Source organism: Blautia sp. 210820-DFI.6.14 (assembly GCF_020558815.1).
GTDB classification, from domain to species: Bacteria; Bacillota; Clostridia; order Lachnospirales; family Lachnospiraceae; genus Blautia_A; species Blautia_A obeum.
Genome location: NZ_JAJCKS010000012.1, coordinates 1 through 57,671 on the forward strand (window position 1 = coordinate 1; position 57,671 = coordinate 57,671).

At 41.5% G+C, this 57,671-nt stretch carries 52 protein-coding genes, 1 tRNA gene, 1 pseudogene and 1 riboswitch (1 of these 55 running past the window's edge); of the genes and pseudogenes, 6 read left to right on the top strand and 48 right to left on the bottom strand.

Annotation, left to right across the window (positions count from 1 at the left end; genetic code table 11):
- From LI112_RS18690 to LI112_RS10215, 29 genes and pseudogenes are all read right to left on the bottom strand, one after another.
- Positions 1-1,279, bottom strand: a pseudogene (locus LI112_RS18690) (adenine methyltransferase); the annotation flags it as partial.
- Complete coding sequence (locus tag LI112_RS18695; RefSeq protein WP_082426300.1) at positions 1,207-1,551, bottom strand: TnpV protein; 345 nt, start codon at positions 1,549-1,551, stop codon at positions 1,207-1,209. The gene LI112_RS18695 and the pseudogene LI112_RS18690, both read right to left, overlap by 73 nt.
- Positions 1,552-2,496: 945 nt before the next feature.
- The gene (locus LI112_RS10090) at positions 2,497-3,585 is read right to left on the bottom strand and encodes a DUF5688 family protein (RefSeq protein ID WP_227190663.1); all 1,089 of its coding nucleotides are present in this window, start codon (positions 3,583-3,585) and stop codon (positions 2,497-2,499) included.
- Positions 3,586-3,591: 6 nt separating this feature from the next.
- Positions 3,592-3,732 carry a hypothetical protein gene (locus tag LI112_RS10095; protein ID WP_005344203.1) on the bottom strand — a complete coding sequence of 47 codons (141 nt, stop codon included), beginning with the start codon at positions 3,730-3,732 and terminating at the stop codon, positions 3,592-3,594.
- 81 nt (positions 3,733-3,813) lie between these two features.
- Positions 3,814-10,143, bottom strand: coding sequence for a SpaA isopeptide-forming pilin-related protein (locus LI112_RS10100; protein ID WP_227190664.1), 6,330 nt, complete (start codon positions 10,141-10,143; stop codon positions 3,814-3,816).
- 68 nt (positions 10,144-10,211) lie between these two features.
- Positions 10,212-12,284 carry a DNA topoisomerase 3 gene (locus LI112_RS10105; RefSeq protein WP_012744292.1) on the bottom strand — a complete coding sequence of 691 codons (2,073 nt, stop codon included), beginning with the start codon at positions 12,282-12,284 and terminating at the stop codon, positions 10,212-10,214.
- On the bottom strand, positions 12,285-13,715 hold the full coding sequence (locus LI112_RS10110; protein ID WP_023922641.1) for a CD1107 family mobile element protein: 1,431 nt from the start codon (positions 13,713-13,715) through the stop codon (positions 12,285-12,287). It abuts the gene before it with no gap.
- Entirely contained in the window at positions 13,669-13,971 is a 303-nt protein-coding gene (locus LI112_RS10115) for a DUF4315 family protein (RefSeq protein ID WP_023922642.1), read from the bottom strand. Before LI112_RS10115 ends, LI112_RS10110 begins: the two co-directional genes overlap by 47 nt.
- 40 nt (positions 13,972-14,011) lie before the next feature.
- Positions 14,012-16,813 carry a CD1108 family mobile element protein gene (locus LI112_RS10120; RefSeq protein ID WP_044905510.1) on the bottom strand — a complete coding sequence of 934 codons (2,802 nt, stop codon included), beginning with the start codon at positions 16,811-16,813 and terminating at the stop codon, positions 14,012-14,014.
- An 18-nt stretch (positions 16,814-16,831) separates the two neighbouring features.
- Complete coding sequence (locus LI112_RS10125; protein ID WP_118342920.1) at positions 16,832-16,942, bottom strand: DUF3789 domain-containing protein; 111 nt, start codon at positions 16,940-16,942, stop codon at positions 16,832-16,834.
- 18 nt (positions 16,943-16,960) lie between these two features.
- Positions 16,961-19,417: a VirB4-like conjugal transfer ATPase, CD1110 family gene (locus LI112_RS10130; RefSeq protein WP_227190665.1), complete on the bottom strand. Its 2,457-nt coding sequence runs from the start codon at positions 19,415-19,417 to the stop codon at positions 16,961-16,963.
- Positions 19,299-19,763, bottom strand: a complete 465-nt coding sequence (locus LI112_RS10135) for a PrgI family protein (RefSeq protein ID WP_005344185.1) — start codon at positions 19,761-19,763, stop codon at positions 19,299-19,301. Before LI112_RS10135 ends, LI112_RS10130 begins: the two co-directional genes overlap by 119 nt.
- Before the next feature lie 23 nt (positions 19,764-19,786).
- Positions 19,787-20,656, bottom strand: coding sequence for a VirB6/TrbL-like conjugal transfer protein, CD1112 family (locus LI112_RS10140; protein ID WP_054337277.1), 870 nt, complete (start codon positions 20,654-20,656; stop codon positions 19,787-19,789).
- 12 nt (positions 20,657-20,668) lie between these two features.
- Positions 20,669-20,884 (bottom strand): Maff2 family mobile element protein, encoded by a 216-nt coding sequence (locus LI112_RS10145; protein ID WP_017144663.1) that lies wholly within the window; start codon positions 20,882-20,884, stop codon positions 20,669-20,671.
- Between the two features lie 122 nt (positions 20,885-21,006).
- Positions 21,007-22,866 carry a VirD4-like conjugal transfer protein, CD1115 family gene (locus LI112_RS10150; protein WP_330589382.1) on the bottom strand — a complete coding sequence of 620 codons (1,860 nt, stop codon included), beginning with the start codon at positions 22,864-22,866 and terminating at the stop codon, positions 21,007-21,009.
- Between the two features lie 23 nt (positions 22,867-22,889).
- Positions 22,890-23,381: a PcfB family protein gene (locus LI112_RS10155; protein WP_008371518.1), complete on the bottom strand. Its 492-nt coding sequence runs from the start codon at positions 23,379-23,381 to the stop codon at positions 22,890-22,892.
- An 82-nt stretch (positions 23,382-23,463) separates the two neighbouring features.
- Entirely contained in the window at positions 23,464-24,258 is a 795-nt protein-coding gene (locus LI112_RS10160; protein WP_173716282.1) for an ATP-binding protein, read from the bottom strand.
- Positions 24,258-25,076 carry a replication initiator protein A gene (locus LI112_RS10165; protein WP_173768711.1) on the bottom strand — a complete coding sequence of 273 codons (819 nt, stop codon included), beginning with the start codon at positions 25,074-25,076 and terminating at the stop codon, positions 24,258-24,260. Before LI112_RS10165 ends, LI112_RS10160 begins: the two co-directional genes overlap by 1 nt.
- Positions 25,077-25,085: 9 nt before the next feature.
- Positions 25,086-25,964, bottom strand: coding sequence for a replication initiator protein A (locus tag LI112_RS10170; RefSeq protein ID WP_055171185.1), 879 nt, complete (start codon positions 25,962-25,964; stop codon positions 25,086-25,088).
- The gene (locus tag LI112_RS10175; RefSeq protein WP_054356381.1) at positions 25,957-26,349 is read right to left on the bottom strand and encodes a hypothetical protein; all 393 of its coding nucleotides are present in this window, start codon (positions 26,347-26,349) and stop codon (positions 25,957-25,959) included. Before LI112_RS10175 ends, LI112_RS10170 begins: the two co-directional genes overlap by 8 nt.
- Before the next feature lie 13 nt (positions 26,350-26,362).
- The gene (locus tag LI112_RS10180) at positions 26,363-26,761 is read right to left on the bottom strand and encodes a single-stranded DNA-binding protein (RefSeq protein ID WP_027090287.1); all 399 of its coding nucleotides are present in this window, start codon (positions 26,759-26,761) and stop codon (positions 26,363-26,365) included.
- 13 nt (positions 26,762-26,774) lie between these two features.
- On the bottom strand, positions 26,775-27,173 hold the full coding sequence (locus tag LI112_RS10185) for a hypothetical protein (protein ID WP_054356380.1): 399 nt from the start codon (positions 27,171-27,173) through the stop codon (positions 26,775-26,777).
- A gap of 127 nt (positions 27,174-27,300) precedes the next feature.
- Positions 27,301-27,612, bottom strand: coding sequence for a DUF6050 family protein (locus LI112_RS10190; protein WP_029732065.1), 312 nt, complete (start codon positions 27,610-27,612; stop codon positions 27,301-27,303).
- Entirely contained in the window at positions 27,602-27,769 is a 168-nt protein-coding gene (locus LI112_RS10195) for a hypothetical protein (RefSeq protein WP_172790443.1), read from the bottom strand. Before LI112_RS10195 ends, LI112_RS10190 begins: the two co-directional genes overlap by 11 nt.
- Before the next feature lie 4 nt (positions 27,770-27,773).
- Entirely contained in the window at positions 27,774-27,908 is a 135-nt protein-coding gene (locus LI112_RS18175) for a hypothetical protein (protein ID WP_255646958.1), read from the bottom strand.
- A complete protein-coding gene (locus tag LI112_RS10200; protein WP_055171181.1) occupies positions 27,905-28,810 on the bottom strand; it encodes a ParB/RepB/Spo0J family partition protein in 906 nt (301 codons plus the stop codon). Before LI112_RS10200 ends, LI112_RS18175 begins: the two co-directional genes overlap by 4 nt.
- Entirely contained in the window at positions 28,800-29,585 is a 786-nt protein-coding gene (locus tag LI112_RS10205) for a ParA family protein (protein WP_227190666.1), read from the bottom strand. Before LI112_RS10205 ends, LI112_RS10200 begins: the two co-directional genes overlap by 11 nt.
- 258 nt (positions 29,586-29,843) lie before the next feature.
- Positions 29,844-30,926 (bottom strand): integrase DNA-binding domain-containing protein, encoded by a 1,083-nt coding sequence (locus LI112_RS10210; RefSeq protein WP_227190667.1) that lies wholly within the window; start codon positions 30,924-30,926, stop codon positions 29,844-29,846.
- A gap of 86 nt (positions 30,927-31,012) precedes the next feature.
- Positions 31,013-31,216: an excisionase gene (locus LI112_RS10215; RefSeq protein WP_138344456.1), complete on the bottom strand. Its 204-nt coding sequence runs from the start codon at positions 31,214-31,216 to the stop codon at positions 31,013-31,015.
- Positions 31,217-31,426: 210 nt separating this feature from the next.
- On the opposite strand from LI112_RS10215, the gene LI112_RS10220 reads away from it, so the two are divergent.
- A complete protein-coding gene (locus LI112_RS10220; RefSeq protein ID WP_227190668.1) occupies positions 31,427-31,633 on the top strand; it encodes a type II toxin-antitoxin system HicB family antitoxin in 207 nt (68 codons plus the stop codon).
- Positions 31,634-31,664: 31 nt separating this feature from the next.
- On the opposite strand, the gene LI112_RS10225 is transcribed toward LI112_RS10220, so the two are convergent.
- The 3 genes from LI112_RS10225 to LI112_RS18180 all read right to left on the bottom strand — a co-directional run bounded on the left by LI112_RS10225 (position 31,665) and on the right by LI112_RS18180 (position 33,301).
- A complete protein-coding gene (locus LI112_RS10225) occupies positions 31,665-32,366 on the bottom strand; it encodes a type II toxin-antitoxin system HicB family antitoxin (RefSeq protein WP_138344454.1) in 702 nt (233 codons plus the stop codon).
- Entirely contained in the window at positions 32,363-33,004 is a 642-nt protein-coding gene (locus LI112_RS10230; RefSeq protein WP_319638778.1) for a recombinase family protein, read from the bottom strand. Before LI112_RS10230 ends, LI112_RS10225 begins: the two co-directional genes overlap by 4 nt.
- A gap of 162 nt (positions 33,005-33,166) precedes the next feature.
- Positions 33,167-33,301 carry a hypothetical protein gene (locus LI112_RS18180; RefSeq protein WP_255646959.1) on the bottom strand — a complete coding sequence of 45 codons (135 nt, stop codon included), beginning with the start codon at positions 33,299-33,301 and terminating at the stop codon, positions 33,167-33,169.
- A 1,137-nt stretch (positions 33,302-34,438) separates the two neighbouring features.
- Here LI112_RS18180 and LI112_RS10235 point away from each other — a divergent pair.
- The 3 genes from LI112_RS10235 to LI112_RS10245 all read left to right on the top strand — a co-directional run bounded on the left by LI112_RS10235 (position 34,439) and on the right by LI112_RS10245 (position 36,315).
- Positions 34,439-34,801, top strand: coding sequence for a hypothetical protein (locus LI112_RS10235; protein ID WP_138344452.1), 363 nt, complete (start codon positions 34,439-34,441; stop codon positions 34,799-34,801).
- A 195-nt stretch (positions 34,802-34,996) separates the two neighbouring features.
- Complete coding sequence (locus LI112_RS10240; RefSeq protein ID WP_227190669.1) at positions 34,997-35,752, top strand: hypothetical protein; 756 nt, start codon at positions 34,997-34,999, stop codon at positions 35,750-35,752.
- The gene (locus LI112_RS10245) at positions 35,749-36,315 is read left to right on the top strand and encodes a hypothetical protein (protein WP_138344450.1); all 567 of its coding nucleotides are present in this window, start codon (positions 35,749-35,751) and stop codon (positions 36,313-36,315) included. Before LI112_RS10240 ends, LI112_RS10245 begins: the two co-directional genes overlap by 4 nt.
- An 832-nt stretch (positions 36,316-37,147) precedes the next feature.
- On the opposite strand, the gene LI112_RS10250 is transcribed toward LI112_RS10245, so the two are convergent.
- From LI112_RS10250 to LI112_RS10300, 11 genes are all read right to left on the bottom strand, one after another.
- Positions 37,148-37,978, bottom strand: coding sequence for a leucine-rich repeat domain-containing protein (locus LI112_RS10250; protein WP_138344449.1), 831 nt, complete (start codon positions 37,976-37,978; stop codon positions 37,148-37,150).
- Between the two features lie 4 nt (positions 37,979-37,982).
- Positions 37,983-43,415 (bottom strand): Ig-like domain-containing protein, encoded by a 5,433-nt coding sequence (locus LI112_RS10255; protein WP_138344448.1) that lies wholly within the window; start codon positions 43,413-43,415, stop codon positions 37,983-37,985.
- Positions 43,416-43,528: 113 nt separating this feature from the next.
- Positions 43,529-45,448 carry a leucine-rich repeat protein gene (locus tag LI112_RS10260; protein WP_138344447.1) on the bottom strand — a complete coding sequence of 640 codons (1,920 nt, stop codon included), beginning with the start codon at positions 45,446-45,448 and terminating at the stop codon, positions 43,529-43,531.
- A gap of 621 nt (positions 45,449-46,069) precedes the next feature.
- On the bottom strand, positions 46,070-46,732 hold the full coding sequence (locus LI112_RS10265; RefSeq protein WP_138344446.1) for a hypothetical protein: 663 nt from the start codon (positions 46,730-46,732) through the stop codon (positions 46,070-46,072).
- Positions 46,725-47,540: an ImmA/IrrE family metallo-endopeptidase gene (locus LI112_RS10270; RefSeq protein WP_138344445.1), complete on the bottom strand. Its 816-nt coding sequence runs from the start codon at positions 47,538-47,540 to the stop codon at positions 46,725-46,727. Before LI112_RS10270 ends, LI112_RS10265 begins: the two co-directional genes overlap by 8 nt.
- Positions 47,541-47,585: 45 nt before the next feature.
- Positions 47,586-47,912, bottom strand: a complete 327-nt coding sequence (locus LI112_RS10275; RefSeq protein WP_138344444.1) for a helix-turn-helix domain-containing protein — start codon at positions 47,910-47,912, stop codon at positions 47,586-47,588.
- A 177-nt stretch (positions 47,913-48,089) separates the two neighbouring features.
- Positions 48,090-48,476: a hypothetical protein gene (locus LI112_RS10280; RefSeq protein ID WP_118437822.1), complete on the bottom strand. Its 387-nt coding sequence runs from the start codon at positions 48,474-48,476 to the stop codon at positions 48,090-48,092.
- Positions 48,477-48,965 carry a DUF3990 domain-containing protein gene (locus tag LI112_RS10285; protein WP_138344443.1) on the bottom strand — a complete coding sequence of 163 codons (489 nt, stop codon included), beginning with the start codon at positions 48,963-48,965 and terminating at the stop codon, positions 48,477-48,479.
- A gap of 103 nt (positions 48,966-49,068) precedes the next feature.
- Positions 49,069-49,431, bottom strand: coding sequence for a hypothetical protein (locus LI112_RS10290; protein ID WP_138344442.1), 363 nt, complete (start codon positions 49,429-49,431; stop codon positions 49,069-49,071).
- A 135-nt stretch (positions 49,432-49,566) separates the two neighbouring features.
- Complete coding sequence (locus LI112_RS10295) at positions 49,567-50,067, bottom strand: hypothetical protein (RefSeq protein ID WP_138344441.1); 501 nt, start codon at positions 50,065-50,067, stop codon at positions 49,567-49,569.
- Positions 50,048-50,875: a hypothetical protein gene (locus LI112_RS10300; RefSeq protein WP_138344440.1), complete on the bottom strand. Its 828-nt coding sequence runs from the start codon at positions 50,873-50,875 to the stop codon at positions 50,048-50,050. Before LI112_RS10300 ends, LI112_RS10295 begins: the two co-directional genes overlap by 20 nt.
- Positions 50,876-51,498: 623 nt before the next feature.
- On the opposite strand from LI112_RS10300, the gene LI112_RS10305 reads away from it, so the two are divergent.
- Positions 51,499-52,008 carry a lysozyme family protein gene (locus LI112_RS10305; RefSeq protein WP_227190670.1) on the top strand — a complete coding sequence of 170 codons (510 nt, stop codon included), beginning with the start codon at positions 51,499-51,501 and terminating at the stop codon, positions 52,006-52,008.
- Between the two features lie 129 nt (positions 52,009-52,137).
- Positions 52,138-52,210: transfer RNA gene (locus tag LI112_RS10310), tRNA-Gly, on the top strand.
- Between the two features lie 281 nt (positions 52,211-52,491).
- On the opposite strand, the gene LI112_RS10315 is transcribed toward LI112_RS10310, so the two are convergent.
- The 5 genes from LI112_RS10315 to groL all read right to left on the bottom strand — a co-directional run.
- Positions 52,492-53,676 (bottom strand): phosphoribosylaminoimidazolecarboxamide formyltransferase, encoded by a 1,185-nt coding sequence (locus tag LI112_RS10315; protein WP_138344397.1) that lies wholly within the window; start codon positions 53,674-53,676, stop codon positions 52,492-52,494.
- A gap of 13 nt (positions 53,677-53,689) precedes the next feature.
- Positions 53,690-54,403 (bottom strand): IMP cyclohydrolase, encoded by a 714-nt coding sequence (locus LI112_RS10320; protein ID WP_022388931.1) that lies wholly within the window; start codon positions 54,401-54,403, stop codon positions 53,690-53,692.
- Positions 54,404-54,456: 53 nt separating this feature from the next.
- Positions 54,457-54,537: riboswitch (ZMP/ZTP riboswitch) on the bottom strand.
- Positions 54,538-54,615: 78 nt separating this feature from the next.
- A complete protein-coding gene (guaB, locus tag LI112_RS10325) occupies positions 54,616-56,070 on the bottom strand; it encodes an IMP dehydrogenase (RefSeq protein ID WP_005427278.1) in 1,455 nt (484 codons plus the stop codon).
- A gap of 69 nt (positions 56,071-56,139) precedes the next feature.
- Positions 56,140-56,643: a DUF6106 family protein gene (locus LI112_RS10330; RefSeq protein WP_005427277.1), complete on the bottom strand. Its 504-nt coding sequence runs from the start codon at positions 56,641-56,643 to the stop codon at positions 56,140-56,142.
- A 98-nt stretch (positions 56,644-56,741) separates the two neighbouring features.
- A protein-coding gene (gene groL, locus LI112_RS10335; protein WP_227190671.1) for a chaperonin GroEL crosses the window boundary here: on the bottom strand, positions 56,742-57,671 show its 3' portion. 696 nt of this gene lie beyond the right edge of the window; the window shows 930 of its 1,626 coding nt (coding positions 697-1,626); the start codon falls outside the window, past its right edge — the gene reads right to left on this strand; the stop codon is at positions 56,742-56,744.

Consider the following 57,671-nt stretch of genomic DNA (forward strand, 5'->3'; position numbering starts at 1 on the left):
TTGTTCTGGTACCAGACATATATTCTGAATCAACTAATCGCAAATCCGTTATATCTTCCGCTGTCAAAGTATCCTGCTCCAGCTGTTCTCCTAACATCTGCTGTGCTTCTTCCAAATCTGCCAGTCTTTGTGCTTCCTGTCGTTCTTCGTACTTTTCCATTTCTTCCGGTGACAAATAATCATCTGTGCGGATTAACTGGCGGACACGTTCTGCAACCTTGTTCCACTTTAATAAAACTTCTACCTCTGGACTGCCAATTTTCCCTTTTGCAAGTTTTAATCCTTTTGCATCATGGGATGCGTCGGAAGCATCTGCTCCTGGTATTCCGGGTGAGGAACCACCTGTTCCATACTCATTTTTCAGGAACTCAGCTGCATCTTTCATATCATGATGTTCCATGAAATACTCATAGATTCGGTTACGTCCTCCTGCAGTAATGCCGCCTCTTCTTAACACTGCGTCAATTTCATCCTGTGTGATAAAGGATAGTGCCGGACGTTCGACCGTAAATTTCTGGTCTACCCAGGAACGCTCCCTCTGAAGATCCTGAAAGCGTTGGAAATATTCCGGATTATGCTGAATCTCCCAGCGGTGATAATCTCCCGGATTCTCATCCATATATTTCTGCAGCCATTCAAAACGATAGACAATCGCATCTGCTTCCTCTTGATCTGTCCATGCTCCACTCACTACATCCTGCCAGTCTGAATATGATTGTTTCTTTTCCCAGTTTCTGCAAGTATCCCGAAAATGAAGTGCAAGAAGATTGGTCATTTCTTCCTGCTCCTGTTCAATGGCATTATTGGAAATCAAATTATCCACGTAATTTCCATCCTCATACATATCCCGAATTCTGTTCGCTGCTTCTTCCCACGTAACCATGCGGTCAAAGTTTCTTCTGGCAGAGTCCCCTCGCCGGATACGGATACCATCATTGTCATACCAGATACTGATTTTCTGACCATCTATGGTAAATCCTTTGCCACCAGTTCCATATTCATCTTTCAAGAAGCTTTGCATTTCTTCATTATCCAGACCTTCAATCAGTCTTGCTGTAATATGAAACAGTGTATTTTTCTGTCCGCTTCCCGTGCGGAGAATATCATTTACCACTTCATCGGAAATAAGAAAAGCGGCTGGCTGTTCCAATGCAGCTGCCGCTTTCCTTATTTCTCCTAACTGTTCCTCTTCTGTTGGGAACAGGCTTAACTGTAAATAATCTCCTGAATCACCAGCTCCTCTGCCTGTGCCTTGATCTGGTTCATGTGTCTGGTCCATGCCATCCCGTCTGCCATTTTGTCCGGTGCCGGATCTTTCTCCAGAAGTTCGTTCATCAGGTTGTCTACTCTCTGCCTTGCCTGACTGTCGATCTCCATCAGGTGACTGTCCAGACGGTTCTGCAGTGTCAGAATGTTGAACCTGGCTACCTTGTGGTTTCTCAGATACTCTTTCCTCATCATTCCGTACTTCCCGATGGTTCCTCTCGTCTCTTCCAGGCTGATATCTGGAATCTGATACTCTCCGTTCTGGCTGTAACTGATCTCTCTCATAGTCTGTTTCCTCCTTTTTTTCTTCTCTATCTTCTGTGTTATCTGTATTGCTTTCACGAATTAACGTGTTGAATTCATTATAAGCTACTTCTTTTTCTTTTGCAACCGTTTTCAGGTCATTTTCCAGATCATTCAGAACATATCGTCCAATCTGCATCAGGACTGGTCTGCTGATCTCGTTGACTGCACTTCCCAGATGTCCTAATACTTTCAGCTGATTGAAGTCCGTAATATGCCGAAAATCCTCTGCATCCAGATATTCCTGTGCATCCAGCCCACATCGGTTTAGTAATACATACCAGACACTATTGGTCATCAGTTCCCGGAATTCTACTTCCTGATTCTGTTCGTCCAGTTCTTCCAAAAATGTCCCTGTTACATCCAGTCTCAGTTCTTCCAATGTATCTGGAAGCCATTCCTGCATACTCTCCTTCGCTGCCTGATGCAGACTTTCAGCAAGTCCTCCTTCTATATCTTCCAGTGATAACTGCTCCTGCAGATAATCTGCCACCAGCTGTTCTCCTTCCACCGGAAGATTCCATAACTGAGGATCCTTTCCAAGATTCCGCACTTTATAAGTGTCCTGCACATCAAATACATAACGAAGTTTTGTTTTCGATCCGGAAGTATTGTCAATCAAGGCAATCCCCTTAGATCCCTTTTTGATCCAGCGGTACATCTTCTGATTCCAGATTTCCATGGATGCTACGGCAGTTGCTTCCGGCCGCTGTGCATAAATTAAAAGCTGTTCTGGAAAAGTGTATTTGTACAGTCTGGATGCCGTGTTTAGGAACCGCATCCATTCCTGCGGACTGGCAGCTACATCTTTTGCCACCTCTTCCGTCAGCTGTTCCATTGCATATAATTTATTTGCCATGTGCTACTCCTTTTCATAAAATAAGGGACTGCTTGGCACAGTCCCCTTAAAATCATCATTGTTACTCTTTATAATGCTGTGGCAAGATCTTTTGACTTATTCTTTGGCACTTTGTCTGACTCTTTTTCCTTGATTTCTGCCTTAGCTTTCTCCAATCTTCCATGGATTCCACCTTTTACTTCCGCTTTTTCAGCTGCTTTTTCTTTCTCCAGACGTGCTTCCCTGCGCTCAGCATTTTCCATTACTGCTGTCTTTTTATCACAGAACTGAACCTTATCAGAAAGCTGTTCCTGTCTTTCCACCTGTGTCTCATTGACTTCCTGTACCATCGCATTTAATTCTGGAACCTGAAAAATTCCGTTATCAGGGAGAATCAACACTTCATGAACGGAAGATGGGATGACAAAGTAATCACTTCCCAAACATTCCCCAATCTGTTTACGAATATCTTCCTGCAGTAACAGGGAAGCCCCATTCATCTTAGATTCATTGGTAAGGCAGAACATTGGATTCTCCACAGTTTCCATATCCAGTTTTTCATTCAAAAGATTCTTTGGTGTTCCTCCAAAAATCATGGATTCGACAATCTGTGTCATATCCACCAGTTGCACACCTCTGTTCTTATCTGCCATCATCGCATCTGCCTGAATCTGTTCGACAGATACTCCCCATTCATTCATCAGAGAAACAGTTACTGGAATACTGCTGATTCCCTCTCCATTTTCCTCCAGGTTTACTGCATAATAAGCTGCAAAATCTCCGTGTTCTGTGACTACTTTATCTGCAAGACGATCGGTATTCCATTCCTTATCACAAATTCTTACCTGTAACTTATTTTTCATCTTTTCATAATCCAGAATATCCGGAACTCCCATATCAAAAAATTCTGCTTTTCCCTGTGCCTCAATACGCATATCAGCTACATCCCCAACACAAGAATCTACATCTTTCCCATTGATATATTCCTGGTAGAGGGAATCCAGATAGACCGTCGGTACGATTCTCTGATCTCCGTTTGGAATCGTAATACCTGTCAGCTTCAAACCGTTGTTTTTTTCTACTTCCTGAAGTTTAATTTCTGCGTCCCTGTAAGACTCTGGCAGATACTCCTTTACATTGTCTTTGACATATTCATAAAATTCTTTTCTGTTCATCATACGCTTTTACCCCTTTCTGATCATGTGATGGTTCATTCTTTTTCTGCTGACCATCTGCTCAGCTTTCTTCTGATAAGCCATCATTCTCTTTAAAGTTTTCTCCTGGTTTTTTCGTGCTTCCTGTCTTTTTTCCATTGCTTTCATCATAGTTTTCTGTTCCTTTCTGTGATTTTGTGTATGAAAAAGGGAGCCTCACATAGAAGCTCCCAATCATAACCGTTGGTTTCCTTATTTGTTTTTCCTTTTTCTGCTGATATAAAGTCCTGCCATACCTCCTGTGGAGATTATTAGAAGCAGGATCGGCAGCCAGATATTTGTGCTGTCACCTGTTTTTGGTGCGTTTGATACCTTCGTCTCTTCATGGGACTGTGGTGTATCCGGTGTGTTCGGTGTTTCTGGAACTTCCGGCTTCTCATTTGTCAGATTAAAGGTAACTTCTACAACCGGTGTACTGTCATCTGCATAAGCAAATGTCACTTCATGCTTGGTTTGATCCAGTGTGTATCCATCCAGTGTCTTTGTTTCCACCAGATAATACTTGATCGCTGTATCATATTTGCCGTTCTTAAATGTGGCAATCTCATACAGCTTACTTTCTGCATGACCGGCAGCATCTGTCTTTAAAGTTTCCAGAACTTTTCCTTTGCTGTCACGGAGTTCAAATTCTACCCCTTTCAGTGGTTCTCCTGACGATTTATCTGTCTTATTGAGAATCACTTTTCCCTTGGCAGTATCATCTTTCATAGCCACTTTCTGGATTTCTCCGGTATCTTTCACCTCAAATGTCACATCGGCTGTCAGAAGATATCCTTTCGGTGCCTGCTCTTCACGTAAGGTGTATTTACCGATTGGCAGTTTTTCAATATAGTGTGCTTCCTCTGTGGAAATCCAGCTCTCTACTACCTGATCATCCTTATCGAGAATTGTCAGTTTCGCACCCGGAATCTCAGTTTCTCCTGTGATATCCGTCTTACTGATCTGCACTTTTGTCACATCATCTTTCATCTCATGCTTCTGAACCTCTGCTGTATTCTCTACTGTGAAAGTAATACTTTCTGCAGTGACATATCCATCTGCCGGTTTTGTCTCTGTCATGGTGTATTCCTTACCAACAACCAGTTCTTTGATCACATGGGATTCTTCCGTAGAAGTCCATTCATCTACTGTATTGCCATCTGAATCCGTTACTTTCAGGTGTGCACCTGGAAGTTCTTTGCCTGTTGTCAGGTCTGTTTTGGTCAGCTCTACTGTGGTTGGCTGATTTTCAAAAGTAAAGTCGTAGCTTACTTCTGCCTGGTCTTCTCCAGCATATTCAAAGGTAAATTCCTGTACTTCATCTGTTGTAACAAATCCGTCCGGTGCAAAGATCTCTTTCACATAGTATTTTCCGTCTACCGGAAGATCTGCCGTAAAAGTGATCTGTCCTTTTTCATCCGTTACCCGCTGCTCAATCAGACTGTCTTTCTCAAGAAGTACCTCGCCCTTTGCATTTTTGATATTTTCACTGGTATAAAGACCGAAGACACCACCTGCAAGGACACGTTCTGTATCCTTTTCTTTCTTCAGAACCGTAATCTTTACTTTCTGACGGGTATTCTGCCATTTCTCATCATAAGTGATGACTGGTGTGTCCTGATCACGGTAAGAAAGATCAACATATCTCGGCTCTTTGTCCAGCACATAACCATGGGCTGTTTTTACTTCCTTCACATAGTATTTTCCAGCCGGGAGATCTCCCATCTGTGCAATACCATTGGAATCTGTAGTAATGGTTCCCACTTTTTCATCTGCTTTGAAATAATCTTCACTGACACCATCTGCCGCTTTGATATCTTCCGCAGCAAATACATCGAACGTCACATCTGTAAGGCTTCCGGTTACATACTCAAAAAGATGCTCCACGGTACCTTTTACATGATCCAAAAGTGTTACCTTATCCAAAAACTCTCCATTTTTGTTGATGATCAGAAGTCCTGTCGGTACTTCATCTTTCATCTCTACTTTCTGAATCTCGGCGGTATCTTCCAGAGTGAACTTCACATCCGTTGCTTTCAGATATCCATAAGGTGCCATTTCCTCACGAAGAGTGTATTCCTCTCCAACTGTCAGGCGTTTGATCACATGTGGCTGATCTTTTACAGACGTCCACTGATCCACAACATTTCCTTCTTTATCAAGAACGGTGAGTTTTGCCCCATCCAGCTCCACACCTGTTGTTACATCAGATTTCGTGATTTCTACTGTTGTCGGCTGGTTCTTTTTCACAGTTTTCAGTTTTACTGTCTTCACATCCTGTCCCTGGTAAGAAGCATCCAGATTCAGAACTTCATCAGAGGATACAAATCCCGCCGGTGCCTTTAACTCCTTCACATAATACTGTCCAAGTGGCAGATCCAGCGTACATGCCGCAAGACCATCATTATCAGAAGTCATTTCCTGTAAGAGTGTGTCTGCTTTCACGATTGCTTTTCCATCTGCCTTGATATCCGCTTTGTTATAGATACCAAAGACAGCTCCTGCTACGGTTGCACCATTTTCTGCATCCTGTTTTTCTACCTGGATTGCAACTTTCTGTCGGTCATCGCCAACAGTCACTTCCTGTTCGATCACAGGTGTATCCTGATTGGCATAGACAAATGCGACTTCTGATCTGTCATGGTTCAGTACGAATCCTTCCGGTGCAGTCTTTTCTACCACATAGTAAGAACCAAGCGGCAGATTCTCTGCAACTGCTTTTCCGTCTTCTCCAGTCGTTACCGTTGTTACCAGTGCATCTTTTGCATAGATCAGCTGTCTGTTTCCGTTTTCATCTTTCTGATAATCCGGTGTATAGATATTTTCAGCTGCATAGACATTAAATTCCGCACCCTTAAGGTATCTTTCTTCATAAACAAAATCCTTTTTGAATCCGGTCAGCATTTCACCTTTTTTATAGATCGTCAGCTTTCCTTTTACCGGATGGTTCTCGTAATCTACCGTAATAATGGCATCTCCGCTCTCAGAATCCATCTGGTATGCTGTGTTTGCATCCACCGCAATCTCTACATAGTTCTTGTTGATTGTGTACCCTTCCGGTGCGTTGACTTCCTCAATGCGGTAATGTCCGATCTTCAGATTCTTCGGCATGATCAGATATCCCTGGCTGTCCGTAAAATAGGACTTATGGGTTGTTGTCACTGGGTAAGTTGTTACCTGTTCCACATACTTCTTGTTGTCCAGGTCGTACACTTTAAATTCTGTTCCTGCAATCAGGACGGATTTCTTTGTTTCATCGTCTTTTTTCACGATTTTCAGTTTTGCCTTAAACTCTTCATCCAGAAGCACTCGCCAGATCTGTGGCTCATTTGGATGATGCTCTGTGATATTCACTTCAAAATCATCGACTGGCTTGTAGTTGTGCGGTGTTGTTGTCTCACGCACGATATAGCTTCCAAATGGTAATGGAATACTGCAGGCATACCCTTTTTCATCTGTGAAAATCTCAGTTGCTCCTTTTTCTCCACTCACTACTGGTTTTGCAGAATCAAAATCATAACTGCCATCTGCTTTCTTTGTAAGGGAAGATTTCAGATAAACTGTAAATCCAGCTCCGGATAACAGATCTGCATCTGTCTTTCCATTGTTGGCTGCTTTAATAATCTGGAATGGCTGCTTGATGACCTGCTCACTGGAAGTGCACTCTCTTTTCACTTCTGCTGTCATATCTCCTTCATAACTGCACGTAAGATCATGCTCTTCTGTATCTGCCAGGTATCCGGTCGGAGGTGTAATCTCTTTGATATAATATTTGCCAAGATACAAGCCATTTACAGAAGCCTGTCCTTTGTCATCTGTTGTAAGAGATGCTATCTGTTCTCCTGCTTTATAAATAGTTCCGGTTGCTCCGTCCGGATGCACAATATCTTCACGGGCATACAGACCATAAACTGCACCTTTCAGTGTGGCATCTCCCTGCGGTACTGCTTTTCCTGTTTCTTTATCAACTTTGAATAAATTGATCTTTGCTGTCACACGGTCATTACTGAAGGTATGGGCAAAAGATACGGTTGCTTCTTTATCATTGGTGTAAGAAAACTTGAACGTATACACATCTTCTGTATTTCTTACATAGCCTTCCGGTGCCTGATCTTCTTTTACAAAATAGGAATATCCAATCGGAAGATCCGCTGTGAATTTTGCATTCCCATCTGCTCCAGTAGTTGCTTTCTCAATCAGTGTTCTTTTTTTCACAACAACGGTTCCGTCTGCATTTCTAATATCATCGGATGCATACAGAGCAAAAATACCGCCATTCAGTGGTTTCTTGGTGTCTTTATCCTGTTTTACTACGGAAACATCTGCTTTCTGTCTCTCGTTGTTAAAAGTCACATCTGCAAATACAACTTCTTTATTCTGTCCGGCATAGGTCAGAGTCACTGGCTTTTCTTCGCTGCCGTTATAGAAATTGTCCGGTGCTTTTGCTTCTTTTACCACATAGGTTCCAAGATGCAGGTTTTTCAGTGTGACAGAACCATTCTCACCTGTTGTCAGATTTTCTTTTACCAAGTCACCTTTGCTGTACACTTTTGTGCCATAAGCAGTTACGATATCCGCTCCGGCATACACGTTATATACTGCATTTTTCTGTCTGCGGTTCTCATACTGGAATACGGTTCCACTCTCACTGACTTCTGCACCGATAAGAACCTGACCTTCTTTGTAAATGGTAAGCTCTGCCAGCTGCTCCTTGTTTTCCACGGTCACAGCCGAGGTCTTACTTGCTACCAGTTTCACATTTGTTGCCGTTGCATTTACTACATATCCCTGTGGCGCTGTGATCTCTTTCAGATAAACGGTATCCTGTGTCTTGATGATCGTAACAGAGGATTTTCCATTCTTATCTGTTGCCGGCATCTGAGTGATCAGCTTTGTACATGCCTCATCGCTGTATACACCGAATACTGCACCTGCAAGATTGACATCCGCTGTATCGTCTTTCTTTACGATTTCGATCGTAGCCTGTTCAATCCAAGACACTTTGAAATCAATATATTTTTCATCTGTCACACCTTCACCAAATACCAACGCAAGATCCTGCGTGTCAGATCCGGTGGTGATTTTATAAGCAGAGTAATCTTTTGTAATACTTCCCTTCATTGTAGAAGACCAGCTCTGTGCCACGTCACTCACCTGTGTCAGTGGTGCAGAAAGATAAAACTTTGTTCCTCCGCAAATTTCTACACTTGCACCAGCTTTACTTGTTGTGCCTGTGCTTAGATTATGAAGTTTCACACCAGACGGAAGCTTCATCGTAATTGTCTGTAGCTTATCTGCTTTGAATGTAATATCTTTGGTTCTCTGTGAATTGCCATCCACATAAGCTTTTACATCTCCATCAGAAAATGACATTGCTACATCCGGTATTTCTGGCTGTGAAACACAATAATTATACAATTTCATTGCTAAATTCTTGGCTGTACTATTCGCTCCGGAAAAAGCGTCGCCACTTCCATTAGCATAAGAAGCCGCCAGATGAACAAGAATGAATTTTGCTCCAGCACTAAGATTTCCATAACCATTCTCTTCTGTAAAGAATCCTTCATCTCCTGCTGCCTTGGTTCCGTAATAACATACCTTAGCTAATGTTTTTCCATCTCCGACTTTACTAATCGTGTAATTACCTGTTCCTGGTCCCGGTTTTGATGGCTGTACACAGTAAGCAGTCGCAGATACATTTCCAAACTGAACCGTATACTGATAGGTAAGATAAGAACCATAACCATAATCCGCATAACGATACAGAGTTCCTCTTGTAACAGATACTTTCTGTACACTTCTTGCACTTGTCTTTGCCATAAAAGTGACTGTTTCACCAGCTTCCATGGCGTATAAATCAATTCCTTCCTCTTCCGCCTGCTCCATTGCATCCGATACTGTAAGACCTGTTTCCGAATCCGTTGTATTTTCAGTATCTTCTTCCATATCCGGTAATAGTTCGCTTGCCTGAGAATCAAATTCTTCTATCTCGCTTTCCGTCACTTCCTCTGTTGGAAGCAATTCCGAGTCTGCTTCTGAATTCTCCGTTTCCTCTGTCTGCTGTTCACTGCCAGCTGTTTCTGATTCGGTTACTGCTTCACTCCCTGCAGTTTCTGTCTGCACTTCTGTTTCTTTCTCACGCACAATCAGCTTTCGGCTGATCTGGTACTTCGGATGCTCCTGATTTACCGGTTCCACATAATAGACCGCTTTGTAAGTGTCCGCATGATCTGTCGTAAAATCCTCATTCTTATCATTCTTTGCTTCCTCAAATGTGACTTTAACCTTGTTATCATCCTTGATTTCCAGTCCGGTATAATCTGATTTCACATTAAATACACTGCCTGTTTCGATTTCATAATCTTTGGCAGTCACCACCTCATCTTCATCCAGAAGGTCTTTCACTTCCTCATAAAGTGGAGGTTTCTCCTCTGGCTGGATCTCCGCTGCATATGCCGTCATCGGAGATAGCACTGTACTAAGCATTGTCATGCCTGCCAGCAAGCCAGATACTACTTTTCTAAAATTACCTTTTTTCTTCATGCTAAGGTCCTCTCTTTCATATATTTGTATTAAAACAGACAGTCCTTAGACTGCCTGCAATACACTACTTATCGTTGTGGAAAAATCAGATTGAACTGTACATTTCCCTCTCCGGGATCAACCATCTCCACAGTTGCTTCGTACTGTCTCCCTGTTTTTCTTGATACCAGATCCTTATAATGGATTTTTCCTTTAGACAGGAACTTCTTTGCTGCCGTCTTATCCATCTTTTTTCCCTGACTCGCAAGGAATTTATCATTCTTCCATAAGGTAAAAGTACAGTTCCGGTCAGAACAGTAAAAGTTTACTTTCCCTTCCTGGACATCTGCTCCACATCGGGGACATTTGCCAATGACTTCTCCTTTTGCCTTTCCCTGAAACTGATTTTTCTTTTCTTCTGAAATTCCCTGATACCTGGCAACCAGTTCCTGCATCAGTTCTGTAATCCCATTTAGGAATTCATCTGCTGTCTCTGTATTCTGGGCAATGTGATTCAATGCCATTTCCCACTCTGCGGTCATCTTCGGAGATTTAATCTCATCTGGCAGAACTGTAATCAATACATTACCATCATCTGTCGGCACCAGATTTTTCTTTTCCCTTTTCACAAAACCAGACTGAATCAGTTTTTCAATGATTGCTGCCCTTGTTGCCGGAGTACCAAGTCCTTTCTTTTCTGTATCTTCGGTCAGTTCTTCATTCCCTGCACGTTCCATCGCAGAAAGCAGGGTATCTTCTGTGTACTGTTTCGGTGGCTGTGTGAAATGCTCCGATACCAAAGAATCACAGGGACCGTAATGCTTGCCTGCCCAGATATCCAGCTCCGGCTCTTCTTTCTCAATCTTTACGCCAAAGAACTGTTTCAATTTATTTTCGATCGCCTTGAATCCTTCCTGCTTTGTTTTCTTTGCTGTGAGATAAAACGTATGATAATTGCAGGTGATCTGGCATTTATGGCTTTCATAAATATAAGGATCTGCAGTTGCTGTCAGAACCCTGGCACTGATCAGATACAAAATCTTGCGGTTTCGTTCTTTCAGTTCACCAATATCTGCTTTGGCTACTTCCATGGTTGGGATAATCGCATGGTGATCGGATACTTTCTTTGAATTTAATACCTTACTCACGTCTGGGTGATATTCCAGACCTTCAGCATAAGGCATTTTCCCAAGTAACATCTGAATCAGTGTTTCAGTGCTTTCTCCCATCTCATCTGTCAGATACTGGCTGTCTGTTCTCGGATAAGTGACCAGCTTCTGCTCATACATCTCCTGCACGGCATCCAATGTCTGCTGTGCGGTATAACCAAACATTCTGTTTGCTTCCCTCTGCAGAGTGGTCAAATCATAGAGCTTCGGAGGACGGACCGTTTTTTCTTTCACATCATCCTTTTCCACTTCGCACATACGCTCCATACAGTCCGCAGCCACTCTATCTGCATCTTCTTTTTTCTGAAAATGCTCTGTGACCGCATCCATCTCGTCAAACTTGATATGAGCCATATAATATTTTTCTTTGGTAAATTCCTTGATCTTCTGATTTCGATCCACGATCATGGCAAGTGTTGGTGTCTGTACTCTTCCAACTTTCAGATTCTGGTTATACAGAACGGAAAAAAGACGGCTCGCATTGATTCCCACCAGCCAGTCTGCCTTTGCCCTGCAAAGTGCTGACTGATAGAGACTGTCATAACACGAACCGTCTTTTAATGACGCAAATCCATCTTTAATTGCCTGTTCCTCCATGGAAGAGATCCAGAGCCGCTTCATCGGCTTTTTGCATCCTGCCTGCTCATACACCAGACGGAAGATTAGTTCTCCTTCCCGCCCGGCATCTGTAGCACAGATTACTTCATCTACTTTGGAATCTCGCATCAGTTTTTTCAAGATTCCAAACTGCTTTTTCGTGCCTTCCAATACCCTGTGTTTCCAACATTCCGGCACAATCGGCAGATCTTCATATCTCCATTTTTTATATTTTTCATCGTATTCTGATGCATCACATAATCCAACCAGATGTCCTACGCACCAGGAAACGAGATAACCGTTTCCTTCCACGTAGCCATCTTTTCTTGTTCTGGCTCCAATCACGGAAGCCAGTGCCATCGCAACCGATGGCTTTTCTGCAATCACTAACTTCATTTACTCCTGCTCCTCTTCTTCATCTTCCAGCACAGCATCATCAAAATCCTCGTCTCTCAGGATTTCTGGTTCTATACTTTCTTCCTGCTCATCTGCATCGTCTACTTCCCGCTTTTCAGATTCTGAATCTTCGGATTCATCTTCATCCTCTTCCATCTCATCCTCGTCATCATATTCATGCTTTGGTTTATAGACTTTGAAGTAATATCCTCCTGCCGCAGCTCCTACTGCAACCAGTGCAATCAGAAGATACGTTCCAAATGGACTTTTATCTTCTGGCATCTGGATTTCATCCTCTACCTTATCTTTCTCAGCTGTCTCAGTTGTTTCCGGCTTTTCTTCTTCAGCCTGTTTCTCTGGTTCTGCATAAACAGTATCTACTTCCGGAAGTGTCACGGAATCAGAAAGTGTGAAGTTCATCAGATCTTTCTCGCTGACTTCTGTAAGGAAATACACATTATCCTGAGATTTTGAATTGTCGATGATCAGATAAAAAATCTTACCACTCTTAGTTGAAATGGTATAAAACTCTTTTGTGCCTTCCGTAGCTGTTTTAGTAACAGAATCTGCTGTCTCGCCTTCTTTATTAAGCTGTTCCTCAATACCTGTCACTGTCCGATCATCCACAGTTCCTTTTGCATCTGTTGGCTCAGAAGCTTGTGCATCCTGCGGAAGCGGAGAAGTCGTTGTTTTTTCAGTTCCCGTTGCATCTGCACTGGTCGTAGTTGCCATTGCACCATTGCTGTCACTGGAGGTTTTCTGTTTCTCTGCCTGCTTCTTTGCCCATTCATAATAAGGATTCTGCAACACATACTTTTCAGAAGTATTTCCGGCACCGTCTGTTACCGTAATCTCAATCTGTTTTGTAGTAAAATCTTTCTGTGTCAGTTGCACTCTCAGCATTCCATCCTTCAGATCTGTATAAGTGGTGCCATTAACTGTTACTGCAGTAATCCCGGATACTGTATCATTCCCCTGAATCGTCAGCACACCATCTGTCAGGGAAGCAGAGAGTGTCGGCTTTTCCGTGTCATAACACTTAATAGAACGATTCTGCTCATACACCTTTCCATCACCATCTGTCACACGCACATACACTGTCTGATTTCCTGTGATCGTGATACTTCCGCTTCCAGTTACATCCTGCCAGCTTCCATCTTTTCCTGCTTTTGCTTCAATCTTTGCTATTGAGAAACCTTCCGGCATATGGCTGGCATCTACCGTAACAGCAATGGTTGTTTCTCCCTGTTTCCAGCCATCCGGTTTCTCAATCGTGATTGCAGGCGTGGTATTCTCAGCTGCATAAGCAGTCTGTGTCTGGAGCAAAGGTGTTGTCAGGCAAAGAAATGTCGTTGCTGCAAGCAGACTCTTTTTTACCCTGCTTTTAGTATTTGTTCTCTTCTTCTGTTTCATTTTTTCCAGATTCATCATCGGCTTTTATTTCCTCCTTCTGTATTTCTACCCTGCCGGGCAACTCATTTTTCATTTTCTTTTTAAAAGCTTCCAATTCCGGAATACTCATATCCATTGCACGGATAATTCTTACAATTTCCAGATTTTCTGCTTCTGTTTTTGCAATCTCCGCAGCCTTGAACCGCTTTAAATCTGCTTCATATCTGGCTTTAGATGCTTCCATTTTTTCCTTGGCTTTCTCATAATCTGCCGTTGCTTTTTCAAGACTTTTCATCTCTTCTCCTTTCCGGGCGGCTGTTATACCGCCCTTTTCCTTACCATCGCCCGAATCCATAGAAATGGCTCTGCCAGTATGGAGAGTTGATGGACGTGTACTGAACCGGATGCCCACAATGGATCATCTGACCATTGCCCACATAGATTCCAATATGCGTTACTGGTTCTCCTGCATCGTAGGTTCCGGTAAAGAAGATCAGATCTCCTGGCTGTGCTTCTGACTGGGATACTGGCGTACAAATGTTGTACAGTCCCTGTGCAGTCAGCCTTCCCGTATTTCTTACCCCGGAATGAACCAGACAGTAGCTGACAAATCCGGAACAATCGAATCCACTTGGGGAATATCCGCCCCACACATACGGTGTTCCAAGATATTTTGCAGCCTCTTCCAGTAAACGTTGCGCTGCTTCACTGGTATATTCATTACCACCAAAGCCTGTCCCTTCTCCTGTTTCCAGATAAAAGATCGGGTTTAACCGCTCTCCATTTTTCAAAAGTTCAATGTGAAGATGGCTTCCTGTAGAATTTCCGGTATTTCCTACAAGACCGATCTCATCACCTTTCGTGACGGATGCACCTGCAGATACACTCCGGCTGCTTAAATGTGCATACCGCAGTTCATAGCCTTTACTGTCCTTGATTACAACATAATTGCCATAGCTGTCGTTATAAGCAGAAGTTGTAACCGTTCCGGTCAGCCCTGCCATTACTTTTGTCCCTTCCGGTGCTCCGATATCCATACCATTGTGTAACTGATTTGCTCCTGATATTGGATGAATCCGATATCCATAATAGCTGGTCACACTGGAATACCAGTTAAAATCAACCGGTGTTGCAAACATCTGCAGGTTGCCTTTGGTATCGTTGTAGGCACTGAACAGTTCTTTCTGGAAAAATCCCAACCTGTCCTGACAGATTGACATCAGGTTTCCACTGGTCAATGTTACATTCAGCGTGTCCACATCTCTGATTCTGGTCACTTCGACTTCATTGCTTCCGTTATCATCTGCAAGATAACATTCCCAGGTCTGATGTCCATGTGCAGATGCTGCCGCATGACTGTCATAATAGACATCAAATTGTACACCGTATCTTGCGAAAGCTCCGGTATCTTCTACGGTATATTCGACACCATTCATAACTACCTTTGTTCCCATTGGAACAAACGGATTGGAAGCATCTACCGCTAAGGTATGATTGGCAGTTGGATATGCTCCACTGGCAGTCGGTCCTCCGCTCCAAATACCACAACAGATTGGACAGTTACAATATCCACTGGTCACAACCTGTCCCAAAGATTCTCCAACTCTTACTGTTGCTGTCTCCGTTACAGTCTCATTGACTGCTTCAGTAGTTAAATGATATTGCTCTGCAAACAAGGCGTCCAGCTCCGGCTTGACCTGTTCAAAAGTAAATTCTTCATACTTTGCAGACAGATAACTAATCAGGATAAACGGATCATGCTCAATAGGTCCGATGTTATATCGGTATTCCTCATGTCCTGGTTCTTCAGATTCCATATTGTTGATCCGCTCCTGCAGATTAGCTTCCAGCTGTGTGTAATACAGTTCCGCTTCCCGGATTGCCTGATCCGATGACAGATAACTGGTTCCGGTGTAAGTGATCACATTTTGTAAAAACACTGCAGAGCATGACGTGACATTCGTTATGATCAGAAACATCAATCCGATCAGAACTGCTACACTGATATACACCTTCCGGTTTTCTTTAAAAAAGTTGGTGACTTTGCCGCCAATCTTCTTGATATAATCAATCGTACCTTTTGTAGCTGTTCCTACTGTCTGTTCACTTCGCTTCGCTTTGGCATAATCCCGTTTGATCTGTTGCTTCTGAATCTGTTTTTTCAGTTTCTTCTGTTCCTGACGGGCTGCCGCCTGTGTCTGTTTCTCTTCCTGTCTTTCAAGTCTGCTTCTTTTTCTGAATGCCCTCTGTTTCCTGCGTCTGGCACTTCTCTGTTCCAGCCGGTAAACACCTTCGCCGCTTTCTTCTAACTTATGGGCACCTTCTACCGCCGCATTATCGTCTTCATTTTTGCTGATCTCACGGTGCAATGCTGCGGAAGCTGCACTTCCTGCTTTCTTGACAACAGAAGTTTTTTCTGTTTTCACAGATTCCCCTTCGCCAAACTTCAAGCGGGATTTCTTCTTTCCAGGAGCTTCTCCATCATTTGCCTGATAGACCTGTGCCTTCTTGGAATGCTGCTTTGCTTCCTTCTTCTTTTTTGCTTCCTCATAAGAAAACTTTTTGGCTTTTTCCTTCTGTTTCTGATGTCGGAAATTGACTCCATCCGTATCCATCTGGTTCAATTTCTCCATATCTTTATCATTTTTCACAGAAGCACCAGTTTCCTCATAAGCAAACTTCAAACGCTGTTTTTGTTTTGGCTTTTTGCTACCACCGGTCTGATTTCTCCGGCTGTCTCCTCTGTTTTCTGATAGATCCGCACGTTTTTCTTTCAGTCTCCCTGACTGTCCGGCTTCGGATTTTTCTGCAAGTCTGGATTCTTTTCCGACTTCAGCACGGATTCTTTTTCTATTTTGCTGTTTTCTACTCTGTCCAAGATCCTCACTTTGCTTCTCTGCCCGTATCAGTTCCGGTGCATCTCTGGATTTTTGCACAGAGGGACGAATATTTTTCCCACTCCGTTCAGACTGGCGGGAAGACTTATCCACAAGGCTTACTTCTTTTTCCCCCTGTTTTCCTCCCATCTGCACATCACTGGCACGGTTACTGACACGAACAGAAGATTTATCCGTCAGGTTTTCTTCCACCAGACCATCCTTGGTCATTTTCTGGACTTTCTTATCCCTGACTTTCATTCTCTGTTCTGCCACTGATTACTCCTCCTTCTTCGGATACCCTTTCCCTGCCTGTAATAAACAGAGAATAGCGATGCCAAATACAGCACCGCCACAAAATGTCAATCCATATGAAATTACCTGTAACATTGTTTTACTCCTCCTGTATTACCCTGCTTCGGCTGTTTCCTCCGGGCGGGTTGTCATAATCTTATAAAGGGAATTCTTCGGGAATCTGTCTACAAACGGAATAATCACATTTCCATAGAACAGAAGTCCTTCACCCTCATTACTGTTGGTTACATAAGACAGCTGGGTTGGTGAAATATTCAACTGTTTAGCCAGAATCTGCCTGTCACCGGATGCCTGGTTGAGCATATAGATAAAATCAGAGTTTTCAAAAATATTCTCGATTTCCCTGGAAGCTAAAAGATCCTTAATGTTCTGGGTAATTCCTGTCGGAATACCGCCCCATTTACGGAATCGCTTCCAGATTTCCACGCTGTAGGCTGCTGTCTGTTCTTCTTTTAAGAGAAGATGGAATTCATCCACATAGTAACGGGTGGATTTATGAGCGGAACGGTTCATTGTTACCCTGTTCCAGACCTGATCCTGAATGACAAGCATCCCAATCTTTTTCAACTGCTTACCAAGTTCCTTGATATCAAAGCAGACAATGCGGTTATTGATGTCCACGTTTGTCTGATGGTTAAACACATTCAAAGAACCTGTAACATAGATTTCCAACGAAGTGGCCAGTCGCTGTGCTTCTGGCTCTTCCTGTTTTCTCAGAAGGTTATATAAATCCTCCAAGATTGGCATCTTCTCCGGTACTGGATCGGCAAGATATTCCTGATATACTAACCGCACACAACGGTCAATGATGGTCTTTTCTACCGGCTCCAGTCCATTCTTTCCTCCAACAATCAGCTCACACAAAGACAGAATAAAATCTGCTTTCAATGACAGTGGATTATCTTCCTCGGAATAGTTCAGGTTCAGATCCATTGGATTGATATACTGGTCAGATACTGGCGAAACCCGAACTACCTGCCCATGCAGTGCCTGCACAAGTGCCGAATATTCGGCTTCTGGATCACAGATAATGATATCGTCTTCCGTGATCAAAAAGCAGTTTGTAATTTCCCTCTTTGCTGAGAAAGACTTACCGGAACCTGGTGTACCAAGAATCAGTCCATTCGGGTTCTTCAAACGTTTCCGATCAACCATGATCATGTTGTTGGATAATGCATTCAATCCATAATAAAGAGCTTCCCCTTCCTGAAACAGTTCCTGTGTCGTAAATGGCACGAAGATCGCTGTTGAAGATGTGGTAAGCCCTCTCTGAATTTCAATCCGATTGACTCCCAGTGGAATACAGGACATGAGTGCTGCTTCCTGCTGATAATCCAGTTGTTTTAAAGAACAGTTATATTTCTGTGCAATTCCCTGCACCTGGAAAATATTGTTATCCAGTTTCTGACGCTTCCTTGCGGTATTCATCACCAGAACCGTTACAAGAAACATTCGTTCATTTCTGGACTGCAGATCTTCCAACAGGTTCTTCGCCTCTTCTCCATAAGTCACAAGGTCCGATGGAAGCACGTCCATATCATAACCGGAACGTACTGCCCGCTTCTGCTCTTCAATCTTCATCTTATCCAGATCTGAAATCTTGCTCTTGATCATCTTGATCGCAGAACTCTGGTCAATGGACTGGATATGAATGTTAACATTGATGCTGTCATCCACATCCAAGAAATCTGCAAGCATCCGGTCTGTAAGCTCCGGTGCCAGAATCTGCAGATAACTCACACTTCCCATCGTTCTTCCCATCAAAAATGTCTGATTCTTGGAAAAGTTAAAGGAAGTCGGTGCAATAAAATCTTTGGTCTTTAATCCTGTTTCTGGAAGCATCTTATACTGGAACTTAAATGGTTCAATCCGATCCTGGTTGAACACATGATACAGAATCTCCAGCCTTTCCAGACCATTCAGGGAATGCGCCTGTGCTCCCAAAACCTTAAAGTTATTTAAGATATCTGTTTCGATTCTTTCAAGCCTTGGTCTTGCCACCTTCAGGTTTTCTGCTTCGATTCCAAAAGTGATATACTTTGTCTTTACCAGACCATTATTTCCTTTGGAAAGCTGATTTTTCAGCATAGTACGGTACTCTTCACGAATGGCATTGAAGTCATCGTTCTGATCCGGAATATCAATACTTTTTTCAAATTCTGCCACATCCACCTGCTGATTGATAAAGGACAGCTGCACACTGATGGAAGAATCAAAGTAATTTAAGAAATCACAGTAATTTTCAAATATCGTGGTCTTATCCTCATTTAGAGCAAGCTGATAGTTGATGTCATAAAACTGAATCGTCTTGGAGAAAAAGGTCTTTGTCACCTGGCAGATACCATCCTGCAGCATCCGAATATACGGAATACTCTGCTGTGCAGTTGTAGGAATGTTTTTCTGTTTCCTACGATCCCGTTCCTGCTTCTTTCTACGCTTTTCCTGTTCTCTTTCTTTTCTGCTTTTTTTGTTTCTTCTTTCCTGACGGTTTCTTTTTTCCGCCAGGGACAGACGCTCCTGCTGAGCCTCCTGCTTTGTCTTTTTTGCCATCCGGCACACCCTCCTTTTTCACAAGGGTGGAAATCTCCTGATAAAAATTTTCTGTCTTATATGGTCTTACTGCCGGACAGATAAACTTCTGTCGAATGATATTTGCCACCACTTTTTCAAAGGGAAGACCGTCTTTTTCATACATTGCCATGAAGAAAAACGGAAGCATGATCGTTACCATCAGGATGGCTGCGATACTGGAACCGATTGGTTTTCTCATGACCAGATAAAACGGAATTCCCACAACTGCGGCAAGTGAAAAGAAAATCAGCTGCCGCTTTGTCAGATTTAACGCTACTTTTGTTTTGACCTTGGTAAGGTCTTTTGGTACTGGTACATACGCCATGGTATGCGCTCCTTTCCTGCCCGTTAGTGGGCATTAAATATTGATTTGCTAAGGCTTCCGGTCTTGAATAATGAAAATGCAAGAATCACGGTATAAGCCGCTACTGAAAACATTGCTGCATGAAGGTCACTGGATATGGTCATTGCATTTACTAAAACTGCATAAATTCCCACACAGACCATCATGAAGAATCCCTGAAATGCCAGTGCGAACAAGCCTTTTAAATAGTTGTTTCCGATATTGCCCCATTCCTTATTGGTCATGGTGGCAAACGGAATTGGTGCTATGGAAGTATAAAGGTAAATTTCTATCATTCTTCCGAACAAGATTACCGTAATGATAATTGACAGAATGTGCATGGTAACACTGATCAACATCGTTTCCATGGATAGCAGGAACAAATCCCCTAACTCCATATCCTCCAGGGCATCCACAATCCGTGTAATTGCTTCTGTTGCATCCACCGCAGTGTTTCCTGATATCACCCCTGCGGCATTGTTGACCACATGCTGGCCAACATCAAAGACCGCCATCGTGATATTGAACGTATTTGTCACCAGATAAATGGCTACATACGCTTTGAAGATCCAGAGGAAAATGTTATAAGTCTCAAATTCATGGAAATTGTTTTTCTGTGTTACCATCGTGATCAATTCATAGCACAGGACAAAGGTGATGATCAGTCCCGCAATGGGGACAATCACCGTTTGGGATATATTCTGAATCAGATTAAAAATCCCTGCATTCCATCCCTGCGGTGTCTGTCCCACCTGCCCGGCTATGGTTCCCACCTGCTCATTGACAGACGTGAACATGTTATCCAAACTTGACTTGATAAGCCCGATCAGGATATCCTTTATCGCTTCCGTAATTCTCTCAATGATGGTGTTCATCTACCACTCCTCTTAAGAGAACAATGTTGCCAGCTGTGGAATCAGGGTAGTTCCCAGCAGCATGATTCCGGCACCGGCCATCAGCTGTTTGATGCCCTGGCTCTTAGCACCGGGATTGTCATTTCCATATCCTTCCAGAAGGTTTACGACACCCCACACGCCAAGACCTGCGCCGATTGCGACTACAAGAGTTTTTAAAGTTGTAATTGCACTGCTAAAAAATGCCATATACATTCACCAAAACTGACTTTTTTCAGGTGTTTACGGGAATGAAAAAAACACCGACTAAAAAGCCGGCGCACCTAATGTCAGTTATTCCTTTCCTCATTATTTTTCGTTCATTCCCATGGTTACTCCGACAGCTCCACCTGAATTACCTCCACCTCTTCTTCGGGTTTCGGTGTGTACTGCGGATTTAACTCTTTTTCTACTTTGTATCGGTTTTTCTCATTTTCATCTGCAAGAAACCGATAATTTTTGTGTTTCGTGATATCATATTTGTCTGAGAAAAATGGTCTGGCACCACGAATCTGCAGGATACATTTTCCTCCATCCATGACTGCAATCTCATCTTCTGTCATCAGCTGTTTGCCTGTTTTCTGGTAATTCAATCCAAAGGACTTCTGATTGCTCCTCGTTTCCGAAGTGTTATACAGATCAATGGTTTCCTTACCCAGAAGTTCGCTCATTTCCTTTAAGGTAGTTTTCTCTTTTCCACCAAGAAATAGTGTAGTATCACAGTTACCCAGAATGGTATCTGCACTATCCTTATACATTGCCTTTAGCTGACTCTGTGACTGCAAAATAATAGAAGCAGAGATTTCCCTGCTTCGGATGGTTGCGATTAGCTTGTCAAACTGAGGAATCTGTCCGATGTTGGCAAACTCATCAGCGATGACACGCACATGCACCGGAAGTCTTCCACCATATACATCATCTGCCTTATCACAAAGCAAATTGAAAAGCTGTGACTGCAGCATCGCAATCACAAAGTTGAAGGTTGTATCTGTATCAGACATAATCAGAAACAAGGCTGTTTTCCTGTCACCGATCTTATCCAGTTCCATTTCATCATAAGACATGATCCCACGAAGCTCTGCGATGTCAAATGGGGCAAGTCTGGCTCCACAGGAAATCAAAATCGATTTTGCAGTTTTGCCGGCGGCCATTTTGTATTTTTTATACTGTCTGACCGCAAAGTGCTGCGGATCTCTTTCTTCCAGTTCCTGGAACATCATATCCACTGGATTCTGGTAAGTTTCATCCTCTTCACGGGTTTCGCTTTCATTCAAAAGATCCAAAAGGGTATTCAGATTTTTTTCCTCTTCATCACCTTCATACCAGATAAAAGCAATCAGTGCTGTGTAGAGCAATTTCTCTGCTTTCACCCAAAAATCTTCGGAAGCTTTTTCCCCTTCACCTTTGGTATTAACAATGATTGTCGTTACCAGCTTCAGGATATCCTTTTCAGACCGTATATAAGCAAATGGATTGTAATGAAGGGACTTGGAAAAATTGATGGTATTCAGAACCTTAATCACATATGGCTCATGTACCACTTTTCCAGATTTATCTTTCATAATATTTCCATTCTTATCTTTCTTAGGTGGTCCCTTTGCTAACATCTTCCCGCACTCTTCAATCAAAGTGCCTTTCGGATCTGTAATGACCATGGAACAGTTCATCTGCATGACCGATGGTTTTACGAAAAAACGTGTCTTACCGGAACCACTGCCGCCGATGACCACTATATTTTTATTTCTTGCATACTTCGGCTGCTTCGGTCTGCTCTCCATGGTCAGTGCTTCTGTTGCTGTCAATGGAATGTTCATCCATGGATCTTCCGACATATAAGGCTTGATATCCTCTGCGGTTCCCCATCTGGCTGAACCATACTCGATGCCTTTCCTTAATTTCTTTGCGTCTGCCTGTTTCTGCCAGACCAACACTTTCAGAACAACTGCAACAACAATACCTGCTAGCAGATCTTTCCAGTTATTGCTTAACACAAAACCAGCAAAAATCCGGTCTGCGTGTTCCATTGCATATAAAAGTTTGTTCCCCATATCTTCTCCCGGACTGTTCCGGTAAAGAAAAAATGCCCGGTCTGCATAGAAAGCAGCCAGAGCATAAGGGATATTTGTAAGAACCAGCTTCTTTTTATCCAGGGCGGACAGCTTACCCCCGATTTTATTCTTCCACTTCTGCATCAGAGTTTTGCCGCTTTTCTTTTTCATCGACTCTGCTCCTGATGCCGGTTCTTTACTTTGTCCTTCGTCTTCTTTGGCATCATTGCCCGGTAAGCTGCAAGACGCTTATGAATGGAAGGCTTATTCGCTTTTTGAATCTGTTTCTGGGAAAACTCACGAAAAGCAGCATTTAGGGCATCCTGATCACGTCCCTTGAAGAATACCAGATAAACTGGAGGATCTTTGCTCTTGTCTTTTTTCAGAGCATAATTGATCCCGTATTTTCTGGCATACCGTTCAAAAGACTTGATATTTTTGTCCGTGATCTCGATATTGACCATCCCAGCATTCTGTTTTGCCAGCTCTTTTACCGTGACCTTTCCCTGTTTCGGCTGATTTTTCTGTGCTTTCTTCTCTACTGATTTCTGCTTCTGATGACGCAGATACGCAACAAGAACCTTTTTCAACAGGTCTGCTGTAATCTTAGTAGCCCGAATACAGAACGTGACCGTTTTCTGAGTTACCTCTTCCTGCATGACTTTTCCCTCCTTTCAGCGATTCAACTGCTGTCCAGATCAATAATCATGGCAATCACCCCCTTTAATGAAAAAAGAAAGATTAACCGGTAATCAGGTTCTGCACCTGTACGAGTTTTTCTGTCCCTTCTTCTTTTCTCTTATCTTCTCCACCACAATAGATGGGAACACACATTTCAAGTATTCTACTGTAAATACGCTGATGGGCAGTATCCAAATCTGTGGATTTCATTTCATTCAGTCCCAGATTCGTTGTTACGATCAGCGGAAGCATTTTACAATAACGGCTATCTATCACATTATAGACCTGCTCCAAAGCAAACTCGGAATTTCGTTCTATTCCTAAATCATCAATAATCAGCAGCGGATAATCCACAAGATTTTGTATAATCTGGTTCTTATCTGCCTGATAGCTAGTAATTTCGTTTAAGATCCTGGAAAAATTCGTCATCATAACACGTTCTCCCTGTTCCAAAAGTGCATTTGCAATACAGCCTGCAAAGAAACTTTTCCCGGTTCCAACTGGTCCCATCAAAAGCAATCCTACATTTTTTCTCTTCATATTTGTCCAGTTTTCTACATACTGCCTGGCAATTAGTGTCTTCTGGTTGCTTCCATTGTCATTTTCAAATTTCCATTCCCAGAATCTTCTTTCCCGAAGTCCGACGGATTTTCTCTGATAAAGCTGCCGCTGTGCTTCTTCCCGCTGCATCTTCTCATCAAGTTCCTGCCTGGCTTTTACCTCGCATTCACACAAACAGGACACTACATGCTCAAATCCCATCAGACTAACTTTCATCTGTTTTCTTTTTCCACAGATACCACAATGAAGACATCCCTCTTCATCCAGATAATCTGCTGTTACTTTATTTTCCATCACAGGCTTTCTCCTTCCTGAAATTCATATTTATCCATTCCTGCCCTGGCTCCATCTCGTTCTGCCCAAAGACAGATTGTTGCAAAATGATTCTGATACTCTTTTCCACTGGATTTCATATAAACAGAAAGATGATCAATCCGTTTCTGATAATCCCATGGAAATAACGTCATCAACTCCTGCAGTTCAGCTTCCGACAGAACAACATTTTTAAATCTCCCATACAGACCGAATTTTTCTTCCAAAGCGGGAGTATTGCCCTTACTCTTATCAGTATGATTCTTTTCAGTCTTATTTATCTTAGTATTACTTCCATCCAGATTCTTGCAGTCCGGACTTCTATTTTTTTGCGTTCCGGACTTCCAGTTTCTTGCAATCCGGATTTCCAATTCCTTGCAGTCCGGATTTCCAGTTTCTGGCGTTCCAGAAGCAAAGTATCTTACGGGCTTTCCTCTAATCCGTTTCACAAAATTTTTCACGTATATGACAGAGGGACGATTATTCCCCTGCCGATACCGTTCAATCAATCCAATCCCATGCACACTGTCAAGCTCATAAAGAAGCTTTGTCACTGTCGTATGCGACATTCGCAATAGTTCCTGCAATTCTGCGATCGTGTAAATGATATAGACATAACCATCACTATCAATCCATCCATTTTTCTTGGATAGGCTGATTCGATCAAGCAGAATTCCGTAAAGGAGCTTTGCGTCTGTAGACAGGCTTGCAAACTCTTTTTCTGTGAACAGAGCTTTTGGTATCCGAAAAAAAGAAAACTGGTCAGATTCTTCTGCTCTGAAATATTCAAAATCTGCCATAATATTTTCCTACTCTTCTACATCGAAATCACAATTTGCTGCACTGCCTGTACCATGACACATCTCATCAAACACAAAATTAAATGACTGAATCATTTCATCCAAATAATAATTTCTAGCCTTCTTGTTGCAAGCATACATATCACCAATAAAGCCTTCATCATTCCCCATCGCATGAACGAGGGTTTCCAGGACCTTCATAAACTTCTTTTTTGAACAGCTTTCATACTGTCTGTTCACATATTTCTGAATATCTAACACACGAGCAGGATTATTTTCATTTTCCTCCAGAATTCCAAACGCAAGATCCATGCCAAACTCATATCCATCAGCCTGAATTTGATCAATATCCATCTCGCCAAGCTCATCCTGATATCCTCTCTCTTCCATTGCAGTTAAAGACGTTTCGTATTCATCAATATATCCCATATCTGCAATTGTTTCCAAAATATCCCTGGATGCTTTCACCATCTTATCCATAATAATTTCTCTTTCAACTAACGGCATATTTGCCATAATAGTATCTAATGTCATCATTGATTTTTCCTCCTTCTCATTTTCATAAATATCGCTGATATAAAAGTGGTTCGCTTTTCCATTGTTTGGAATAATTCGCATCAGCTTTCCAGCCTTAACCAGTTCCTGTACTGCCTGATCTACTCCATATCTGGTCGTATTCAAGTCTTTTTTCATTTCACTTTTCGGATAGATTACAAACAAATCCCCATTATGATCTACCCAGCCATTCTGCACTGCAAACTTCAAACGATCCAGAAATAAGCTATATAAAATCTTTGCTGTATTTGACAGATTTTTGTATTTTTCTATCTGGAACAGCACCTTTGGCACCTGCAGACAATCTACCGGCATATACTCCATCTTACTCATTAATTGTTTCCTCCTTCTGTTTGTACAGCACTTCGGCTGAAGTAATATTGATTTCCAGCATACCCACAAATACCTGATAGTACAGCAGGCATATCTGTTCATCCTCCCTTGCCAGATACAATCCTTCCAGTTCATTGGACGGATGTTTCATTCCATATACTGCCTGACAGATATCATGGATTTTCTCACATTCCACACTTCTCAGATGCATCTCCAAAGTATGGTTAAATCTCTGCCAGTCCTCCAATTTCTGATTTACTGACATCATGCACTGGAACAGTTCCGCTGCTTCACATGCTGCTGACAGCACTACATTTTTGTTATTGATACTTCCATCGGCATTTTTCATATGCCCTACCATATACGCCTGATCTACTGAAACCATCTTTTATCCTCCTCTATCTAAACGGCATTTCCTCTTCCATGCCCTCCGGTATCTCTAAAAACCCTTCCGCATCTTCTGGAAATGGTGGTCTGTCAACCATTTTTGCACCTGCAAATTCAATCCGGTTTGCATACACTTCGGTGGTATAGATCTTTTTCCCGGTATCTTTATCTTCATAATTACCCGTGACAATCTCGCCTTCCACCATGACCTTCGTTCCCTGCATCAGATAATCTCTGGCAAATTCTGCTTTCTTTGCAAAAGCCTTTACCGGAATGAAACTGACTTCATCAGAATAATTTCTTCTGACTGCCAGAACAAACTTGGCAATCTTATGAAGTCCTTTTTCATTCTCCACTTCGTTGTATCCGGGATTTCTTACCAATCGCCCGGAAATAATTGTTGTATTCATTGGCTTAACCCTCCTATGCTTTCATTGATTTGTAACAGATACCGATACATGGTCCACATTTTCCATAGGCACATCCGTAACATTCATCTTTTTCCAACTCTTCCTGCTTCATTTCATCGTCAAACATTCCTAACAGCGTTGTGTAAATCTTTTTCATTGCTAGGAATTTTTCTTCTGCTTTTTCCATCTTCTCTTTGTAAAATGGGATCAGTTTACGAAGAATTGGATGGAAACGTTCATTTTCATCATCCCAGGCACAGGTTTTCATCATACAGCGTGGCTGTTTCTCATAATTGCCCAGATAATACGGGCAGAACGTACAGCCTCTTTCTTTAACAATTTCCACCGGGATTACTGGCATCTGACTTTTGATTTCCTTTGTTACATGCTTACTTTCAATTCGCTCTCTCATCTTAAAAATCCTCCAAAAATATATATTTGCAAAAGGGATTTCCCCTGAATTGCCTGATTTTTGGTACAAAAAAAGAGGCAAGCTTACGATTTTATTTTCGCAAGCCTGCCTCTTATCAAATATTCAATTATTTTCCGATGATATATCGTAAGAAAACGTATACCGCACGGATTACATACACTGGAATCATGATACTTCCAATCAAAGCTCCAATGATGACACTTAATGCAGCCATCCCAAGTGTTGCTGTTATATCCATTCCTTTTGGAATCAGGATCAGCCGCATTTTATGTATTCCAAATGGAAGTCCGGAAAGAAATATCCACCAGAACAAGTCTGTCTGTCCACTGACTTTCATGATGGTGGATACCATCCAGAACCAGAATAGCATAAATGCCAGTGGCAATATTGATTTTTTAATTACGTCTTCAATCGTCACCTTTTTTCTCCCTCTCTCTGATTCCTTCCGCCACCTCCCGATTAAGATTTGCCAATATTTTTCTAACCACAGGAGAATCCAATCGAAAGGTTTCCATATCTTTCTCAGTAAGCTCCCTTCCGTTCGCATCATATCTTCGTACAATCTTTAAAGCCATACTTTCACTTCCTTCCTGTTGATAATCCTAATGTTTTCAACAAATGTTTAAACTTCTCTCTTTTCATCCGTTTAACACGTATCTTTTCTATCTTCTTCAGATAAACTTGTATTCTACTTGCCGTATCTTCATTGCTCATTCTTTCCCCTCTCTTTCTGCCCACGATGCCAGAAGCATAAATATAATTTCTTCCATCTGATCCTTTGTATATGTCTCTGGAAAATATTGTTTCAATTTCTTCGCCGGAATCTGCACCTGAACTTTTTCAGTACTTTCATTCATGCAAATCTGGTCAATCTCTGAATACGTCAACATCTGCTCTTTTGAAATCTGCTTCAATTCCTTTGCCTGCTTCATGGACGGTACCATATTGTGATTACTCATATACTGAAATAATATCTGCTGCTCTTCAGTTCTCAAATAAGAAAGTTCAACAGCTGTGTTAAAGGGAAGCTTCTTCTCGTCTGCCAATTCTAATAGCTCTGCTACTAACTCTGTCAGATGAATATATCGAAGAATCTGTCTGGAACTATCTCCTGTATTCTGACTGACTTCTTCTGCCGCCAACTTCTTGCCAACTTGGCAAGAAGTTAAATCAGATCGTTTTCCCTGACGCTTTAACGCCTCATATTTCATTTTATAAGCAAATGCCTTTTCGCTGATCAGCAGCTCTTCTCGTTGAATGTTGGAATCTACCATAATCACCGTCGCTTCATCATCTGTAAGATCTTTGATGATAACCGGCATTTTCTCTAGTCCAGAAAGTTCACATGCTCGTTTTCGCCGATGACCAGCTACCAGCTCATAACCACCGGACTCTCTCAACCGCACAATACCAGGAACCAACACGCCATATTGTGTAATACTTTCCGCTAATTCTTCCATTTTCTTATCATCTCTTACTTGAAACGGGTGATTCGTAAATGGATGAAGACTTCCTATTGCTATCTCACTAATTCCATTGGTTGTCTCTTCGTTTGTTCCAAACAATGCATCAAGCGGCTGTAAGGAAACGGGAGTTGCTCTTTTTTTAGATGGCATCTTTCAGCACCTCCTCCGTCACTCTCCGATAAGCTTCTGTAGCTTTGCCTTTCGGATCATAAGAGAAAATACTCTGTCCTTCTCTGACTGCTTCCTTCATTCTTACAGAAAATGGAATATAATTATCGAAGATATGAATTTGACTTCCATATACATTTCTGAGAAGTTCCATATTATTCCTGGCATCATTCGTATGAGCATCGACCATCGTAAACAGAATTCCACCGACTTGCAGCTTCGGATTGATTTGCTTACGGACCTTACCGATTGTTTTTAATAACTGCTGCAATCCTTTGATTGGCAGGTAAGACGCTTCAACCGGAATTAGTACTTCATCTGATGCAGCCAGTGCATTGATTGTGATCATTCCCAATGATGGCATACAATCAATGATAATTGCATCATATTGATCCTTGATACCATATAAAATCTGTTTCAATACATATTCCCTGCTCATTGCATTTACCAACTGTGCTTCCGTACCTGCCAGTCCAATGTTAGAACAGATAATGTCTATTCCTTCTGCCTGATGCCTGATATAACAGTCTGAAGGAATATCTTCATCTTTCATTACTGTATCCATAAGAGCTGTAAGTGTTTCATTACTTTCATCACAATCACGATATCCAAATCCTGCAGATACATCAGACTGTGGATCGGCATCAACGATTAACACTTTCATATTCTTTTGTGCTAATCCTACTGCTAAATTAGCTGTACATGCGGACTTTCCAGTTCCCCCTTTTTGGTTTACAATAGAAATAATTCTAGCCATTTTTCATCACCTTTCATCGTCGTCAATCAAAAAGAGGACTGAATTAGACAACCGGAATCTATATTCCGTGCGAGCTAATTCAGTCCTATAATTACAATAATTCTGTTGTTTTTACTCTTGTCTTACACAAATCCATTTCCAGTCTGGATCTGTAATAATTCATATTCTGGAATGACAGCGCTGTCTTATTTTTCCCTTTTTCAGGGAGTTAAAAATAAGGACTAAATTAGTGCAACCCCTTGTATTTACTGGAGTTTTCTAACTTGTCCTTATTATAACTCGACCATGAGGTGTAATGTGCGGAATTTCATAATCAGGATTTTGCTTCCGGAACTTATGTTCCAGATTTTTAAATATCGATGACCAATCACTTCCATTGGTCGGACGTTTTCCATTTTTAGTTACAAAGAAAAATCCACTGTATCCCTCGACAACAGGCTGTATTCTCCTCTTCATCACCAGAACTTGAAGTGCTTTTAGATGATCCGCTACATCATCAGTCAGCGGTAAAACTCTTTTTCCACGTTCTGTCTTTGGAGTGTCGATATAATCGTCACTCCCACCCGGAGCAGTAACCAGCTGATGAGAAATCGTTATTGTCTTTTTTCGAAAATCGACATCCTGCAAAACAAGTCCACACAACTCAGAAATACGAAGTCCGGTGTGAAACAATATGTATATAGGACTATAATAACGACCTAAAAGGCTATCATTTTTGATAAAATCAAGAAATTTATTCATCTGCTCCTCTGTCAATGATGGTGTTTCTCCCAATGTTCCCTTAATTAATTTTGAAAAACTAAAAGCCATCGGATTTGTCATAATCAACCGATCCTCATAAGCATTCCTAAATGCTGGGAAGACAATACCTTTAACCATCAAAAGATTACTGTAGGTGGCACCGTTTTCAGCGAAATCGATAAAAAAATTTTTGGCATCTGTAATCTGAATATCGACAATTTTCTTTTTACAAAATGCTGGATTCTTTTTCAGTAACTTTAAAGCATATTTATGATTTTTTGCAGTGCTGCGCTTGACACTCGATTTCCTGATTTTCAGATAATTCTCTACCAGTTGCTCAACAGTCATGTTATTCGCGTTGACATTTGCATTGATAAATTTGTGAATCTCCAGCTCCTGTTCTCGGAGAGACACGCATTCTCTTTTTCCGGTAGGAAGCCGATCCGTCTTTTCTAGCCTCCAGGAATAGACTGATTTTTGTTTCCCATTGACAGTGTAGCTGTAACGGTATCTGCCGTCAGGCTGCTGTGTTTCACCGGTTCTTAAAACTCGACCTTTTTTATCTTTTCTTTTTACGTTTTTTGTGTTATCATTTTTCATATCAAATCACCCTTATCATTTTTTAGAATGAAAAAGGGCATTGAGCACGATTTCATTTTATCATGTTCAGTGCCCTTTTGTCATCGTCAAATCGCATTCGTTTCATTCAGCCATTCAGAAAATTTTTCACGTTTGAATAACAATTTGACACCATTGTAAATTACAAATCCGGTATCTCTGTTTTCGTCGGCGATCTGCTGCAGCTTTCTTTCGCCAATGTTAAAATACTGCGACGCTTCTGACAGGGTCAACGCGTAGCGTAACCATAAGGGCACTTCGTTATTTTTCATATCAATACCTCCAATTTCTAAAATATTTCTATTGTCGGTATTAATATGTTATTTCTGGTCGATAGATAGCAATTTTTTCTTTGCATTTCTACGTTTTTCTCCATTTATCTCACAAATATTCATTTTTCTAAATATTTTATTTAGATTACGATATATAACAATTTGATTCCGTGGTATAATAAAATCACTATATAATAGGAGGGATTTTATTTGAATTATTGTATTTTGTTAAAATATTCTGCTGAAGAAAAACATTATGTTGTGACTGTGCCGGATCTGCCTGGTTGTATGGCGGACGGTGAGAGTCCGAACGAGGCTTACGAAAATGTAAAAATTGTGATGAGGGAATGGATGGAGACAGCTCAGGCAGACGGTAGGCCGATTCCGGAACCAGTATTTGGGCGGGATAAATTTTAAGGGGCAGCTACTGCCGCCCCTCTACTTAGTCTTACTCTGCTTCTTCTATAATCTCCCTGTATAATTCCTGTATTTCTTCTTTGTTATATTCTGTGTATTTTCCTTTTGGGATTCTAGTCGCTCTATATACTCTATGCCGTAAATTCATACTGATTGAATGATCCGTGTCATTGCTTGAGACTATTACAGCATAGAAGAATTCTTTTACTCGCTCAGCATTTTCTTCTGCCTGTTTTAATAGATAATTTCCCCTGTCAATCGCGTCAGAAATTTCTGCAGGCAGATCATATCTATCATCTCGTGGTGGTTCCGGGATTGGAACGCCGCTCTTGATTGCCTCTTCCAACCAGGAATCCTTATTACAGTCCAGTAATTCCAGTGCTATATCCATGCTCTCATTAATCGCGGTGATCCATGGGAGTTCCCGAATTCCGACGGTGTAGCCGCTCTCATCGTGGCTAATCACGTCTATGTTGTAGGACAGGTTCATATAGTAATCCAGATCCTTCTCCGAAGCCTCTTCTGTCGGCGGTGTCGCGTTTTCCGTAACCGCCTCCATCCATTCCTTTTGTGCATCTTCTATTGTCGCCGGAATATCCTCCCAACGCTGACAGCATGTAATGCAACCTGGACAGTCAGGGAGGGTGATTGTAAAGCCGCCTTCCTCCGTATCTTCAATTATCGTCACCGGGTACTCTGATAACATATAATAGGTAATTTCTCGTTTTTTCATACAATCAGGTCTCCTTCCTTATACAGTTTAGCTAATTTGTAGAACGTCGTTCTTCTCAGTCCCATCAGCCCCATAGCAGCATTAGCCGTAATTTTACCGTTCAGCCATCGGTCCATGACCTCTATGTAATTGTCTGGTAGAGTAATGGACGGTCTGCCGTAGTCCTCCCAGGCAGTGGATTCTTTCAGGGTTTCTATCCCTCGCCGCTGCTGGCGTTTAATTCGGAGCTGTTCTTGTCTTATCATAGTAGTCAACGTCTGTATGATGATATCCGTGACAGTGTCGTAAGTTTGCTCCTGACCCTCTGAAAAATCCTGCATGGTTGCCGGCATGTCCAGGATCTTGACTCTGATATGATGATCCCGGTAGTGTATCAGTTCCGGACGGGCGGCGTATTTGCTGCCCAGCACGGAGAGACTGCAAATTATGAGGGTGTCTCCTGGTTGCAGTATTTCATTTTTTAGTCTCTGATAATTTTCTCTTCTGGGCAGCCGCGCGTGGACGGGATCTGTGATGATCTGGTAGTCCTCCGCTCCCATGATACGGAACTTTTCAATTTGTGCAGACGTATTATTAACATCGGCATAATAGTATGTATTTTTGTTTTTAAGATTTTGACTTATAGGTCCTCCTAATATGTGTGATCGGCGGTACTCTGGGTTGTTGCGGTATGTATTGTAGAGTACCCATCCGGCCGTTTCTTCCTATTATAAGAGAAATGGACTTTTACGAATATTATAGCTATTGCAAACTTTTCAAATATGCTATGTAATCATCGACAACCTCCTGAAAATCTATTTCTAATTTTTCTGGGTAACACTCTCATAACTCACCAGACCTTTGATATTCCGGACGATGCCGTAATAACAGTTGTCATCCTGGCTGTAACGGACGTTACCTGCATATCCTCTATAATATAGAAGCTTCTCATTCATGAACCCTTCTTTTTGGCGCTCCGCCGGGGAACTATATCTGTAATGTTACAGGTTTTTAATATTGGTACAGGTTGTTCTAATGTATAACCAGACTCTTAATATATATAGAGTACGGTTATATATTAGTTGTATAGTTTTAAACTTATTTCTCGCTTATAATTGTACAAATCGCACAATTATTTATAAACTTGTAAAATTACCAATTCAAAACCCGCTAGTATGCAAAAACAAGAACCTTTACAAATCCATAATCTAATTAAAAATCTTTATTTTTAAACGTTTTTACTTTCACGTGACATTTTCCCTTATATATATAGACAAATGTCACACCAAAAAATAACTTAGGAACAATTAATTGTATATGCTATATAATTAAGGGTGTACTTTTTATATTATCAGACAATATAATTAATTATCTTCAAAACGTGAATACTTGCTTTAATTAGTTAAAGTTTTCATGGGAAAGATTTTCCCACGAAAATACCAGTTCATAGATAAATTAGCGGTTTTTAGTGTTCTGGTGGTTTTTCTTACTAGCGGGGTTTTAATGGCAAGTTTGAAAATTATGAGCCAGGAAAAAATGTAAAAACTTGCGACATTACAGGTATAGTTCCCGCCGCCGCTGCCCGTTTCATCCAATCAAAAACGCCCCGTTTGATGAAAGGAGAAAATATCGGGGCGTTTTGATGGAAAAAAAAATTATGAAGCACAATTTATTGAAGCCCTCCAACTGGACGGGTGCCGGAGGTACGATGTCTTGTTTGTAGTTTTATTTTAGATCACGTGTTCGCAAATGTCTATTGGCGTAATAACCAAAGCTTTTTTTGTGATAACTGTAACTATTCCTTCTGTTTTCAGAAAATTAAAGAAAAAAAGTTATAAGAACACTTTCCCAAAATCTTGCACAATTTCCCCTATCCAACACTACCACATTTTATTACAACATTCACAAAAATCCATCATTTTATTTTTCGTCATTTTGTACAATCAAATATTTAGTTTTCTAAATAAAAAATAAGTGTTCGTAAATCTATTCGCAAAATACAAACCGCTGAAAATAACGAAATTCATTGCAAACACTGCACTTTCAAAGATTTTTGTGATACTCTTTTGTTATAAAAATAAGAAAGCGAGGTATTGTGCAATATGAACAAACAAATAAACAATCCAGGACAGGCAAATCACGGCTACTCTATACCGATTTACATGGATCCAATCCGTGACAGCTGCAATGTAGACCTGATGGTAGCCGTATACGACTACTATTGTCGCCAGAACCGATCCTATGATCTAAAACGTTATATTGGCGCGATCATTAAGCTCTTTACGGAGCAGGCTCCAGGTTTCCCTCATACAGAGGAGGTTATTATGCATGTCATTGATGCTGTAGAGATGAATGCGTTCTGGGAGGGATTCCGGGGCTGCCGCGATATTCTCACGGACAGCGTTTCTAAACGGATATTCGCCACTTTGGACGAAGTGGCTGACGATGATGAGTGAGCCATGGAAAATCTTTCAGCGTGCCTGGGATCACGGTTACAACGTCGGCTATCTGCAGAGTTACGCACAGCTCCGGTTCATGTTGAATGCATGTTATATCTACTCTGTCAGGAAAACCGAACCTGAGGACATGTATAAAAAACTGGTAGATGAAGGATTTTTTGACTGGTACCTAGGCCGTGAGGTGACAACAAAATGAAAAGCAAAAAAAATTATGAAGTAGCGGATATCTTGGAGCTCATCAAAATTTCCAACGAATTTATCAAGAGAAATCGTAAAATCTATGAACGACTCGCTGCCGGTATTCCCACTCAGGGTATCATAGACGCACTGATTCCGGACCTTGTAAAATTATATGGGGATTATGTAATCCAGATCAATCAATATGAGTCTGACGAGTCTTATATTACCCTGGCAATATTAGTTGCCGATAACTATGACGTATCCGCTCATATGTCGATTTTTAACCAGAGACAGCGGCTGTTGGAAAAATATAACGATCAATACGGAGACGCTACATTGTCGATCATGGAGTATCAATACAGTATAATAGCTAATCCTGAAGTACATCACTCCCAGGCTCACGCAATCCGTAAAGGAAACATACTCTGGAAAAGAAATGATAAGCATTATGTTTTAAACTCTCTCATACCGGAATTAGTCAATCTGTACGGCGATTATGTAATGCAGATTGTCCGATACAAGACGGGTTTAGCGGATATTTCGTTGGCTGTATTGACCTGTAGTGATTACGGCGATGACGCTCACGTCCCGATTTACCGGCAGCGTCAAGGCATCGAGAAAAAATATAATGATATATATAATGCCGGCACTCTGACTATCATTGAATACAACTTTAATCTTGTAAATAACCCAAAAGCGCATGATCCGGTAGCCGACATGCTCCGCTGTGGAGACGTACTTTGGAAAAGAGAGGAAAATAAAAAATGAATGAAAGTAAAGAAAAAACGGCTGAGGAACTGGCTTATTGTGTAAAATCAGACATAGATATACGAGAAATAGTTAAAAAATTCCAGCATGATTTGGAGGAACTAGATTATGGTAACCGAGTCGCAGCTATTCACAAGGCCATCGAACATTTAAACCAAGGCTGCACGGTTAATTATGTTGTAGACGGGCTCAGGGAATGGTACGGAATAACTATGGATCCGGGCGAATTGAAGGACCTATTACTCCAGTCAAAAGATCTTCTTCCGGAGGATGAGTGCAAGAAAAATATTGACAAGTGCCTGCTCACCCTAGAAAAGCCGGATGACGGTAAAAAGATTGACCTAGCATATCTTCAGCATAAATACAAACTGGGCTACCATTACATCGACGATTTATACAGAAAAAACATACCCGCTTACAGCGGCAGCGATTTATGCACCGCTTTATATTTTCAGGCAGTGTGTAATCTATGTAAGGACAGGAAAGAAATTGACGAATATTTCGAAAATTTAAAACGAGAAAGAGAAACCGCACAGAAGAAAGAAGAACAAACAACTGAATAATCTCTCCACAGAAAGAGACCCACTCCCCGGGTCTCTTTTCCATATCTATCAAACCCCCTAAAAATCACCTCAAAACCTACCAATATCACGCCAAAACCGTTTTGTGCCCGAAATATATGTCGGTCACACCTGCTGCCGCGCCCTTAGTTATGCCACATATGACATAATCACTTTTTATTTATGTCACTTACGGAATAACTTTATCTTAATTATGCCACATACGACATAATCGGCTTTTAATTATGTCATTTGTGACATAAATCGGATCAAGTCTTTCTTACTGGAGGGGAGCTTTGGGCTCATATTTTTATAGAGCGTTTATTTCGATAAACAGATCTTTTAAATATCAACTTTTATGAATAACCAGTTCCTATAAAAGTTGATCTCAACTATTATCCAGAAAAATCCCATTTTTATATGAAAACCATCCATTTTTACATTAGATATCACTATTTTAAAAACTTGTATGTTTAAAAATATCAACTATTACCTCAGAATTATAACTTTTAATTCCAATAGAGCAGACTGTTTCCTAAGAGGCGTGCAACTTCTGCCGGCTCAAAAGTTGACTTTTCCCACTCCTCCTCAATTTTGTCACTGATCCTATGTCAAGATTTGGTACAAGTTAAAATGAGAAATTTTTCTCCATTTTAACTTGCTAAAAGTTCAACCTTTGTGTGCTAATAGCGAAAATAAAGAATAGAACAAAATGAGCATTATTCAAAAGAATATCTACCTAACACAAAATCCCGTATATATCAAACAACGCTGATATATGCGGGACTTGCTGTTTACATAGTCGTTACTGTTCGCTCCGTTCACAGCAACTTGGTCATCCTTCGTCTATATATTCTGTGTGCAATTCATTTTCTTTGCAGTACGTGTCCATCTTGCTTCCTTTTAGGCAGCGGACTGTACAGTTTTTATTTACAATTCCAGGGCCGATTTCTTCCGGATTATGGTGGATCTCCAGATACTCCAAGCGGTTGCAGCCGTGGAATACGCCTTCTCCGATCTTGCGCACGCTTCTGGGGACAAAGACATTTCTCAGGCCATTGCACTTGAAGAATGCCTTATCGCCCAATTCCTGCAAGCCTTCCGGTAACTCTAGTTCTTCTATTCCACAGAAGTAAAATGCCTGCTCTCCGATTCGAAGAAGTGACTCTGGAAGCTGAACCTTTTTTAGTTCTTTACACTTATAAAAAGCTCGTTTTTCTATTATCTCTGTTCCCACCGGAAGTGTCAGTTCACTCAGCTTCACACAGCCCGCAAAGGCTTCTTCCGGGATTTCTGTGCATCTGGAATCAGGTGCAAATCTTACTGCCTTCAAGTTATTACAGTTTTTGTAACACTGCTCTCCAAGTTTCTGTAAGGAAGCTGGAAAGCTTACCTGTGAGAGATTGCAGTTCTCAGCGAATGCCCTTGTCCGTATCTCTGTGAGGGTATCCGGAAAGACGACCGGCTTACGCAAATGGCAACCATAAAAAGCTTCTCTTCCAATGATCTTACAACCAAGTGGAAGGCGCACTTCCTTCATCTTCCCGTTATTTTTGAAACAGCCATCACCAATCGAATTATACCGTTCCGGGATCATCTGAACCAGTTCATTCCTGTGCTGATCCGCCATCAGCTTTGTATAAGTCCGCATATCAAATGTCCGCATATCTTTATCTTACTTTTACTTTGACCACGTAAGATTTTCTACCAGATCTTACTGTGATCTTAACTGTTCCTTTCTTTTTTGCTGTAATAGTACCACGCTTACTTACGGTCGCCACTTTCTTGTTGGAAGAAGTGTAAATTACTTTCTCCTGAGAAGTAAGCGGGCTGATCACTGGTTTCAGTGCCAGTTTCTGGCCTTTCTTCAGAATTACATTCTTCTTGAGACCGCTGATCTTGGTCGTCTTTACCTTGGAAGTCTGAACTTTAACTTTCAGATTTGCTTTCTTACCGCTCTTGAGAGTTACTGTGATCCTGGCTGTTCCTGTCTTCTTGCCGGCTTTGATCATGCCTTTCTTATCAACAGTTACGATCTTCTTATTGCTGGATGTCCAGGATCTTACGGAATCTCCGTTTGCCATGGTCACTCTGATCTTATTGGTCTTCTGGTTCTTCTGAAGAGTGATCAATCTTGTATTCAGTCTGATCGTCGCAGTAAGCCTGTTTCCATTATCTCTGCTTACAACTGCACCACATACAGAGCATTTACCCTGCTGTTTCTCAGGTGCAAATACAGTTGCTTTGGAAATTGTCTTCCATACATAATTATGGTCTGCTGTGTATTTCACTTTCTTCTGATAGCCGCAGACGGTACAGGTATAGGTCTTCTCTCCCGCTTCCCTGCAGGTCGCCGTCTTTGTCACTTTTCCTGCATCGAAGGTATGTGCCGCATAACCATTCTTTTTAGTGTTATCTGTGATGTCGCATTTACTCCACTGATAGGTACACTCATGCCAGTGCGCATCTGCATTAGAGCTCCATGTACTGCCCCATATATGGTCATGTTCCTGCTGATAATTATCTGTATAATGGAACACGATGATATCCCCGTCTTCCAGATACTGTTCGGTCACACTCAGGTCAGAATGGATCCCGTTCAGCGTATACATCCAGCCGCTGTTCGCTCCGTTATCGACTTCGGCAAGGCTCGTTCCATCCGGTTTTGTAATGCCGGCAATATAATTGCCTTTTGTATTGTCCCAGCTGTATCCGTATTTTGTCAGGACTTCCTCAAACACATCCAACACCGTTGCATTGCCGCCGACTTCATACTCCGCATTTGGAATCCAGGTCTCAAGGTTGCCTGCGTGGAGACTGTGGTACTCTTTATCCGCATCACTGTCGTGCTTCTTATCACCAAGAAGAGAAAAATACACATGGATATCTTCCGGATCTTTTTTCAGGACCTTCACTGTGATCTCCGCATATGCCGCGCCGCAGACGATCCTTACTTTCTGCTCCCCGCGGCGGTCTTTGTTGTATCCCTCGATCTTTACATCAGACAGAGAAACGGTCTTCTCGCTTCCCACATTCATGCGGACCTTGATGATCATTCCGGTCAGGTCCAGGTCCTCGCCCGGCTCATACTCCGTCCGGTAGGTTCCGGAGATCTCAACAGACTCCTCGTATGGTTTTATCTCGTTTGTTGTGGTGAGCTTCCCAGCGTCAGCCCCGAGCGGGTCATCGGTACGGTTATAACCGATCTGCCAGCTGCATCCGGTAACAGGCGGGCAGCCGGAGACATCCTTTTCCGTGTTCATATAGACTGCACCGCTGGAGGACTCATGCTCTGTGCAGTTCGTATCCACATACCGCACAAAGCCGATGCCCTTCTCTGCGCCGCATCCCTCTTTATAATAGTTGTTGGAGATATCATCGATCCGGTTCAGGCTGGCATAATAACCGATGATGCCGCCAATATAGGACGCTTTTTCTCCGGTCGCCTTCACCGTTCCTGTAAACGAATTGCCCTTCAGGGAATAAACACAGTTATTCCAGGACTGGACGATGTAAGTATCTGCACCAAGGATGCCACCGACCTTGTCCATACCTGTGATGCTTCCTGTCACAGAGCATCCTTTGATTGTGATCCTTCTTCCATTCGGTGCGGATCCATCATCACCGTAACCTCCGCCAACGATACCGCCTGCGTGCTGTCCGGATGCTTCCACAGTTCCGTAGAATTCACAGCCGGTGACTGCGCATTCGCCCATCGCATTGTCACGGGTACCGCTGATGCCTCCGACATAATCCGTGCCGTAGACCGTCGCATAGCTCACACAATTCTCAATCGTTCCCTGCATACGGCCTGCGATCGAACCGATCCTGTCCTGATCTTTGTTGTAACCGATGATGACATCTTTCTCGATTGTGCAGTTGCGGATCGTTGCCACAAACCCGGAAGAGACTCCCGCATACGGGCTTGCCGTCTTGTTGGCTCCGATCAGTCCGGCTTTCAGCGTACTGGAACCGCTCTTTAATGTTACGTTATCAATGATTGTGGCACTGCCGGAAAGCCCCACCCCCTCAAAGTTGTTGACCAGGCCATACCCGGCAATCTTCTTTCCGTAGATGTTCAGGTTCCGCACTTCGGTATCCTGCACATATCCCAGGAGCGGCCGTCCACCTTCCGGAATGGTAAGCGTTTTATTATTTCCATCCAGGATACCACTGAATGCATAGAGATTGTTTCCGTTCTGAAGGTTTGCCGTGCCATCCTTTGTCACGCCGATCGGCTTCCAGTCTTCCGGGAGTGTGATGTCCGCTTCCTGACGGAAGTAACAGCCCTCAAAAGCCTCTCCCTGTGCGACTGCCTCATAGAGTTTCTGGTAATCAGAAGCATCCTTAATGAGGTATGGATCCTCCTGCGTGCCGGAACCGCTGAACAGATTCCGCAGCTGGCTGTCGCTACGCCGTACCACAATCCGGGCAAAGTTGCTGGTCACACTGGCTGTGTAGCCCTGCACGGAACTGGTCACCACGCAGTAATAGTACTTGCTGCCAGGGGTCTTGGAATCCTGCTCGCCTGAATTTTCAATATAGAGATAGTCTCCACCCGGACTCATACCTCTTTCAACCGGCTTTGCCCCTTCCTGTGACTTCTTGTCATTCACATACCACTGGCAGGAGATATAACTAATCCACGGCAACCACTCATCCGGGCTTTCTATATATGTATTCACATACAGGGCTTTGATCGACTGATTGATCTTGTACACGGCACTCTGTGGCTGTTTCGAGATCTTCGGTATGATCGGTTCGTCTACTCCGACAAACACATAGACCCCAATAACATCATAGGTCTTACCGGCATCTTCCCCTTCTGTCACCGTATATTTTTCCCCGGTTGTCGCCCAGGTCCTGTATTCATGTCCCCGGTAGGTGTACTGCACCTCACAGGCATAATACCTACCCTTATCATTCACAGCCTGCAGATCCGTTGATGGAACATAAGACGCCTGTTTTTTATACCCATCTCCTCCATACTGTCCACTATAGGCAGTGCTGATTTCCTCCCAGTGATAGGAAAATTCACCGCCTTCTGCCGATGCTTTTGCCTCTACCTGAATCGGTGCCGCCTGCTCATTCAGCGAATAATAAAAGCCTTTATCCCAGTCATAGGTATGCCCGTTCTCCGGCATCGCCCCTCCTGCATCCACAAAGGAAGCTGTCACGGTCGGTGCTTCTTCCGTCTGGACACGGGCAGTCGCAGACACTGCCTGATAGGAACCGGTCTGGTCCGTGCTCGTTACCACACAATAATACCAGTCCTCTCCTGCGTGATCCGCTAATGGCGTATAAGATGCCTGGTCTGCTCCCTCTATAACTGTCCCACCGAAAGCTGCATCTGTCCTATTCACATACCACTGATAGGAAAGAGTTCCCGATGCACTGGCTTTCACCATCAGGGCTTTTGCCGTATCTCCCACGATATACTCTGCACCCTCCGGCTGCCTCAGGATCACCGGTGTGCTTTCACCTGGCGAACGATCCAGCTGAATGCTGTAGACAGAAGCGATCCTGTCTTCTGCACTGACTTCCACTTCTGCAGTCATCTTTCCGTCCTCATCCCAGACGCATGGAAGGTCATATCCTTCGCCACTCTTTACTTCTGTTCCGTTTATCCGGATCGTATAGCTGTTCAGATAAGCAGAAGGAGTGATCCTGACACTCTCTGCACCCTTCTCCACATAGGCATGGTAAGTCTTCTGATTCCGGTCAAACGCCTGGTCCATCAGCCCATCCACTTCCAGACCTTTCAGAGTAGCGTGCTGCTTTACTTTGATCCGGTACACGACCGAAGAATCATTATAAAAGCTCAGCTGCATCTCCCCACCGGAAAGGACATACGTATCTGGTGTTGCTCTTCCATCCTTCACACCGACTCCCGTCGTTCCGCCAGTTCGATTCGTGCACATAACTGTGTCATAATTTCCACTAGCCTCTGCCGCTTCTGAAAGTGTCGCGATCGTGTAAAAATGATCCATATAGTCTGGAGCTTCTATAGAATACCCATTGTACACATCCTCCTGAAATTCCGGAGTCATTTCCAGAGGGGCTTCCCCATTCTTATATTCTTCCTCAGAATTATAGAACTTAAGATTTGAAAAGGAAGGCTTCACACATACCGTTACCTTCACTGCTGAAGGAACGATATTCTCTTTTTCTCCGGATTCCACTGTCAGATAATAACTTCCTGTATTCTGAATGTTAAGTCGATAGCTGACAACCACGCTGTCTTTCACCGTTACTGTATATTCATCTTCCGGAAGGGGGCGAAAGCTACTGTCGTAAACCGTGATCTTTCCACCCTGAAACAAACTAAACTGATACTCATCCAGGATGTCTTCATAGGCTGACTTGTAACACTTCAGAGGTTGGGATGTTCCGACCGGAATCGTATAGGCATCCTTGGCAAACTTTGTATAGCCATCACTGTGTTTCTCTGTATCCTTATAGACAAAAGCTGTCAGCTCATCGCCTGCATGAACAGCTTCCTCAAGGTCTGTACACGGCTCATCGTCTTTCCACCAGCCATAAGCATCCTCGGAGATTCCCCAGAATTTTTCAATATACGGAATGCCGGTATCCTCTGCTGTCCCTGTCTCATATCCTGTACTTCCGCCCTCATAGTACTGGTCATGTACTGCCGTCAGGGCTTCATCATACGTCAGGATTCCGTCACTATTCAGATCCTTTACAGTGACCTCACGTTCTGCCATCACACTGCCGTCTTTTGCCTTTGCCAGGCTTCCACGGATACCGATAGTCATATGGACAGTGGCATCTTTCGCCGGTTCTGTGTCTCCCATAGCATCTCCGGCTGAAAACTCCACGGTATCATCTGTTCCGTCACTGAATGCAGCTTCGGTATCTGTCTCATCTAAGTCAGCATCTGACTGTTCTTCGGATTCATCCTCTGTATCTTCTTCTGTGATTTCCACATCGGATGAATCATCGTCCTCATCTGCGATATCCAGATCTACACCATCAGCAACCAATTCTTCGGATGCATAGACACTGGATGTCAGAAGGGATATACTCATCACTATTGACATGCATACGGCTGACAGCCGCCTCAGTATCTCTTTTTTCTTCACCTGCTCACTCCTCTCTTTGAAGAAAAGGCCGGACCCTTTCTGGGATCCGACCTTTTATCGGTTATCTTGTTTCTTGCAATACCTGTAGATTCAGGCTTCTGTCCACTGGTATCTTATTTTACTGTAACTTTTACAGTGTAAGATTTCTTACCGGATCTCACTGTGATCTTTGCAGTTCCTTTTTTCTTAGCTGTTACAACACCCTTGGAAGATACAGTTGCAACTTTCTTATTAGAACTTCTGTAAGTTACTTTCTCACGAGATGTAAACGGAGTAATTACCGGTTTCAGCGTTGTTTTCTTACCCTTCTTTAATGCAACGCTCTTTTTCAGTCCGCTGATCTTTGTCGTCTTTACCGCTGTTTTCTGTACTTTTACTCTGACCGTTTTCTTCAATCCGCTTGCAAGTGTGATCTCCAGTTTGGCTGTGCCTTTTTTCTTTCCTGTAATCTTGCAGGTTCCATTTGCTTTGCCGCTTACTGTAAATACCTTTGTATTAGAGGATTTCCAGGATTTTACAGAATCTCCCGTTGCAAGACCGGTAACTTTCAGTCCGTTAGTAGACTGTTTTACTTTCAGGGTAACTGTAGTTGCATTTACAGCCATCTTCGGAGCCAGTTTTGTTCCAACAGTCTGTGCCTCTTCTTTACCGCATACGCTGCATTTTCTTACCTGCTGTTCCAGTGCATTGACAGTAGCATCTGCTGTCTTCTTCCATGCACTCCATTTATGTCCGGCTGCCGGGATCGCCTGCTCCTCTGTCTTAGCATCGCATCTTGTACAATGTTTGCTCTTCACACCTGGTTCTGTACAGGTAGCTACTTTGTCTACTGTGAATTCTGCTTCGTAGTCGTGTCCAAGTGCCGGGATGACGTTTTCATCATCTTTATAAGAATAGTGTGCCCCACATACTTCACATGTACCAACTTCTTTATATCCATTCTCAGTACAGGTGGCATCTTTTACCTCTACTGCATCTCCTTTACAATGAACCTTTATATCATCCGGAAGTCCTGCCTCTCCCCATTCTCGATTTTCCAGAAGCGCTTTCCATTCTTCTCGTGTACCGTCGTAACATCCGTTCTTCAAATTAACACAATAAAATGAGAAAAATCCTAATTTCTTGATATTTTTAAAATCAAAAGATGTCAATGCCTCACAATCCATGAATGTATCCTCTGGAACTTCGTCAAGACTGACTTCAACTTCAAAGTTTTTCAATGATTTGCAGTCGTAAAATGTATCAGTACCAGTAAAAGTCACTTTTTTTGCTTTAAAAGATGTCAATGAACTTCCTGCAAATACGTTTCCACCTAATGTGATTTCATCCACATCAAATGTTACACTGTCCAATGCTGTTCTTGTAAATGCAGCCTTACCAATTGTACTTACATTTTCCAAGTTAATTTTTTTTAAAGACATTGCAGCAGAAAATGCCTGAATTCCGATTTCAGTAACTGTTGATGGAAGCACTACTTCTTCAAGAGAATCATAAAAATCTCTTCCTGAAACTTTAGTAAAATTTTTACTACCAACCCTCGTGATTCCCTCTCCAATCACAATCTTCTTTACTTCTGTTACCAGATCTTTTTCCTTCAGATATTTGTACCATGGAGTTACACTGCTATTTGCATCCTGCATTTCTTCCGGCTGAGATACTCTGAGATACAATGTCTGTGTCTGCTCATCATACTTTGCTTCCATAGTACTGTCTGCATAACTCGGTCTGTATGCACTCATTTTTACCCAGCCATCTTCTGTTGTATCTCCTTCACCAACAGCTGGTGCAGCTTCCTCTCCATCTCCGAAATCAGCCGCCTCAGTTTCAACATCTGAAGTATCTGCTTCATCTACAGCTTCCTCAACCTCTTCTGCTGCTACTTCTGCTTCCTCGTTGCTTTCCTCAAAGTCAACCGCCGTATCTTCGCTATCGTCCTCTACTACGATGTCCACTGGTTCTGCTGCCGCTACCGGTGCCGCTGCTGTCAGTGCCATGGATAATGCCAGACAGTATGCAAGATATTTTTTCTTCATTTCTTCTTTCTCCTCCTTATGAAGTCTGTATTAAACAACAAAAACAGAGGCTCATTTATAGATGAGTCTCTGCCCTATACAACGAGTTAGCCTGCTGACTTAAAATATTTCCGCGTACATATTTCACACAGCAAAACAGTTCCGGATTCTCACCGGATTTTCTTAAACTGACCGCGCCACGATCAGACCACGCCTGGTTATGTTGTCTGTATTTTCATAATACCCCCCCCGAAAGCAATTTTGTCAAGGATTTTTAAGCGTAAATTGTTTGTAAATTATTATTCGAACTTCCCGTTTTTGTCTAATAGGGAACTTACCTTGACAAATTCTCGGGGGACTTCCTTTATGTTATACTTCTTTCATCTGATATGGGCAAATGCCACAAAGCAAAACTCCTTTATGATGCAGCTATTGCAGACCACGAATACAGACAGACTCTTTCTTTACAGCGTACAAATCTTAAAATGGCCAAAGATCAGGTGGCTGCTATCAATGATGTCATAGCTCCCTTGATGATCCATAAATATCATAGTATCAATCGTTATTCTACTTTTTACATAAAAAAGAGAACCCAACACATCAGGTTCTCCAGGTATAATTTGAGAATATCCACCGCACACTTTATTTATTATTATCTCTATGATATGTATCCCACATCTGTTTAAATTGGGAACGGTGAGGTCTTTCCTTTATTTCATTCAAAATTTTTTCAATTTCTTTTTTACCAAAAATACAATCGGGCCGTTTGATAATCAACTCTAAGGCGTCAAGAGCGTTATATATCTCCATTTGGTAAACTTCATTACTGATTCTGTTTTTCGCAATCGATTTTAAAGCCGATATATCCCCATCCTCTGTAAATATAACAGGAATATCCATATATGCGGCCATTAAAATCACATGTACATCCCCAATACTCGTCTCTGCCCTCCGATAGTTGAAAATATCGCAATTATCTGGAAGATCATCAGCTCTCTTTATCGAATCTGTCGTTTCATAATATTCACCCAGATGTTTATATAACTCCCTAAACTGTTGTGTATACAATTCTGTATCATCTTCATCAAATAAAAATTCCTCATAAGATGCAATACGAATCAATCCCTCATTTCTCAGTTTTTCTGTATAAGGATACATTTCCAGTTCATTTTCCCATATATATGGATGTATAACCGGTTGGAAGTCCAAATTCTGCAGAATTTCTTTCAAAAGTTCTATATTTTTTCCTTCTTTTGAGAATTTATGCAAAAAGCAGGTATCTACCAGTGCTTCTGGTTTATTCATTGTCACAGCAGTCTCCTTCTATGTGAATTTCCAAATGATTCTCAACAGCCTCTTTCACCTTGAAATCCTTTTTTATCTTTTGAATCAAATATGGTTCAATCTCCGGGCATTTTTCAGCTTTTTCCAGCAAAGTACGCATACCAGATATAGTCCTAACCCCTGTTCCATTTCCAAGATACGTATTCTGATCACTTAAAAATGCCTTTACCAAAGTTTCGATCTGTTCGTTATTGTTTTCCAATTTCTCAGCTGACTGCTCATTCATAATTCTTGTTTCCACAAGTCTCCTGCGTACCGCTTCATAAGGAACCATAAAATCACTCATCTGGCAAACCATTAATCGAACCACTTCATCCACTCTCACCTTTCCGGTTGGAATTTCAAACTCACTCATATGCGCAAAGAAATTTTTTCTGAATGCTTTATAGGGCATCAACAGTTCCGCTGCAAAACGATTTGTAATTGCTTCCTCATCCTGTTCTGTTAATTCTCGTTTCTCATCTAACTCTTTCCAGACTCGATTAGCAACCTTAAAAATATGACCCAATTCATGTGCGGCGGCAAAAATCTGTTCTGCCATTGGCTTTCCTGTATTAATATAGACAAAATCTTCCAATTGATTATGAACAATTTTTTTTATATGAAAGCCACGATTTTTCTGGTCTTCAATCGGAAAATATACAACCGTGCACTGATTTTCCAAAATCCCAAAAATGTCATCCCGTATTGCTGTATTTTCTATAATGCACTCTTGTTTTATTTCATCTACAATATTTTGAATAACCTTATCCATTTCAGTATATTCCATCACTAATCCCACCTTTAAAAAGAAGCTGTACGAAATTCGTACAGCCTACATTGTTGCTTCTTTTAAATCGATATATTCATCTATAAGATCCAAGACAGTATCAAGATTTTCCAAGTCAGTAAATTCTTTCATATATTCCAATTCTGGAACTGCCTTATCTGCTTCTAAATTTAAAAGATCATGTTTAGTTGTTCCCAACGCACTTGCAAGCTCTGCAATTCTGCGTGGCGGAAGCATAAATTTACCTTCCAAAATCCGGCATACTTCACGATATGAACACTGTAATCGTTCTGCCAGTTTTTCCCGACTAATTCCGGATTCCTGCATTACGGTAAAAATATTAACCCCCAGCTTTCTTCCAATGTTAGCCATATTGTTCACACTCTCTTTCTATTATTTCATGCATTTAAGCATACTATCACCCAAAACACCATGTCAAATAATTTCTTTAGTGAGTATATCATAATTCATGTTATTCATGCAATGGCAATTTGATTTTATATAGCTTATATAACTTCTTAATTCGTACTACAGCCCTAATAAGCCTTATTATGGTTTCATAATTCCTGTTCTTTTTATTTTGATATTTCCCATTTTGGCTACTTTTGTTTTTCTAGTTCGTCTGACTACTCTGCCAAACACAGGCTTCTGAATCCGTTCCCGTGACCTTGTATTATTTTTTCTTGCTCTGTTTACTATTGCAATATTCTCAGCTGTTATTTTCTTTACATCTTCTGGGCAGTCATTTTGTCGTCGTAATTCATCCACTATCTCCATCAGATTGGCACTGTATCCCTCATACATAAGTACCGGATTTCCCTTTTTTACCGCCATAAACGTTGGAGACTTAGATAAAATCCGGACGATTTGCTTCTCATCTTCATTCCCGGTTATGGCAGAATACGTTTTAATGATATTTCTGGTACTATAATTCATTTAAACACCTTCTTTTTTTATCAAACTTAATTTTTCTATTGCTCTCTCTGTCTTGAAACAGTATTGATCATATCGTCTGTATTTCGGAAATCTTGCAATGGCTAACAACGTTTTTAAATTTATCTCCCCAAAATAATAACGTTCGATATAATTCGATAATACTTTAAATGTTGAATCAGCCATTCTATCATAAATAATATCATGAGCACTGTTATAATTCTCCAACCTGCATTTACACAAAAACTCTGCCCATTCCTTATTATATCTGGTCAGTTCTTTTATATTTAATTTATTTCCATTAAGAATTTTTTCGTCAAAAGAATATGTATATAAAAAACCTTCCTTTTTCAATTTGCCTCTTGTCGCCCATTTGATTGCCTGCTTCTTATTTGTTGTCAAATAATATCCCAAACCAAAGTCTTTTCCCTTACGTGCCTTTGACAAATCTATTTCCATAAAATCATATGTGCTTCCATGATACAAAACCATATAAATTTTTCCCTTCTTAATGGTTTTCTTGTTTCTTCATATTATCATAAAGCAGCTTTTTTAGCAAGCGACTACGGCCTTTTCAGGTATCATATTCCCATAACTAGCAACTAATGTTGATTGTAAGCATAAGCATTCTTTTCACTGCCCCTTCTATATCATCATCTGCATTTTTTATCTTTAACACTTCAGATTTTTCCACAATCCGATTATAATCATTATCCTTTGTCTTAACAGCCAAATTTTCCTCATAAAAAGCCATTTTAACCAGCTTATCAACGCAAAAACTTTTAGGTCTGCTGCCAGCAATCTGTAATATCACACGGCGATGGCCACATACATGTTTTGTGGTCAATATATGTCCCGTATTTTTGTTCATTATACGTCCATCTGCTGATATAACATATCTTGCTGCTGTGTATCTGTTATACCCAATATCTTTCCAGATTTCTGATACTTTTTCCATCGCTCCATCTCCTTATTTTTCTTTCACATCACTTTTTTTTCCCCGGGATTCATTTGCAGTAAATCCCGGGACAACACTGAAATGTAAAAAAATATGTTCGGACATTCCTTTGTCCATCTATATTATAATATAGCATTATGTTTCATGCCTTTCAGATTGTGTTTCATTTGTTTCTTTCTTCATACAAAAACATAATTGTGCTGCTTCTTCCTTAGCTTTCAGGAATGCTTTATAACATTCCAAATTTTTAAAGAACTGACTAATATAACGACTTACCTGAGGTGTGCTATAGCTGATTTTATCAGAGATAGTTCTATATGGCATACCATCTATAACCGCCATGGATACAGCTAAATAAATTTTCTCTTCAACGCATTCTTTACACCAAGCGATCGTTCGACGTATCACAAAGAGTTTCATCGTAAGATCACTTATATTTTTCTCCAAAGATGCTTTATTACATTCATACACATTTTCCTGCATGTATGCTATATTCATTATTCCATCATCAACTTTCCGCATCTTATAATTTTCTTTTAGTTCTTGCAACTGTATAATGTGCCACTCCAAACTGATTTCCAAATCTCGATACTGCATAAAATCGGTTTTTGTAAACTCAAGATTTCCATTTATCATATTGCTCACCTGCTTCTATTGTTTCCTGTGACTTCAGTGTTTTCTTATTATTCGAATTCAATCGCACCATAATATAACGTAAGAAACCATAGCCATAGTATTCTGGACTGTGAATTCCAACGCACACACTGTCCTTATCAACGTAATAACCTTTTATAGGCTTAGGCTCTGTTCTAAAAAAGTCACGCTCTGAAATGACTTTGATTTCTGGTTCCGGTCTCTTCAGGTTTTTGCTTGCATTCCAGCGTTTCTTTTGCAATGCTCCATCTTCTTTTTTGCGATGTTTATCTGTATATTTAACCAGATAGCTTGCTAATTTAGCATAATTACCAGAATTGTCCAAGTTAAAAGCTTTGATTTTATTCTGTTTCTTGTATGCTTTGTTCCAACATTTTTGCAGTATCTCTGTAGCTATTCTATTAACGACTAAGTGGTGATGTCTTGCTCCCCTTTCTCCAATCTCCATTACATGGACATACCTAAATTCCAAACCAGCTTTTCTATATTCTTTGCGGCATTCCCGCAGAAATATATCTATATCATGTCGCATTTCTTCCGCTGTTCGGTCAGGTTCTCCTTCTACTCTAATATAATCTAGTATGAGATGGATATCCCCTTCCTCAAAATTGGCATTGAGCAACTGTCTCAATTTTCTTTCGGAATTTCTACTGTTGATTTTTTTCTGTCCCTCCGTCGTTGGTTTTACCTTATCTCCTCGTTTAATTCCTTTCTTTTTATGATTGTTATTATAGTATTTCTCAACTTCTATTGTTTTTCCTGCTACAGTTGTTCTCTTATAATATGACATATTCGTATCTCCTATCATTTCTTCTTGTCGGTAAGTTAATGCGCTTATCAAGTGTTAAAACCAGATTGCATCTGGTGACCAATAATTTTTATATAAAGAATATGTGATATTAGGATGGGCCCTGTCAAAAAAAGTCATTTTTTCTATTAATTATTTTTTTACACAAAAAAAGAGAACCCCAACGGATTCTCTGTAATTGGTATTCAATTTACTTTTAATTTTTAGGAACATAATGTGCTCATAGTGCCCTTTTTCAGAGATTTTTTAAAAATTTATGCTAATTTTATGCTAAAATCGAAAGTTTAAATCCCGGAATACCAGTGTTTATGCGGATCTTTCAAATTTACACAGTTTTTTCACGAAATTTTAAGAAAATCCTTAGAATTTCTTTCTTTTCAAAAGCAGCTTTACCGATTACAATAATACCTATGAAGAAGACACAAAAGATTAAACATAAAAAACACCCAAACAGCGTGCACCTTACCAAAAAAGCGCGTCTCATAAAACGCCGGCATCAGATTCGCCGACAAAAACAGTTTCTCTGCTTCATACTGTTTCTTATCATAATCCTGTCTCTGTCCTTTCTTTTTTTACGACCACTCCGTACTTCCAGACAGACTCATATGATCAACTCTGCCTGCGAATCTTATCGCAGCGATGTAGAACAAGTTGCTGCAAAATACGATATGTCTGCATATGTAGATCTTATTCTGGCTCTTATGATGCAGGAAAGCTCCGGTCAGGGAACAGACGTTATGCAATCCTCTGAAGGTGCATATAACACACAATATCCTCAGACTCCAAACGGCATCACAGATGTAGATTATTCTATTGCCTGCGGAATTCAGGAACTGAAATATTCTATGACCAAAGCAGATGTTACAGGACCGAATGATATTGCCAACATCAAACTTGCTCTTCAGGGATACAATTTTGGAGCAGATGTCTATTTTAACTATCTGAAAAAAAATGGCATCACCTCCTGGTCTGAAGAAAGTTCAAAAGCTTTTGCCGAAATAGCAAGCGGAGAAACCGAGCGTTCCAAAGAAGATCCTCTATACGACACGGCCGGTCCATGGGACTATGGAGATCAGTATTATCCGGAACATGTACTTCGTTACTATCATTCCTAAATCACTTGATTCGTACAAAATGTTTTTTATAAATTTTTCAAATTTTTTCGAAAAAACATTTGACAACTACAATTATATCTGGTATTATATGTCTTGTCGATGAGGAACGCACTTCTTCACAAGACATTTGCGATAGTGGCGTAGTTGGTAACGCGCGACCTTGCCAAGGTCGAGACCGCGGGTTCGAGCCCCGTCTATCGCTCTTTTTATTTTCCGGACTGTTATGTCCGGTTTTTTGTTGCTATTTTTTTCATAGCACAAAGAAATGCTTCGGACTTTCAATAATATAGCCGAAGCATTTCCCTCCGACTGTCCCAGCATCAGGTAATGTTTCTTCAGAGGTAAAAAATTCTTCCTCTTCCCCTCCTTTTTCCTGCTGCTAAACATAGCATATCATATTCTGAAAAAAGAGAGGAAGCTTTTTCCTCTCTTTTTCGGCATTTCCTGCAAATTAATTTTATGTTTAATATTGACTCATCATAATCAGTGATGGAATAAACGAATTCCGGTAAATGCCATAACTATTCCATATTTATTACAGGTTTCGATTACCGCATCGTCTCGCACGGAACCACCTGGCTGAGCAATAAACTTCACGCCGCTCTTATGTGCTCTCTCAATATTGTCACTGAACGGGAAGAATGCATCCGAACCAAGTGTCACATCTGTAAGCTGATCCAGCCATGCTCGCTTCTCTTCTCTTGTGAATACTTCCGGCTTTTCTGTAAATACATTTTCCCATGCACCGTCAGCCAATACATCCATGTACTCTTCTCCGATGTAAACATCAATTGCATTATCTCTCTCTGCACGGCTGATCGTGTCTTTAAACGGAAGATTCAGTACCTTCGGGCTCTGACGTAAAAACCAGTTGTCTGCTTTCTGTCCGGCAAGTCTTGTACAATGTACACGTGACTGCTGTCCTGCTCCAACACCAATGGCCTGACCATCTTTAACAAAGCATACCGAATTGGACTGTGTATATTTCAGAATGATCAGAGATACCTTCAGATCTCTCTTTGCTTCTTCTGTAAGTTCTTTGTTTTCTGTCACGATATTGGAAATCAACGCATCATCGATTGCAAGTTCCTGGCGTCCCTGTTCAAATGTCACACCAAATACCTGCTTATGTTCCAGTGGAGCCGGTACATAATCTGGATCGATCTCAATCACATTATAATTTCCTTTTTTCTTCTGTTTCAGTATCTCCAGTGCTTCCTCTGTATATCCAGGTGCGATCACACCATCTGAAACTTCCCTTTTAATCAGCATCGCAGTATCTTTGTCACATACATCTGAAAGAGAAATAAAATCGCCAAAAGAAGACATTCTGTCTGCTCCTCTAGCTCTCGCATATGCACATGCCAGTGGGGAAAATTCTTTCCAGTTCATGTCATCTACCCAATAGATCTTTGCCAGTGTCTCTGTAAGCGGAAGTCCTACTGCAGCTCCTGCAGGAGAAACATGTTTGAAAGAAGTTGCTGCCGGAAGTCCTGTTGCTTTCTTAAGATCACGAACCAGCTGCCAGCCGTTAAATGCATCCAGAAAATTGATATAGCCCGGTTTGCCGGAAAGTACTTTGATTGGAAGATCCTGTCCTTCTTCCATATAGATTCTGGAAGGTTTCTGATTTGGGTTACATCCGTATTTTAACTGTAATTCTTTCATCTCTGTACTCTCCTTACTGATTTTTATTTACGATTTTTGTATTATATGTTCCTGTTGCAATATCAATATAGCGTACAAACAAAGAAACTTTGTTATCTGCATTCAAACTATTCCAGAGAAGTTCTGTGAATGCATCCATATCATCCGGGATATCGACCAACTTTGGTTCACCCTCAAAGCTTGGTAACGGATTACCATCACATTTATAGGTATGAATGAAACGTCCTTCTCCCGGAACTGCTTTTTCGTAAGCATATGTATATCTCAGACAAGAATCCGGATTACCGTTATCACTCTTCAGAATAGACATCGCATAGCTGTAATTTCCATTCTCGATATGCATCACACCGGAAATTCTTGGTGTGTAGTTCGGTCCGTCCGGCTCAAATTCACGTGATCTTAAGGACTGCTCAAAAGTCAGCTGTTTATCCAATCCCTCATAAATAGTATCTGTCTGATCACCATTTGTCACAATTGTCTTATTTCCAAGAACACGTACCGGAGCATAAATGATCAGGCTCGGATCTGTCAGTTTTGAAGGATCAAATGCCTGTGTACGAATTCCCTCACCATCTGTAACAAATACACGGTTTCTACTGTTCTCACTTCTTCCCATGATGAAGTATGCGGTAACTGCCTTTGTTCCGTCTGCAGAACGTCCGATAATGATTCCTCTGCCCGGATAAGAATTGTTTTTCAGTTCATTTTCCAGTGAAATTTTTTCCATGATCATTCTCCTTTAGTGTGATAAAGTAAAGCGACCGCCTGGGTAGTCTGTTTCCAGGCTGCCCAGGCGGTCGGCACGTTCACTTACTGCACTCCCTGTAGTTCATCCTACTTCCGCCAGTCATGCAGTCGTTGTAATCATAATATACTATCTTATTTCATTTAGCAAGAACAAAAATAAATACATCAGCTAAATATTTTTATTCAGTTACTTTATTCGTCTACGCTATAGTTCGGTGCTTCTTTTGTGATATGGATATCATGCGGATGAGACTCTTTCAGAGAAGCAGCAGAAATCTTAATAAATCGTCCTGTTGTCTTAAGCTTCTCAATTGTTTCTGCGCCACAATATCCCATACCGGAACGAAGGCCGCCCATCAACTGGAATACAGTGTCTTCCACATGTCCTTTGTATGCAACACGTCCTTCAACACCTTCCGGAACAAGTTTCTTCGCATCCTGCTGGAAGTAACGGTCTTTACTTCCATTCTCCATAGCTGCAATGGATCCCATGCCACGGTATACTTTGTATTTACGTCCCTGATACAGTTCGAATGTTCCCGGGCTTTCATCACATCCGGCGAAGATGCTTCCCATCATGCAGACATTTGCACCGGCTGCAATGGCCTTGGTAATATCTCCGGAATATTTGATACCACCATCTGCAATAATCGGAATTCCGTAACGGTTTGCTACTTCATAACAATCCATAACAGCAGTGATCTGTGGAACACCAATACCAGCTACAACACGTGTTGTACAGATAGATCCAGGTCCGATACCAACCTTAACTGCATCAACACCAGCGTCAATCAGAGCCTTTGTAGCAGCTCCTGTTGCAACGTTACCTGCGATAACCTGCAGATCCGGATATGCGTCTTTAATCTGACGTACTGCACGGAGAATGTTCTCTGAATGTCCATGTGCTGAATCAATAACAATAACATCTACGTTTGCTTTTACAAGTGCTTCAACACGTGCAAGAACATTTGATGTGATACCTACTGCAGCACCACAGAGAAGACGTCCCTGTGCATCTTTGGCTGCCAGAGGATATTTGATCTGTTTCTCAATATCTTTGATTGTGATCAGACCTTTTAAATTAAAATCATCATCTACAATGGGTAATTTCTCTTTTCGGGATTTGGCAAGAATCTTCTTTGCCTCTTCAAGTGTGATTCCTTCTTTGGCTGTGATCAGTCCCTCAGAAGTCATGCATTCTCTGATCTTCTTTGTAAAATCAGTTTCAAACTTCAGGTCACGGTTGGTAATGATGCCAACAAGTTTCTTACCTTCTGTAATTGGAACACCAGAGATACGGAATTTTGCCATCAGATTATTGGCATCTTCCAGTGTATGGTCTGCGGATAAAAAGAATGGATCTGTAATAACACCGTTCTCAGAACGTTTTACCTTATCTACTTCCTCAGCCTGTGCTTCGATGGACATATTTTTATGAATGATTCCAATACCACCCTGTCTCGCCATGGCAATTGCCATTCTGTGCTCAGTAACGGTGTCCATTCCTGCGCTCATCATAGGAATGTTCAGCTTGATTTTTTTCGTTAAGTGCGTTGTAACATCTACCTGATTCGGAATTACTTTTGAATATGCCGGAACTAACAGAACGTCATCAAATGTAATGCCTTCACCAATGATAGTACCCATTGCATTTCCTCCCTTGTATTTATGTTAGTTTGATTTTGATTCAAAGTGTAACAAAAATAACTTACAGTGTCAATCCAAAAAAACTTTGCTTGGAGCTGAATTTTTGATAGCCTGTGCCATCTGTTCATCTGGTTCGATAATAATCTTACAGTTTTCTCCACCGCTTTTTATAATAACGGCAAATCGTCTGTGCTGCTGATTTCCGGAAGAATAATCCAGTGTTTTCAATCGGCTGTTACCATTGTAATAATCCATTCTGTGTGAATCAAGAGGCGCGACCAAATCTGCCTCACGCAAGTTCATGGACATAACTTTTTTCCGTTTGGATTTTGACATGACCATATCAATGTCAAATTCTCCATTTACAAAAAGGTACTCATACTCCAGATCCGTCCGCGGAATCACAAAATAAGATGCAACACCTAACGCAACTGCAACGAGAAGAAGGATCGGACTGATAAAAAGGCCTGCGCCCACTGCCAGGACTGTCAGTACGATCATTCCATATTTGACTATGGAATCTTTTGCGGTTGGTTCTTTTTTAACCAGTAATTCTGAATAAAGATCGCTCATATGTACATTCTCCTTAATATATATAATATTTATTAAATTTTATCACAAAAAGGGATCAGCGTCTATGACGCCAATCCCTTAATTCGCATAAATTTATTTTACATCATGCCGCCCATTCCTGGAGCACCTGCCGGCATAGCCGGAGCATCTTCTTTGATTGTAGCAACTACAGACTCTGTAGTCAGGAGTGTAGAAGCAACACTTGTCGCATTCTGCAGAGCACTTCTTGTAACTTTAACCGGATCAAGGATTCCGGCACCTACCATGTCTACATATTTCTCGTTCAGAGCATCAAATCCAACACCTGGCTCGGATTCTCTTACTTTATTGATAATAACAGAGCCTTCCAGACCAGCGTTTGCAGAAATATGGAACAGCGGAGCTTCCAGAGCTTTGAGGATAACGTTTGCACCTGTCTTTTCATCACCTTCCAGAGTTGCAACCAGTTCTGCAACCTTCTTGGATGCATGAATATATGCAGATCCGCCACCTGCAATGATTCCTTCTTCTACTGCTGCTCTTGTAGCTGCAAGAGCATCTTCCAGACGAAGTTTTGCTTCTTTCATTTCAGTTTCAGTTGCAGCACCAACACGGATAACAGCTACGCCGCCAGCCAGTTTTGCAAGTCTTTCCTGTAATTTTTCTTTATCAAATTCAGACTTTGTCTCTGCAATCTGTTTACGGATCTGAGCAACACGGTCAGCAATTTCTTTCTTATCACCCAGACCATCTACGATAACTGTATTCTCTTTTGCAACTTTGACAGATTTTGCACGTCCAAGCTGAGCCATTGTAGTTTCTTTAAGATCAAGTCCAAGTTCTTCGGAAATTACCTGTCCACCTGTCAGAATAGCGATATCCTGCAGCATTTCTTTTCTTCTGTCTCCATATCCAGGAGCTTTAACAGCAACTACCTGGAATGTTCCTCTTAATTTATTTACGATCAGAGTTGTCAGTGCTTCACCTTCTACATCTTCTGCGATAATCAGAAGTTTTGCTCCAGCCTGAACAACCTGCTCCAGTAACGG

What these genes read in the sequence shown, in the direction of transcription:
- LI112_RS10295 (WP_138344441.1), bottom strand. Translation starts at nt 50,067, where the DNA reads ATGATAAATGGAAATCTTGAGTTTACAAAAACCGATTTTATGCAGTAT.
- LI112_RS10305 (WP_227190670.1), top strand. Translation starts at nt 51,499, where the DNA reads ATGATCAACTCTGCCTGCGAATCTTATCGCAGCGATGTAGAACAAGTT.
- LI112_RS10215 (WP_138344456.1), bottom strand. Translation starts at nt 31,216, where the DNA reads ATGAAAAATAACGAAGTGCCCTTATGGTTACGCTACGCGTTGACCCTG.
- LI112_RS10095 (WP_005344203.1), bottom strand. Translation starts at nt 3,732, where the DNA reads ATGATGAAAGCAATGGAAAAAAGACAGGAAGCACGAAAAAACCAGGAG.
- LI112_RS10115 (WP_023922642.1), bottom strand. Translation starts at nt 13,971, where the DNA reads ATGAAAAGTCTTGAAAAAGCAACGGCAGATTATGAGAAAGCCAAGGAA.
- LI112_RS10245 (WP_138344450.1), top strand. Translation starts at nt 35,749, where the DNA reads ATGAATGAAAGTAAAGAAAAAACGGCTGAGGAACTGGCTTATTGTGTA.
- LI112_RS10200 (WP_055171181.1), bottom strand. Translation starts at nt 28,810, where the DNA reads ATGCCATCTAAAAAAAGAGCAACTCCCGTTTCCTTACAGCCGCTTGAT.
- LI112_RS10150 (WP_330589382.1), bottom strand. Translation starts at nt 22,866, where the DNA reads ATGCAGAAGTGGAAGAATAAAATCGGGGGTAAGCTGTCCGCCCTGGAT.
- LI112_RS10175 (WP_054356381.1), bottom strand. Translation starts at nt 26,349, where the DNA reads ATGGTTTCAGTAGATCAGGCGTATATGGTAGGGCATATGAAAAATGCC.
- LI112_RS10180 (WP_027090287.1), bottom strand. Translation starts at nt 26,761, where the DNA reads ATGAATACAACAATTATTTCCGGGCGATTGGTAAGAAATCCCGGATAC.
- LI112_RS10330 (WP_005427277.1), bottom strand. Translation starts at nt 56,643, where the DNA reads ATGAGCGATCTTTATTCAGAATTACTGGTTAAAAAAGAACCAACCGCA.
- guaB (WP_005427278.1), bottom strand. Translation starts at nt 56,070, where the DNA reads ATGGGTACTATCATTGGTGAAGGCATTACATTTGATGACGTTCTGTTA.
- LI112_RS10160 (WP_173716282.1), bottom strand. Translation starts at nt 24,258, where the DNA reads ATGGAAAATAAAGTAACAGCAGATTATCTGGATGAAGAGGGATGTCTT.
- LI112_RS10315 (WP_138344397.1), bottom strand. Translation starts at nt 53,676, where the DNA reads ATGAAAGAATTACAGTTAAAATACGGATGTAACCCAAATCAGAAACCT.
- LI112_RS10105 (WP_012744292.1), bottom strand. Translation starts at nt 12,284, where the DNA reads ATGAAGTTAGTGATTGCAGAAAAGCCATCGGTTGCGATGGCACTGGCT.
- LI112_RS10110 (WP_023922641.1), bottom strand. Translation starts at nt 13,715, where the DNA reads ATGATGAATCTGGAAAAAATGAAACAGAAGAAGAGAACAAATACTAAA.
- LI112_RS10155 (WP_008371518.1), bottom strand. Translation starts at nt 23,381, where the DNA reads ATGCAGGAAGAGGTAACTCAGAAAACGGTCACGTTCTGTATTCGGGCT.
- LI112_RS10090 (WP_227190663.1), bottom strand. Translation starts at nt 3,585, where the DNA reads ATGATGAACAGAAAAGAATTTTATGAATATGTCAAAGACAATGTAAAG.
- LI112_RS10135 (WP_005344185.1), bottom strand. Translation starts at nt 19,763, where the DNA reads ATGGCGTATGTACCAGTACCAAAAGACCTTACCAAGGTCAAAACAAAA.
- LI112_RS10240 (WP_227190669.1), top strand. Translation starts at nt 34,997, where the DNA reads ATGAAAAGCAAAAAAAATTATGAAGTAGCGGATATCTTGGAGCTCATC.
- LI112_RS10225 (WP_138344454.1), bottom strand. Translation starts at nt 32,366, where the DNA reads ATGAAAAAACGAGAAATTACCTATTATATGTTATCAGAGTACCCGGTG.
- LI112_RS10280 (WP_118437822.1), bottom strand. Translation starts at nt 48,476, where the DNA reads ATGAATTATAGTACCAGAAATATCATTAAAACGTATTCTGCCATAACC.
- LI112_RS10100 (WP_227190664.1), bottom strand. Translation starts at nt 10,143, where the DNA reads ATGAAGAAAAAAGGTAATTTTAGAAAAGTAGTATCTGGCTTGCTGGCA.
- LI112_RS10265 (WP_138344446.1), bottom strand. Translation starts at nt 46,732, where the DNA reads ATGAATAAACCAGAAGCACTGGTAGATACCTGCTTTTTGCATAAATTC.
- LI112_RS18695 (WP_082426300.1), bottom strand. Translation starts at nt 1,551, where the DNA reads ATGAGAGAGATCAGTTACAGCCAGAACGGAGAGTATCAGATTCCAGAT.
- LI112_RS10275 (WP_138344444.1), bottom strand. Translation starts at nt 47,912, where the DNA reads ATGGCTAACATTGGAAGAAAGCTGGGGGTTAATATTTTTACCGTAATG.
- LI112_RS10250 (WP_138344449.1), bottom strand. Translation starts at nt 37,978, where the DNA reads ATGCGGACATTTGATATGCGGACTTATACAAAGCTGATGGCGGATCAG.
- LI112_RS18180 (WP_255646959.1), bottom strand. Translation starts at nt 33,301, where the DNA reads ATGAATGAGAAGCTTCTATATTATAGAGGATATGCAGGTAACGTCCGT.
- LI112_RS10140 (WP_054337277.1), bottom strand. Translation starts at nt 20,656, where the DNA reads ATGAACACCATCATTGAGAGAATTACGGAAGCGATAAAGGATATCCTG.
- LI112_RS10320 (WP_022388931.1), bottom strand. Translation starts at nt 54,403, where the DNA reads ATGGAAAAAATTTCACTGGAAAATGAACTGAAAAACAATTCTTATCCG.
- LI112_RS10300 (WP_138344440.1), bottom strand. Translation starts at nt 50,875, where the DNA reads ATGTCATATTATAAGAGAACAACTGTAGCAGGAAAAACAATAGAAGTT.
- LI112_RS10125 (WP_118342920.1), bottom strand. Translation starts at nt 16,942, where the DNA reads ATGTTACAGGTAATTTCATATGGATTGACATTTTGTGGCGGTGCTGTA.
- LI112_RS10195 (WP_172790443.1), bottom strand. Translation starts at nt 27,769, where the DNA reads ATGGCTTTAAAGATTGTACGAAGATATGATGCGAACGGAAGGGAGCTT.
- LI112_RS10120 (WP_044905510.1), bottom strand. Translation starts at nt 16,813, where the DNA reads ATGAAAGTCAGGGATAAGAAAGTCCAGAAAATGACCAAGGATGGTCTG.
- LI112_RS18175 (WP_255646958.1), bottom strand. Translation starts at nt 27,908, where the DNA reads ATGAGCAATGAAGATACGGCAAGTAGAATACAAGTTTATCTGAAGAAG.
- LI112_RS10130 (WP_227190665.1), bottom strand. Translation starts at nt 19,417, where the DNA reads ATGGCAAAAAAGACAAAGCAGGAGGCTCAGCAGGAGCGTCTGTCCCTG.
- LI112_RS10260 (WP_138344447.1), bottom strand. Translation starts at nt 45,448, where the DNA reads ATGAAGAAAAAATATCTTGCATACTGTCTGGCATTATCCATGGCACTG.
- LI112_RS10290 (WP_138344442.1), bottom strand. Translation starts at nt 49,431, where the DNA reads ATGGAAAAAGTATCAGAAATCTGGAAAGATATTGGGTATAACAGATAC.
- LI112_RS10145 (WP_017144663.1), bottom strand. Translation starts at nt 20,884, where the DNA reads ATGGCATTTTTTAGCAGTGCAATTACAACTTTAAAAACTCTTGTAGTC.
- LI112_RS10185 (WP_054356380.1), bottom strand. Translation starts at nt 27,173, where the DNA reads ATGAGAGAGCGAATTGAAAGTAAGCATGTAACAAAGGAAATCAAAAGT.
- LI112_RS10205 (WP_227190666.1), bottom strand. Translation starts at nt 29,585, where the DNA reads ATGGCTAGAATTATTTCTATTGTAAACCAAAAAGGGGGAACTGGAAAG.
- LI112_RS10210 (WP_227190667.1), bottom strand. Translation starts at nt 30,926, where the DNA reads ATGAAAAATGATAACACAAAAAACGTAAAAAGAAAAGATAAAAAAGGT.
- LI112_RS10170 (WP_055171185.1), bottom strand. Translation starts at nt 25,964, where the DNA reads ATGAGTAAGATGGAGTATATGCCGGTAGATTGTCTGCAGGTGCCAAAG.
- LI112_RS10165 (WP_173768711.1), bottom strand. Translation starts at nt 25,076, where the DNA reads ATGGCAGATTTTGAATATTTCAGAGCAGAAGAATCTGACCAGTTTTCT.
- LI112_RS10270 (WP_138344445.1), bottom strand. Translation starts at nt 47,540, where the DNA reads ATGGAATATACTGAAATGGATAAGGTTATTCAAAATATTGTAGATGAA.
- LI112_RS10285 (WP_138344443.1), bottom strand. Translation starts at nt 48,965, where the DNA reads ATGGTTTTGTATCATGGAAGCACATATGATTTTATGGAAATAGATTTG.